General features: G+C 38.9%; 29 protein-coding genes (2 of these 29 only partly in view). All 29 read right to left on the reverse strand.

What is annotated here, in order from left to right; genetic code table 11:
* A protein-coding gene (locus ACNQGN_RS02595) for an alpha-d-galacturonidase (protein ID WP_417986293.1) crosses the window boundary here: on the reverse strand, positions 1–1,127 show its start. The gene continues 1,600 nt to the left of window position 1, outside the view; 1,127 of the gene's 2,727 nt are visible here — the first part of the coding sequence; it begins with the start codon at positions 1,125–1,127; its stop codon lies off the left edge, out of view.
* Between the two features lie 17 nt (positions 1,128–1,144).
* Complete coding sequence (locus ACNQGN_RS02600; protein WP_417986294.1) at positions 1,145–2,077, reverse strand: sugar phosphate isomerase/epimerase family protein; 933 nt, start codon at positions 2,075–2,077, stop codon at positions 1,145–1,147.
* A gap of 10 nt (positions 2,078–2,087) precedes the next feature.
* Positions 2,088–3,233 (reverse strand): sialidase family protein, encoded by a 1,146-nt coding sequence (locus ACNQGN_RS02605; RefSeq protein WP_417986295.1) that lies wholly within the window; start codon positions 3,231–3,233, stop codon positions 2,088–2,090.
* A gap of 144 nt (positions 3,234–3,377) precedes the next feature.
* Positions 3,378–6,131 (reverse strand): alpha-L-rhamnosidase, encoded by a 2,754-nt coding sequence (locus ACNQGN_RS02610; RefSeq protein ID WP_417986296.1) that lies wholly within the window; start codon positions 6,129–6,131, stop codon positions 3,378–3,380.
* Between the two features lie 10 nt (positions 6,132–6,141).
* Entirely contained in the window at positions 6,142–7,722 is a 1,581-nt protein-coding gene (locus ACNQGN_RS02615) for an MGH1-like glycoside hydrolase domain-containing protein (protein ID WP_417986297.1), read from the reverse strand.
* Between the two features lie 8 nt (positions 7,723–7,730).
* Positions 7,731–10,205, reverse strand: coding sequence for a glycoside hydrolase family 95 protein (locus ACNQGN_RS02620; RefSeq protein WP_417986298.1), 2,475 nt, complete (start codon positions 10,203–10,205; stop codon positions 7,731–7,733).
* Entirely contained in the window at positions 10,189–11,616 is a 1,428-nt protein-coding gene (locus ACNQGN_RS02625) for an alpha/beta hydrolase family protein (protein WP_417986299.1), read from the reverse strand. The genes ACNQGN_RS02620 and ACNQGN_RS02625 overlap by 17 nt, the downstream gene beginning before the upstream one ends.
* Positions 11,617–11,635: 19 nt before the next feature.
* Positions 11,636–14,428 carry a glycoside hydrolase family 78 protein gene (locus tag ACNQGN_RS02630; RefSeq protein ID WP_417986300.1) on the reverse strand — a complete coding sequence of 931 codons (2,793 nt, stop codon included), beginning with the start codon at positions 14,426–14,428 and terminating at the stop codon, positions 11,636–11,638.
* Positions 14,429–14,430: 2 nt separating this feature from the next.
* The gene (locus ACNQGN_RS02635; RefSeq protein ID WP_417986301.1) at positions 14,431–16,305 is read right to left on the reverse strand and encodes a sialidase family protein; all 1,875 of its coding nucleotides are present in this window, start codon (positions 16,303–16,305) and stop codon (positions 14,431–14,433) included.
* A gap of 5 nt (positions 16,306–16,310) precedes the next feature.
* Positions 16,311–17,231, reverse strand: a complete 921-nt coding sequence (locus ACNQGN_RS02640) for a glycoside hydrolase family 43 protein (protein WP_417986302.1) — start codon at positions 17,229–17,231, stop codon at positions 16,311–16,313.
* 21 nt (positions 17,232–17,252) lie between these two features.
* Complete coding sequence (locus ACNQGN_RS02645; RefSeq protein WP_417986303.1) at positions 17,253–18,836, reverse strand: glycoside hydrolase family 28 protein; 1,584 nt, start codon at positions 18,834–18,836, stop codon at positions 17,253–17,255.
* 3 nt (positions 18,837–18,839) lie between these two features.
* Positions 18,840–20,264 carry a glycoside hydrolase family 140 protein gene (locus ACNQGN_RS02650; RefSeq protein WP_417986304.1) on the reverse strand — a complete coding sequence of 475 codons (1,425 nt, stop codon included), beginning with the start codon at positions 20,262–20,264 and terminating at the stop codon, positions 18,840–18,842.
* Positions 20,265–20,271: 7 nt separating this feature from the next.
* Positions 20,272–23,361 carry a DUF6298 domain-containing protein gene (locus tag ACNQGN_RS02655; protein WP_417986305.1) on the reverse strand — a complete coding sequence of 1,030 codons (3,090 nt, stop codon included), beginning with the start codon at positions 23,359–23,361 and terminating at the stop codon, positions 20,272–20,274.
* A 112-nt stretch (positions 23,362–23,473) separates the two neighbouring features.
* Positions 23,474–25,183, reverse strand: a complete 1,710-nt coding sequence (locus tag ACNQGN_RS02660) for a pectate lyase family protein (RefSeq protein WP_417986306.1) — start codon at positions 25,181–25,183, stop codon at positions 23,474–23,476.
* Between the two features lie 48 nt (positions 25,184–25,231).
* Complete coding sequence (locus ACNQGN_RS02665) at positions 25,232–25,900, reverse strand: DUF3826 domain-containing protein (protein WP_417986307.1); 669 nt, start codon at positions 25,898–25,900, stop codon at positions 25,232–25,234.
* 110 nt (positions 25,901–26,010) lie between these two features.
* The gene (locus tag ACNQGN_RS02670) at positions 26,011–27,711 is read right to left on the reverse strand and encodes a pectate lyase family protein (protein WP_417986308.1); all 1,701 of its coding nucleotides are present in this window, start codon (positions 27,709–27,711) and stop codon (positions 26,011–26,013) included.
* Positions 27,712–27,789: 78 nt separating this feature from the next.
* On the reverse strand, positions 27,790–29,805 hold the full coding sequence (locus ACNQGN_RS02675) for a RagB/SusD family nutrient uptake outer membrane protein (RefSeq protein WP_417986309.1): 2,016 nt from the start codon (positions 29,803–29,805) through the stop codon (positions 27,790–27,792).
* Positions 29,806–29,836: 31 nt separating this feature from the next.
* Positions 29,837–33,049 (reverse strand): SusC/RagA family TonB-linked outer membrane protein, encoded by a 3,213-nt coding sequence (locus ACNQGN_RS02680; RefSeq protein ID WP_417986310.1) that lies wholly within the window; start codon positions 33,047–33,049, stop codon positions 29,837–29,839.
* A gap of 925 nt (positions 33,050–33,974) precedes the next feature.
* The gene (locus ACNQGN_RS02685) at positions 33,975–35,999 is read right to left on the reverse strand and encodes an aceric acid hydrolase (RefSeq protein ID WP_417986311.1); all 2,025 of its coding nucleotides are present in this window, start codon (positions 35,997–35,999) and stop codon (positions 33,975–33,977) included.
* Between the two features lie 7 nt (positions 36,000–36,006).
* Positions 36,007–38,463, reverse strand: coding sequence for a pectate lyase family protein (locus ACNQGN_RS02690; RefSeq protein ID WP_417986312.1), 2,457 nt, complete (start codon positions 38,461–38,463; stop codon positions 36,007–36,009).
* A gap of 12 nt (positions 38,464–38,475) precedes the next feature.
* Positions 38,476–40,806 carry a DUF5703 domain-containing protein gene (locus ACNQGN_RS02695; RefSeq protein ID WP_417986313.1) on the reverse strand — a complete coding sequence of 777 codons (2,331 nt, stop codon included), beginning with the start codon at positions 40,804–40,806 and terminating at the stop codon, positions 38,476–38,478.
* A 30-nt stretch (positions 40,807–40,836) separates the two neighbouring features.
* Complete coding sequence (locus ACNQGN_RS02700) at positions 40,837–42,270, reverse strand: sialate O-acetylesterase (protein ID WP_417986314.1); 1,434 nt, start codon at positions 42,268–42,270, stop codon at positions 40,837–40,839.
* Positions 42,271–42,274: 4 nt separating this feature from the next.
* The gene (locus ACNQGN_RS02705; RefSeq protein ID WP_417986315.1) at positions 42,275–45,706 is read right to left on the reverse strand and encodes a glycosyl hydrolase; all 3,432 of its coding nucleotides are present in this window, start codon (positions 45,704–45,706) and stop codon (positions 42,275–42,277) included.
* Positions 45,707–45,711: 5 nt separating this feature from the next.
* Positions 45,712–49,002: a glycoside hydrolase family 2 TIM barrel-domain containing protein gene (locus ACNQGN_RS02710; RefSeq protein WP_417986316.1), complete on the reverse strand. Its 3,291-nt coding sequence runs from the start codon at positions 49,000–49,002 to the stop codon at positions 45,712–45,714.
* Positions 49,002–50,117, reverse strand: coding sequence for a glycoside hydrolase family protein (locus tag ACNQGN_RS02715; protein ID WP_417986317.1), 1,116 nt, complete (start codon positions 50,115–50,117; stop codon positions 49,002–49,004). Before ACNQGN_RS02715 ends, ACNQGN_RS02710 begins: the two co-directional genes overlap by 1 nt.
* Before the next feature lie 20 nt (positions 50,118–50,137).
* Positions 50,138–53,002, reverse strand: coding sequence for a glycoside hydrolase family 2 protein (locus ACNQGN_RS02720; RefSeq protein WP_417986318.1), 2,865 nt, complete (start codon positions 53,000–53,002; stop codon positions 50,138–50,140).
* Between the two features lie 2 nt (positions 53,003–53,004).
* Positions 53,005–55,200 (reverse strand): alpha-L-rhamnosidase-related protein, encoded by a 2,196-nt coding sequence (locus ACNQGN_RS02725; protein ID WP_417986319.1) that lies wholly within the window; start codon positions 55,198–55,200, stop codon positions 53,005–53,007.
* Position 55,201: 1 nt separating this feature from the next.
* On the reverse strand, positions 55,202–56,782 hold the full coding sequence (locus tag ACNQGN_RS02730) for a sodium:solute symporter (protein WP_417986320.1): 1,581 nt from the start codon (positions 56,780–56,782) through the stop codon (positions 55,202–55,204).
* Positions 56,779–57,671: the 3' portion of a Gfo/Idh/MocA family protein gene (locus tag ACNQGN_RS02735; protein ID WP_417986321.1), read on the reverse strand. The gene runs 172 nt beyond the window's last position; 893 of the gene's 1,065 nt are visible here — the last part of the coding sequence; its start codon lies beyond the right edge, outside the window; it ends in the stop codon at positions 56,779–56,781. Before ACNQGN_RS02735 ends, ACNQGN_RS02730 begins: the two co-directional genes overlap by 4 nt.

The raw sequence follows: 57,671 nt of genomic DNA on the forward strand, positions 1-57,671 counted from the left end.
TAAGTAGTCAGGGACTCCCCATTGTATTTGTGCATGGTGTACAAATTTTTATACAATGGAAGTGACTTGCTCATTACCATCGGCGCATCAGTATCGTGTGCGCGAAGAATAATGGGTGGCTCGTCTGTTCTTCCCAAGGTTTTCATACCGTCCTTAACGCCGGGAATAATAGTTTTTGTAAACCATTCCACATCCTCTTCAACGGTGTTAATGGCTTCTCCCAAACACACCAACAATCCAACATTGGGATACTTTTCTATAAAAGCTGCAATTGACTTTTGAGTGTAATCTGCAATTTCCGGGGTAATAGGTCGGGAACGATCCTGAGTTTTGATTTTGTAATGCTCCGCAAAAGGTTTGGACACAATAATATTATAGAACATCTGGATGACCCAAATTCCTCTTTTATTGGCTTCTTCAGTAAGGAATTTATAAATCTCTTCGTTCTTTTTGAAAGTTTCCTCACTTACTTCCAGGGCGAAAGGATAGTCTTTTAATTTTACCAAAGAGGCAAACGGATGTCCGTTCCACAGATATAAGGAATTCAACCTGTTATCAACCATCATATCCAAATATTCTTTCCAAAGTTTTTTATCGTAAAACCACGGAAAGGTTTCCGGCGTATACGGATATTCATATACATCCCTGCCTTCAAGATAGGTCGTTTTTTGCATTCCAATGCAAGAGCCTCTCAGTACCATTTCCGGACTGTCCTGAATATTGATTTCCGCAGGTATTTTTCCGGAGCTCTTTATACGGCCTACTAATTCCATCGCACCATACAAAGCGCCAGAGGCATCCATCCCCTCAATTAATACAGTCTGTTTTTGGGTATTTATCTGAAAGCCTTCTTTTTTAGTCAGTTTGCTATCGTCTATCCTAAACTTGGCCGTATTTTGTTTCCAGTTTGCGGATCCTTTTTCTCCAATAACAATGATTTTATCATTGCCTCTTTTAGGAATTCGATTCGAGAAAGTAACACTATATCCTTTTTCAGATAAGATTGCTGCAAGTTTTTCAGTTCCAAACTGAATTCTAGGGGCTTTTGCATCACTAACAATCGTGACTTTTTGCGCTGTTGAATTGGAAACATAAAAACATAAAAATAATAAACTTAGATATTTCATTATGGGGTATTTAGATTTTATTTATTCTGAAAAACACGTTTTAGATAGGCTACGTTTGCGCCGTAATTGGCTTTAACATCGCGCACCATGGTAACATCTCTGGAGCGCTCTACTATTAGCCAGCCTTTCCAGTTCATAGCATCCAGTGTTCTCTTAATTTTTGGCATGTCTATAGCTTTATCCTTTTCCAGCCAAACCTTATCGGTATTGGAAGCATGAATTTGCCCGAGGTATTTTTTACCCAATATTTTTAATTCGGTACTGATATCTCTTCCATTATCTGCCGCATTGGCAAAATTGAACGAACTTTTTACATATCTGGAACCTATTTCTTCTAAGAGTTTTTTCTCTTCAGTGGCATTAAGCGAGGTTTCAACAGCAAGGATACCGCCTATTTTACCCACTTCTTTACCTGCCCATTGCAATCTTTTTACAACAACCGAACGCAATTCCGGATTTTTAATTAAATCACTTTCAGTACCCAATGGCAAATAGGCCACTTTTACATTCATGTTTTTCATGGTCTTAATACAATCCTCAATCATAAGAGTTACCGTTTCTCTTTTTGCAAAAGATTGCGCATAGAATCCGGACATGGCAATGGAACTGATTCCTACGCCGAGTTCTTTAGACTTGTCCAGGAATTTTTGCCTTTCCACCGGATCACCTAATTTACTGTCAAAAGTAGGTCTATTTCCCAAGCCACCCATATCAAGTTCTATTCCGTCAGCCTTTATTTCACTAGCCAAACCAAAGGCACCTAACTTTTGTCTTTTTAAGATCATCCAGTCGCATACCGCAATTTTATAGCGCTGTTCCTTTTTTGATGGTTGAGCAGTAGCACAACTATTGAACATCCCGGCAAAAATAGCTGTACAAATTATAGCTGCAATTTTGATAGCATTTATGCTGAAATTAGTCCTGTCCATAGTGTTTTTTACGTTATTCATGTTATTCATGTTATTCTTCTTCATTAACCGTTGGCGTTACCACTTGTTCTTTGGCTCCCGGCCAGATTCCATTTTTTATTGGAAGAGACACTAATTTTCTAGGATCGATTTTCACATATTTAATACGTTGTCTGCGCCAAGTGTATACAATATGCACCATTCCGTCTGAGCTTTGTATCATGGAAGGATAGGAATACTGACTGATTTTTGAATCCTCCAATATCAAGGAAGCGTCCCAATGAATTCCATCCTTAGAAATGGAAACATTCAATGGTGTTCTTGGTCCTTTTGCCAAATCACCCGGAGGCAGCACATGGTTATAAACCAACAAATGTTTTCCATTTTTTAACGTAACCGCATCGGTTCCGGAATTATTATTTGGCAAGTCTAACAACTCCAAATCAGACCATGATTTTCCGTTATCACTTGAAAAGGTAGAAGCCATAGCTCTATTTCTGGTTCTGGCAATTGCCTGTATTTTACCCCCTTTATGAAAAAGTATACTTGGCTGAATCGCATTTATTTTATTTTTTCCTCTGGCTATTGTATCACCCATCTTCCATGTTTTTCCGAAATCCGGACTGGTTTCCATTCGAAGACGCCATCCGTCACCTTCAATACTGGAGGGACACATGAGCGTGCCGTCACTTAGTAAAACAGGTTTGTTTTTTATCGGACCTAAAAAGTCTTTGGGCATATTTCTTGGCTTAGACCAAGTCTTGCCATTGTCCGAAGAAGTCATTATCATTCCCCACCATTCAGAAGGTTTTGGTCCTATTTTATAAAAAAGCATTAAATCTCCACCCGGAATTTGATACAAAACAGGATTCCACGTTGGAAGTCTCGGACCTTCTTTCATCACTCCATCAGCAACCTGTACCCCTTCACTCCAGGCATCACTGTTTTTCTTTTTTATACTTACCAAAATAGTCACATCAGGATGTCTTTCATGAGTACCTCCAAACCAGGACGCCACTAAATCTCCATTGCTGGCTTCCACTATCGTAGCGGCATGACAGGACGGATAAGGTGCTTTATCATATATAAATTCATCAACTAAAATTCCTTCTTTCCATGTTTTTTTATCCAATGCAGGCTTACAACCTCCTAAAAGTAGCAGGCCAAAAAAGATAAAAGTTATTTGTATTATTTTCATTATTTATTTTTTTTATATTATAATATATTGGTTTTCAAATATTTAAAAACAATTCTTACGCAAAATTATTTATTAAGTGTAAAAATAACAATTAAAAAATAGCATTGTATCCTGTACTGTCCCGACTTACTGAAAATGTATTTTTTATTTTATATTTACGCTATACGACCCTGATTTTAAGGTAAGGACGAGCTTGTTATTTTCTGTTTTATAGGATGTAGATAATGCATTCAATTTTTGATTGTTTACGCTTACCTCCAACGCATTGGCTGTTGGCAAATAAACAAGAGCCGATGTATTGGCAGGAATGGTAATACTCCATTGTAACTTGTTTTTATTTTTCTTCCAGTTACTTTTGATAAGCCCGTATATCGATTCGTGGGAAGCATTTACATAACTAAGTCCAGCCTCAAAATCAGGTTTCATTATAATCTGCCTGAAGCCCGGAGTCTCCGGATTACTTTTAATTCCAGCCATATTTTCATAATACCAAATCAACAAATCACCCAAAAGCATGACATGGTTTTGAGAATTCATTTTAGGATCTGCGGTGTTTCCATTCCATAATTCCCAAATAGTGGTCGCTCCATTTTTAGCCATATAACCCCAACTTGGATACGTGGTATTGGAAGCTAATTTATAGGCCAAATCTGTTCTTCCATGAGCAGACAAGGTGCGCATTAAATGTTGGGTACCTATCACTCCGGTACTGATATGTCCGTTGTAGGTTACGGCAACTTCATGCACGATATTTTGAAAAACTTTTTCTTCAAGGTTTTTCGGAACCATATCAAATGCTAATGGAAGTACATTAGCCGTCACTGTATTATTTCCGTAACTGTTATTTTTGGTATTGAAGAATTTAGAATTGAATGCTGCTTTTATTTTCTGTGCAAGACTTTCGTAATACACAACATCAGAACTGTCAGCAGTGGTGATTGCCGCAAATTTTTTCATTATTTGCAACAGCTGGTAATAATAGGCACTGGACAGTAATTCACCATCTGTGTTTCTGGATGGATCTTTGGCGTGAATCAGTTCCAATGATTCCGGCGGAACACACCAATCTCCATATTTATCTTTTGTCATTAAATCTTTAACCAGATAATTCTCTTCCATATACACGATCCATTTTTTCATTGATGAATAGTGCTTCTCGATCACTTTCGTATCGGCAAATTGCTGGTACAGCATATCGGCCACTGTAATGTAGGTCCCTGGCCAGGTTACATTATCACCGTAATAACGCCAAAATGCAGGTGCAACATCCGGGATACCCCCATCAGCCGTTTGTGCATTTTTAATATCGTCCAGCCATTTTGCATACAAAGTTTGGTTATCGAATAAAAAACTCTCACCGTATGCTCCTGTTGTTCTGTCGCCAAGCCATGGCTGACGCTCGTTACGCTGCGGACAATCAATAGGCATTCCTTTGTAATTCCCTCTGATCCCCCAATAGGCATTTTTGAAAATCTGGTTCATCGTAGCATCTGAACACTCAAAATCACCAGTGGTTTTAATGGCATCATAGACTACTTTTCCTGTGAAATTAGCAATAGTAGGTTTTTCTTTATAGCCTATAACTTCGACAAATCGGAAACCATGAAATACAAAAGTAGGCTCCCAGATTTCTTCTCCCTCGCCCTTTAAAGTATAGACGTCGGTTACTCTGGCATCTCTTAAATTTTCGGTATATAAAGTGCCGTCTTCCTTTAAAGATTCTGCAAAATGCATGGTGATTTTATCCCCTGGATTTCCTTTCACTTTTAATTGCAGCCAACCCACCATATTTTGCCCCATATCCAAAATATAAGTCCCTTTTGGAGTTGATTTTATGGAAATTGGTTTCACCTCGCCCATTATTTTCATATTTGGGGTCATCTGTGCCTCATAAAAACCGCCCGGCTCCTGAACGTATTCCGCATTTAGCCACTTTTTGTCATCAAAATTAATGGTACTCCACCCTTTCATTTCTTTGCGGGCATCATATTCTTCTCCGTCGTATTCGTTATTGGTTAAAATAGGACCGTCGGTGGTCAGTTTCCATGTGTCATCTGTTCTGATAATTTCGCTGCTCCCATCGGTATACGTTATCGCTAATTGCAAGGCCATTTTTGGGAAACCGAATGTTTTTATTTTGTACGGTTTAAAATCCTGTCGCATGGTAAAAAACCGTCCGTTTCCTAAAATAGTCCCTACCATATTTTTACCCTCTTTTAACTGTGCCGTCACATCAAAAACATTGTATTTTATGTTTTTGGTGTAATCGGTCGGAACAGGTGCCAATACCTGATCTCCAATTTTTCCACCATTAATATACAATTCATACAAGCCCATGCCCATAATGTATACTTTGGCATTTTTAATGCTCTTTTTTATAACAAGCTCTTTTCTTAAATACCGTGCTGACAATCTTGAAAACTGGCTAACACTATCCCCTAATGAAGCTTTGTCATATCCAATCCATCGGGTCGATTTCCAGTCAGCATACGTTAAAATACCCATGCTAAAATGAGCATTTGTCGCTTTAACTGCTCCTTTATTGGTCCAGACCTTTACTTTCCAAAAGGCGTCCTGCCTGTTTTCTAATCGTTTTCCCTGATAAATGATATTGACCGATTCATCGTTTTCTACTTTCCCGCTATCCCATAAATCACCCTTGTCAGCATTTAAATTCTCTAAAGTCGAGGCTACTGTAATTTGATAGGCTGTTTGCTCTATCTGATTTACATTTGCTTTTAATTTCCAGCTCAGGCGTGGCTGCATCACATCTATCCCTTCCGGATCGGTCAGCATTTCACATTGCAGGTCACTGACACTTATTCCGTTCTGAGCTATGGCAGCAACCGAAAAAAACAGCGTGACAAAAAATATACTATTTATAAAAAGCTTTCTCATAAATTCTGTTTTATTCTGCTATTAGTTTCTCCAGTTTTTCGGACGCAGCGATTTCTTTTCCATTTTTGAAAATTTTGAACCCTTTTCCTTTACGGTATTTTTCACCTGTTTTATCCCAAAGAATAGTGATGGTATTTCCATGATACAACACATTGTCTAAGCAAAACCAATCCCATTTTTCTTGTGGAATTAAAGGATTTACTTCTATTTTATCATCTGCTCTCGGTCGCAATCCTACTACTCCGGTAATCACTAAATCATTAAAAGTCGAATGATTGTAATAGCGGCTGCGTTCTCTGTCACCCATAAGCCAATAGCCTGTCGTCTCGTCTAAATATTCTCCCAGATACGGTCTTCCTCGATAGTATTGCGATTCTACATACAGATTCATCTGTTTGAAATAATCGGTTTTTCCTACCACACTCTGGTTGTAGTTATTCAGGACATTGGCCATTGCCGTTAAGGTTTGCGAACTGGCAAAAGGCCAAATAGCACCATCCCATTCACAAGTTCCCGTACCATGTGTTCTAAAACGCGGACTTCTTCTTTCAGCGGTTGTCAATCCAAAAGGAGCTGAAAACCCTTTTTCATCTTTTACTTGTTCCCAGGCTTTTTCAAAACCTTTGTCTTGCTCCGGAAGATTAAAATACCAGGGTATAAAACCGATAGCCTCTCTAACTTTTGCCAAAGTGTCTTTTTCTGTAAATGTTTCAAAAAAAGCATCTTCAGGATTCCACAATTTAGTTTCTACCAATGTTTTAAGCGTATCTGCTTTGGCAGCAAAATACTTTTCCTGTTTAGTATCTCCTTTAATCTTAGCTATAGCAGCCAATGCTTTTGCATTTCCATACATATAGCTATTGATAGTAGGGCGCGCATTTCTAAACTTCCTTGCCCCACTTAATGATTCTTCCATTCCGTCTTTCACATCAAACTGCCAAAACAGTCCGTCTTTGCGTTTTCTGTCGCCTTCCCATGCAGCATATTCCGACACCAGATCAGGAAACATATCCAATAAGAACGCATCATCTTTATTGACCAAATACCGATTGTACAACGCATCTGCTGTCCAGCTGCTAAAGGTTCTTAATTTTTTCATGGGCTTACCATCAAGTCCTCTATACCATAAATGCACATCACTCTCCAGGTATTCCGGATTATGCAACCATCTGAATTCATTGATATGATGTCCCAAAGCACAACTGATCATATTGTATTTATCAGCATAAGAACGTTCTACCAAAAACTCTGTAATAGCGTATCCTTGTGGTGTTTTCTTGATATGTTTTCGCGCAGACCACCAACGGAAATAATAAATTTCTTCAAAATTTTGTTGCGGACATTCAAACAAAGGAATATTGGCTTTCATCCATACCCAGGCACTGTCATTAGGAATAGCCCCTTTTATGTTTTCGTCTTCCATCGTGTTGAAATAATCAACATAATGCTTGAAATTATCCTGCTTCAAAACCGCAGCCGCTCCCTTTTTCGAAATTGGCGCTGTTGATGTACAACTAATACTCAAAGCCGAAATCACAATGGCTAATGCTATACTCCTATAATTGATATGTGGTACCATATTTATCTTCATTTTTTATTTTAGTTTGCATAAAAAGTATAGGTTTTCCCTGCTTTCATGGCAACATCATATTCCATATACTTTGGCAACACTGCTTTTTTAATATTTGCTTTTTCCGAGATAATCGGTTCTTTGATTTCAACCTCAAAAAATAACGGATTGGAATTTTTTCCTTTTGCTTTTTTAAGTTGAATTCCCTTACTGGCGCCTAACGTATTTTCCAATCGCAACCTGCAATTTCCATCTATTTTAGCATAAATTTTCACAGTCGAGACTGCATTGTTTTTCCAGGCCATATCGATCACAAAACCACCTCTTGTAACCAGGCCTTTCACAGTTCCATCCTTCCACACGCCAGGTAAAGCCGGTAAAAGCTGCAACGCTCCGTCTTGACTTTGCACGAGCATTTCTGCGATTCCTGCAGTACAGCCAAAGTTACCGTCTATTTGAAACGGCTGATGCGCGTCGAGCATATTGGGATACGTTCCACCGCCTTTTCGTTGTTCGGGAGTAACTAAATGCAATTGATCCTGCAGTAATTTATACGCATGATCTCCATCTAATAATCTGGCCCATAAATTCACTTTCCATCCCATAGACCATCCTGTAGATTCGTCGCCTCTGTAATTTAACGAATTTTTGGCCGCCTGCAGCAATTCAGGAGTTTTAAAAGAAGATATCTGATTGCTTGGAAACAACCCATATAAATGAGAAACATGTCGGTGTTTATCTTCAGGATTGTCCCAATCCTGCATCCATTCCTGTAATTGCCCGTGTTTGCCAATTTGCATCGGTGGCATCTTAGCTAATGCCTGACGTAACTTTTTAGAAAGGGCCTCATCTCCTGAAACTATTTTTGTTGCCGCAATGACATTGGTAAACAAATCAAATACCAATTGGTTATCCATAGTCGTTCCTGCGGCTATTGTTGCCTTACCAGAACCGCCCGCATGCGTATTCTCCGGAGAGCAGGAAGGCACTACTACCAACCATCCCGTTTTCGGGTCCGGTATCATGAAATCAAGAAAGAAAGCGGCTGCACCTTTCAGTATCGGATAAATTTCTTTCAGGTAATTTTTATCTCCTGTATATAAATACCTTTCCCATAAATCCTGACATACCCAAGCACCTCCCGTAGGCCACATGCCTGATGCAGCAAAATCTACCGGGCCGGTAATACGCCAAATATCTGTATTGTGATGCAATACCCAGCCATCAGCACCATACATCATCTTGGCAGTTTCCTGTCCTGTAACGCTCAATTCTTTTGCCATCTGGATAAAAGGCTCATGCATTTCAGAAAGGTTGGTTACCTCTGCCGGCCAATAATTCATCTCGGCATTGATGTTCATTGTATATTTACTTTCCCAGGGTGGTGAAATCATATCATTCCAAATTCCTTGTAAATTGGCAGGCTGTCCTCCGGGTTGGGAACTGGAAATTAAAAGATAACGGCCAAATTGAAAATACAAGGCAGCCAATTGCGGGTCGAACTGCTTAGAAAAATCACGGATCCTTTCATTTGTCGGCTTTCGTATCGCATCGTTTGTTCCTAAATCTAATGAAACCCTGTTAAAGAATTTTTGATAGTAGGCAACATGTGCTTTTTTTATTGCAGCAAAATCTTTTACAATGGCTTTTTCCAGATAGGCCTGACTTTTAGCCACTTCATCTTCGGTAAGCTCTTTGTAGTTTTTAAAATTGGTGGCAATGGAAATATAAAGTGTCACCTCATCTGCTTTGTCAATACTGATAATACCATTGCTTACCGAAACTGCTCCACCAGTATTTTTAGCGGCGACCCTTCCTTGAAATTTCACTTTCCCTTTTTGCTCTTCATAGGTACTTGAAACTCCTGACAATACAATTTGATTCCCTTGTGTAGCGGGAACTGTTTTATCAAACGGACTATTCATAAATACGTTACAGGTAATACTCCCGGGCTGACTTGCCGAAAGTTTCACTACAATAACCTGATCTGAAAAGGAAGAAAGAATCTCTCTTGTATACACTACTCCATTTACAGTGTACTTTACTGTTGCTGTAGCATTTTCAATATTCAGATCTCTGTAATAATTACTGTAATTCTGATGCCCCGGGAATGAAATGTACACACTTCCAAAAGTTTGGTACGGCATCCCATTATTGGTTTGTGACATTATATCTTTGGTCGCCAATTCCTGAGCTTCATCATATTTACCATCAAAAACCAACTGTCTTACCAAGGGCAATGCATTCAATGATTTTGTATGCGCATTCGTATTTGGCGACCCAGCCCATATGGTTTCCTCATTTAATTGCAAACGCTCTACTGCAGGATCTCCAAATACCATCGCACCCAAACGGCCATTGCCTAAAGGCAGGGACTCGTTCCAAATCGTTGCCGGTTTATCATACCATAGTTTTAGTCCACCGGTAGTTTGTGCCGTTAAATTTTGCACTATAAGAAACAGTATTCCGTAGAAAACAGCGGTACTTTTATTTTTTAACTTCATGTTCTTTATGATTTTTTTCTCCAAACATCTCATACAATTTATCAATATCCTTTAAAGCGTTTGCCGGCAATCGTTCGCCATTATCTCCAAATACCAATAATTTTTCTTTAGCTTCCATCACACAGTCTGACTCGTCAATGACACCTTTTGCATTCTTCACTTTGTTTAAATTCAAGCCTAAATGTTCTGCCATAAATGGATATAAGGCCATCCGTTTTGAAACCCCAAAGTCGTGTCCTTCTTTGGCAAAATGAGCATTCTTCACCATCTCTTTTTTGTTGTAAAAACCATAGGTGCGCTGAATAAAAGGAAATTCCACTTCAGGAACGTCTTTGGTCCAATCTCCACCGTCGGAAACAATCAACAGGGGCTTTGGAGCCATCATCGAAGCGATTTCTGCATTATTGGTTCCATTGCCACACAAATGAATTGGTCGACCGCTTTCGCACGGACATCCACCCGAGAAATACGAAGAAACCATCACCACGGGAGCTGAAACTTTTACACGATCATCTATAGCTGCCAAAAACATCGTATGCGAACCACCGCCGGAACCACCGGTAACACCTACACGGGTTGGGTCGGCTTCTTTCAATTTTGACAAATAATCCAAAATACGAATTCCGCTCAGGACCTCAACTGTTTCGGCAATACTGTTTTGATGTGTTTCTACCGGAAATTGCAATTTTGATTCTCCCCATGCAAAAAGATCATACCCTACTACAATAGCCCCCATTTTGGCTAGCATAGCACAACGGTACTGTTCATCTTTTCTATACCTTTCATCAAAAAAGTGTCCGTCCGGCGTCAAGATAATCGGATGTTTTCCTTTTAAAGGATACGGCTTGTACATCGATCCCGCAACATAAACACCGGGAAGAATTTCTAAAGCAATATTTTCTACCGTATAATTTCCATAATTTCTTTTCGGCGTTAAAATCGGCTTTGATTTCGGCGTTGGAGGTGCTTTATCCAGTCCTATAGCCGTATAAATACATTTTTTAAGTTCTGCTTTTCTGGTTTCCCACTCCTCTGCAGTGTCATACAAGCCCGAAAGATAATCCAGTCGATCCTGTCCTTTAGAAACGGATACCTTATGGTATTCAAATTTTCTGATGGTGTAGGTCGAATCTGCTTCTTTGTAAAAAGTAAGATCAAAAGGAGCCAATACATTGGTCAGAGAAACTTCTAAGTTTCCCTGCTGAATACGCCAGTCGGCATAATTCAATTCTTTACCATCTAACAACTTTCGCTTATCCTCGACGGTCACCTTAAAGATTGCTTCGATTTTTTTTATCGTTTCCACAATTGGTTTTCGGTACTTTTCATCCGATGTCTGCCCCTGCACTTTTGAAAGTGTCATCATAAGCATTAACACCAGTACTGCGTACTGTAATTTTTGAATTTTCATTAGCTGTTTTCTTAGTGTTTTATAAAGTACACATTATTTTATACGTTCCTGATCCTAGCGTAAAAGAGGATTTCTCTCCCTTCTTATCAGTGTTCAAATCCAGTTTCAATCGTTTTAACGATTTGCCATTTACCGTTATTACAGCATTCTTGGGAACCGGTAATTTTACCGTAGCGGTTGTATTGGCAGGAATTACAACTTCCAGGATTACTTTACCCTCTTTTTTCTCCCATGCCGAAGCAATAGTACCGTAAACGGATTTATAGTTTGCTTTTACAAATGTCATGTCTCCAACAATTTCCGGCTGGATAAAGAAATGCTTAAATCCTGGATTTTCAGCATCAGGAACAATTCCTGCTAAACTTTGGTAAAACCATTCTTCAATTTGTCCCATCATAAAATGATTCCAGGAATTCCCTTTACGAGGATCCCATTGTTCGGTTAAGGTGGTCAATCCAAATTTTATCTGAAAACCATATCCGGGCGCGTCATAATGATTGTGCATTTTATACATCACCTCATTCTCGCCATTTTGAGCCAAAGCCTGGAATAAATAGCGGTTTCCAACATCACCTGTAGTTAATCGATAACCTCTGTTTTTTATATCTTCCAATAAATTACGCATCACCTCGGTTTTGTACTGCGGCGCTACAATATCCATAAAAACAGGTACTGCATTACTGAACTGGCTACCGGTACCGTATTGCTTGGTTGCTGCATTGAAAAATGCTGCATTGAAAGCATTTTTAATGGCAGTCGCCAATGTTTCGTATGTAGAAAAATCATCTTTTTTGTTTAACAATTTTGCCGCTTTTGCAAGCAAATTTGCTCCGTAATAATAATGACTTGTTGCCGAAAGAGCAATTGGACTATTTTTAGAATATCCCGCCGGATGGTCGCCATAATCATACCAATCTCCTAAACCATGGGATACAATGTGATTTTTTGAAGTTGATGTAAGGTAATCCACATACTTTTTCATTACAGGATAATATTTTTCCAATAAAGAGGCATCACCATAATATTCATAATACATCCAAGGCAGGATAACTCCGGCAACTCCCCATTCAGGAGAGTCGGTAAAATCACCGCCAAAGACTACATACTCCGGTACCACAGCCGGTATAAGACCATTTTCACGTTGCGCATCTGCAATATTTTGCATCAGGCTCGGAATATAGGTTTCTAAATTGTAATTGAAAATCAATCCCGGACCATTTAAATGGGCTTCCTCTAACCATCCTAACTTTTCACGGTGAGGACAATCCGTAAACACGCTCTGAAAATTACTTTTGATCGCATTATTGATCAGCTCATGCGCTTTGTTGAAAATTTCGTTGGAACATTCAAACATCCCTGCTTCACCCGCAGAATTATATATGAAATTGGATTTTACATCTAAAATTGTCGGGAAATCAGCATTCTTAACGTCCTTATAATTTACATTCTCAATTTGAACATACTGAAATCCATAATAACTGAATTTAGGTTGCCACTCTTCTGTCCCCTCTCCTTTTAGTGTGTACTGGTAGTAATAGGGTTTTCCTGATCTTCCCTGTCCAACTGTTCCGTCTTCGTTCAAGCCTTCTCCAACCCAAACACGAACCGTTTGCCCTTTTTTTCCTGTGACTTTAATGGTTGGAAATCCCGAAAGATTTTGCCCCATATTAAAAACAAACGTCCCAGGCTTAATGGTTTTAACTTCTTTAATCCCATAGTGCTTTTCAATAGTAATTGGCGGTGCTATTTGTGAAGTCAATTTTCCTTTCGGCGCTTCCTGGAGCACCACTTTTTTCCAGGACTCCGCTTTAAAACCGGCCGTATTCCACCCTTTTTGTTCTAAGTTTGCATTGTAATCCTCTCCTCCAAAAATACTATTGTAGGTGATGGGACTTTCGGAATACTTCCAGCTTCCATCAGACTTTATAATTTCCTGAGAACCGTCTTCATAAAGCACTTTCATTTTGAAAAATAAAGTAGGCGGCCCAAAACTCACGAAGAACTTGGCATACCTTTCGGCAACCATATTATACATTCCGTTGCCCAAAAGAACCCCGATTGCATTTTCTCCGTTTTGCAATTCTTGCGCGCCTAATTCATAGGTGTTGTAATGAACCGTTTTATCATAATCCGTCCATAAAGGAGCAAACTCACTATTGCCAATCTTTTTATTGTTAATCGTTAACGCGTAATGTCCCAGGCCTGAAATGTAAACGACTGCTTCTTTGATTTTTTTAGAAGCAGTAAACGCTTTGCGAAGCATAATACTTTTACGTGCCAAAGAATCAACGGCTTTGATTATGGCTTCTTTTTTCTCCTTTTTAAATGTTACTGCATGAAAATTTCTGCCTTCCGGTAAATGACTGTTGGCTTTTGTAATAGCACCAATCCAAGTTGGATTTAAATCCGCTGCAGTAGGTGCCATTCTGAAAAAAGCGGGTCCACTCCAATTGGAAGCTTTATTTTTCTGGTTCCAAACCTTTACTTTCCAAAAGTATTTTGTTTCACTTTTTAAAGGAATGCCGCTATAGTTTATCTGGAGGTTTTTAGTTGAAATCACTTTCCCACTGTCCCAAATATCTGCTTCATTTTTTTGAAGTTTCTCTTCAGAAGACGCCACCAATACCTGGTAGGCGGTTTGCGACACATTTAATCCTTTTGACACCAATTGCCAGCTGAGTCTCGGCTTCTGTTGGCTTAAAGCCAACGGATTTACAGCCATTTCAGAAGTCAGATGTTCTGCCAGCGTTTGTGCATTGGTGCTAACGGTGAGCCAAAGACATAAAAACAGTATTTTGTTGAAAAACTTCATATTTAGTGTAGCCTTTTGGTGGTCAGTGATTTAATATTAAATACCGCTTCCGGAATTAATTTACCGGCATCCGGCAAATCATCATAATCGTCTTTATCAGCTGGAGTATCTGCATTTGGAGAAAAGCGTTGCTCCCCGGTGCGGAACATAATGCGTTCAAAACCATCTACCGGTGCATAAAATATTTTAGTCGACTCTTTATCTTCATTTACTTTTACGGTATACGAACGTGTTTTTGCATTTATTTTAACCGTGATAGTATAGGCTGTCCCGGCTACATATTTGCTTATACTATTGTATCGGGCACCCGCTTTTGTTTTTAAAACGCCATCGGAATCAAAAATCAATCGAATGGCAGGAAGTCCTTGTTTGTTTTGAAATTCAATTTGCAGCAAGCCATGATTATTCTGTTCCGGCATCACGGTAAAAGTAGCTTCCATTTTGGCTGCAAAAGGAATAACACGTTCCGCGCGGGAATAATCGAAAGCATCCTGGTCTCTTAATGTCAACCATTTTTTTCCATCGGTTTTCTTTTCAACTTTGGCAGAAGCCCAGGAAAGATTGTAGGTATTCCACATCTTTAATTCCGTATCACCTGGAAGTTCATTAAAAACATCTTTTACATCTTCTGTAACAGTGCCAACCACCGGAACTGGAATAGAGGCTACCCAAATGTCTTCTTTATTCACACTGTAACTTACCCAAAGCTTACCATCTGGCGGAGTTCCATCCGTTTCAGGAATTCCTCTCACATATTGTGGCCCGTAGGATTTGTAGTTTCCACCGTAGCGCATTGGGCTCACTTCTCCGTGAACCAACAATAAATCTTTATAATTCAAACCATCATCACTTGTTGAAATCGCTAATGGCCAACGGTATTCTGAAGGATTGTAAACTGTTGCATATCGGTTATCAGCCGTTTTTTGCCCCCAAATTTTAGCATTGCTATTGACAAAACCAGGCGCTCTAACCGGAGCATATTCCCAAGTATTCCCCTGATCTTTACTAATGGAAGTAAGGGCAAATTTCCAAAGGCCCACTACATTTCCATTTGGTAAATGGTAGTAATTGAACGCCTTAAATTGTTTTTTTAGTGGCACCAAAGGATCGTCTCTGTCGGCTTCTTCTACCCATTGTTGCATCATCAGGGGCTTAGAAAGTAATTCATCACAGGCTTTTACAAATCCTTTGTCTTTGCTTTTTTTATAAAATGGGAATGCCGATTTAGACTGATCCCAGGTTTTGTTGTAACGGATAAAATAAACAGGGCCAAAACTGCCATCTTTATGAATTTCTCTCACTACACGGCCGACTCCTTTCCCATCATTGGGATCGTCTTTTTCATCCATGGCAATACCATAATACGCCAGGGTAAGCAGTCTTTTATCTGAAGATATAAAGAATCCCATTCGTTGGTGCATTATTGCATCCAGGTTTTTGGCAACCCCTTCCCGACCCTCTTTTTTCCAACCGTCCGGAATGTGGTAAATAGGAAAAAGCACGGTGGGTTTATTCCATTTTTCACCATCCTTTGAAGTCATTAATAAGGTTTGACTCGGCGGGATATGTTCTCCTGTCGGATCACTCAAATACTGCACAAAAAAAGTATTGTTCCAGTACGCCATATTGGTAGCATGATTGTAAGTCCAGCCAAAACCATCTGCTTTCTCCGGATGTTCTCTGCTGGCACGCATAATCTGGGTGGCATGTACACCAACGGCAGGACTCAATTGTCCATGGTGATAATCTACATTAGAAAGTGTTTTACCAACATAACGTACCGTGTCTTGTGCCAGTGCAGCATCAACAGCTCCACACGTTAGCAAAATAGTACCTGTTATGACAATAGTGTGTTTTATTTTTTGGAATGCAATCATTATTCTTAATTTTCTTTTTCAATTAATCCTTTTAAAACTTTCTTTGAAATGGTAACAATTGTACCGTGTTTATGACCTTCCGGAAGTTTTATTTTCGAAGAAACATCTTCAAAATTCATGAAATCTGAAGTGCTTGAGGCCTTGTAATTCTTTTCGCCATAATTGTCATAATAGATCAGCCACTTATTGTCTTTTTTAAGCACTGTCGGTCCTTCTGATAAATAAGCCGTAAAGGGTTCGGAGCTTTTGCCAAATGGCCCTAATGGCGATTTCCCAAAGGCAACTTTTATGTTGCGCATCGGCCTGGTGTTGTCTTTCAACACCAAAACATAATCCTTTTTGGCGCGCTTTACGATAACACAATCTATGACGCTAAAACCGGGTTCATAAAACAATTTGGCATCCGAAAAAGTTTTAAAATCTTTCGTCGTTACATAATACATGCGGTGATTATTTTGCTCCTCTTCCTGCCCTTTTTCAAATCGAAACGGAATGGTAGAGGCCCAAATAATTATGTAATTCTTTTTAACATCATCATAAAAAATTTCGGGAGCCCAGACATTTACAGCCTCAGGCTCGTTTTTCATAACCGGAATATATTCTTGCTTAGACCAATGAATTAAATCTTTGGAACTGGCATATCCAAAACCATTTCCGCCACGCCAATCCGTGGTCCAAACCATGTGATAGGTATGGTTCGCCCCTTTTACGATAGAAGGATCCCGCATGATTTTGCTCGCGCCTGCTTCTGGTTTCAAAAAAGAACCTTCAAGACCTTTCCAATTGTACCCATCTTTACTGTACGCCAGGTACAAACCTTCGGTCGCCGGTTCTCTAAAAGAAGTAAATAGAAATATTTCCTTTTTTTTCTGAGAATAGCTCACAGTGAGTACTGCAATACATATAATGGCGAATATTTTCTTCATGGTCATAATTCAATAAGGCTGCTATTCAACAATTGCTTTTTTATCCAGTTCTTTTCCTTTTTTCACAACAGTGGATACATGATGGAACACATTGTTTTTAAGAAAAATATCTTTTGTTCCTTTTCCATCTGCTTCGATAAAAATATCGGTAGCAAACATTGGAAAATTATTATTTATCATCATGTTATGTGTATTTTTCAATTTTACAACCGGGGTATTTTTAAGGGGTGCAGCAGTTCCCACATTATCCAAAATAATGTTGTGTGAGTCTTCTATTTCAAAGGATGACCCTATGCTTGCAGTTACTTTTACATTATGAAATTCAACATCTTTAGCTGTAGTAACGGAAAAGCCCTCTTTACCTTCCATGTTTATATTTGAAAAAGTAAGGTTTTGAATCGGCATTTCAGAAATTCCTCGAATAACACCTGCTCTGTTTACATTTACACCCGTTACATTACTGATATGAATGTTTCTAAAAATTGGAGTTCGTTCAGAAACCGGTTCTGCTGTACTTGATTTGTCGTAAAACAAATCCATAACAATAGCTTCTTCTTTAATATTTTTCATCACAATGTTATCCACGCGAATATCTTCTACTACGCCGCCTCTTCCACGAGCCGATTTCAGTCTGATTCCACGGTCAGTTCCGTCAAAAACACAGTTGGAAATGGTGATCTTTTTTATTCCTCCCGACATTTCGCTTCCAATTACAACTCCACCATGACCACTTAACATGGTACAATTGGTAATCGTCACATTTTCGGTCGGAACATTCCATTTTCTGCCATCCATATCTCTACCGGATTTTATCGTAATACAATCATCCCCCACATTAATATGGCAATTGGAGATACGTACATTCTTGCAAGAAGTCGGATTGATACCATCTGTATTAGGGGATGGCGGATTAAAAACCGTAACTCCATCTATAACTACATTATCACAAAACGCCGGGTTTATGGTCCAAAAAGGAGAATTCTGAATCGTCACCCCTTCAATCAAAATATTCTTACAGCGAAAAGCTTGAAATAATGGCGGACGGAAAAACATCAGATCCATTGTTCTTTGATAGTAGGGTGCTGTTTCCAATCCCTCATTTTGTGCTTTCCACATTTTTTGATATTGGTTGGGCGGTAATTTTACCTTGGCAGTTTCGATAGCATACATGTCTAACCACCATTTTTTTCCCTGTCCGTCAATTGTGCCTCTTCCGGTAATGGTTATATTTTCAGCATCTTTAGCATATAGTAAAGGGGAAAAGCTTTTCATAACGGTTCCTTCCCAGTGCACTTCAACAAAAGGCAAATAATCATCAAAATTGTCTGAAAATTTTAAAAGCGCTCCTGCTTCTAAATGAATCGTGATATTGCTTTTTAATTTTAGGGCTCCCGTCAAATATTCTCCGGCAGGAAAATAAATAGTTCCGCCTCCATTTTTAGATGCTTTTTCAATTGCTTTCTGAATCGCTTCCGTGCATTTTACTCCTTTATTGTTTCCGCCTTCATTCAGGATATTTATCCAGCCGTCGTTCGCTGCAAAAACAGTATTCAATCCTGCAATACAGCAGAATAAAATAATCAAATAGATCTGTTTGATTTTCATAATTTATTTTTTGGATTTTAAAATAAGTACCCAGTCATTCCCATCTTCTTTACTTCCGGAAGGTTGAAACTCCTGAATGCCTTTATTGGGCAGATTTCCAATTGTAGTGGTTTTGCCATTGCGTGGATTATACCAGCTTGCCGCCACCTGATCACCATCAATTTTACCCATGTTTAAAACAATTTTCCTGCCATTATAGGTATAGACCATAGCATACTCTTTTCCTCTGGTTGCTACTAAATAATCGTATTTTTCGCCTTGATCAGCAATTAATGACTGATCAGGAACACGCTCCAAGTACGGAAAATCGAGCATTAATTTCTTAATGTATAGCATTTGTTTTGCTCCTGGAGCATCAAGGGCCTCCGTCCATAAGGCTTTATTGCCATAAGCTGCCTTATCTGTTTTCCTATGCATTTGCATTACGGCATTATGTCCGTAGGTATAACCCGCAGCTCCAGCAAAAACAGACCAATAGCCATAACGTCTTACATCGTCATGATTCCAGTTGCGTTGCAGGGTGTCGTGCAAACCTTCCGGAATTCCTTCATATGATGGCTCTCCGTCTAGGGTAGGCTTTGTTGGCTTCAAATTAAAATCTGTCGCTATATAGCGATAGTTGTCTTGCCCGTACGCTCTTTTTGAATCGTCCTGATCGTAACGTCTGTGTCCTGATTGTACCATATTAAAATCCAGCCAGGACTCCGTATGAAACCAATCCGAAGAGGTCATTCTGCCCCTTGGATGAAAAGTCTGAATCACATCAGGATTGTTCTGTTTTATGGTTTCTCCGATGGTATTCCAAACGTCCGTAAATTCATTTCCAAAAGTATCTCCACCATTCAGCCAGATAATATTGCTTTTGTCTTTGTATCGTTTGGTTAAAAATTCGGAATAAATTTTAGCTTCTTCTTTGGTTACCTTTCCTTCACTCACATTAGTTCCCCATACTGGTACCATCGCGATGTACAAGCCTTTCTCCTCGGCAAGTTTTACGACATAATCGACATGATCCCAAAAATCATATTGCGTTGCATCCTTAATATCGTTCCCCGGAGTTACAACAGGTTTTGATAATTTTTGATCCTCAAGTGCTTTATCTCCGTAAGCATTCACCGCATCTACTGAATGTATTACCATCACTTGTATCACATTGAATCCTTTTTGCTTTCTGTCTTCCAGATACTGTGCTGCTTCTTCTCTTTTTAATTTTGAAAACAGCAACCAGCCTGTATCACCCAGCCAGAAAAATGGCTTCTCGTCTTGCGTAACAAAATAATGCTGGTTCTTTGAAATTTTAAGTTTTGGCAACTCGAATCCCCCTTTCGAAGTGGTGTTTCCAGCTGTTTTTTTATACCCGTTGCATGCAGCAAAAAGCAGCAAAAAGCTTATAAAAAATGCAAATCCGTACGTTTGTCTTTTAATCATTTTGAAATTATTTTTTTAGAATAAATAGTATATTTTCTGAAGTATCAGAAGTTGAAATTGTAACACTTTTTCCACCACGAATGGTTTGTTTTTTGGTCACGATTCCCGTTTTGGAATTAATGCCATACACCAAAAATTCACTTTTATAATCGCTTAAGTCTATGGCAATATCTTGTGCCTTTTTTGCATAGATCAGATAACTTTTACCTTTGTTTTCCAGCCTCCAGAGCGGGTCTGAGAATGTAGTTCCCTGCGCATACTTCATAGTGGGAATAGCACTATAAAACTCCGGAAGCTCAATTTTAGGAATGGCAGCAAGTGATGCTCCGGCCATTAACGCAGCCCAGCCAAATCTTGGTGAACCATCGGTAGAATACAAAATTATTTTGTCAGGATATTTTTCACGATACTCCCGAACGGCTCTGTAAACCTGATCATCCGTTTCTTTTCCTGTTTTTATTTTTCGGGCATGCTGGCGTGGCGCTAAATTTTGACCTCCCTGAGGAGCATAAGTTGTTCCATCTTCTTTGTAATACCAATACCGAATATCAATTAAATCAACTGTTTTTAGTCTTTGGGAATCATTCAAAATTGCATCCTGAACATCTTTAGTAGCACTTAATCCTATTATTTGATTTTTGCCCGTTTCCATTTTCCATTTTTGAACTTCGTCCAGCCAAAATTGCATGAAATGAAGCGGCCCTGTATATTCAGCACTTGTAAGCTGAATTACGTTGCTGTTATTTTCAAAATTCGCTAATGCTTTTCTAATAAATTGTTGATGCAATTTTTTTCTCACCGGATTGGTAACATCATAGAACTGCTCGGCCATGAAAATACGCTTGTCCCCTGCATACGGAGGTGGTTCTGGAAAACCGGTACCGTTAACATTGTTGGCCGAACGCCAGGGAGAACTGGACCAATGCGCTCCCGCTTCTAAAATATTATGCTGAAAATACTGTTGATTTATCAGCAATTGTCCATTCGGTTCTGCTAAAGTTGCAAAACGAGCCAAACGATCCCAATACCAGGCATTGTATTTTGTTAAATCATATTTGCTCAGGTGATCCCAAGCCAGTCCGTCACCACTTCTGGCGAAAGGCTGCTCGTAAAACGGTGGCCAAACATCAGCATCGATACGACGCACGCGCTCATGATCATCCATTCGGCGGTCATACCACAATCCATAATTATGTTCCAGGGCCACTATATTATTAGCGCTTAAATAATCCACGACCTCGTTAATATTATCGGTAAGTCCCGTTCCTCTTCTTCCCGGAACAAATCGGGTCAGGTGTGGAGATGACTTTTTAACATCATCGTCTATAAGACTGCCGCGCCACCACATAACAGGAGCTTGTTTACCTGCGATCAGTTTTTCTCCAAACGTAAGCCATCCATTATCTATTTTTACTTTAGAAAGGCTTTTGGTGTCTTTTTGATTGGTGCTCTGTTTTAAATCAGTACTCTTTTTTACGCCAGAAGCGTCTGTTGCAATAGGATTTAATTTAGAAACCTCGTTTATCCATTGGGGTAAACTCATCAGGGTATCAACCGCAATTTTAGTCAATTCTTCGGCCTGTTCTACTGTTGGGCTGGAGGAAGGTTCTGAACCTATATCATACAAATAAGCGTTTACGGGAATTTTCCCCAGCCTTTTTTCTAACTGTGCATAAAACAAACTTCTGGGGTTTGCATGGCTGTTTACATCTTTCCAATGACCGTTACCTGCAAATTGTCCCCAAACTCCAAAAGCCCAGTTTTGAGCTGTTGGCGGACTATAGCATTCTATTTTTGAAGCTGATGCCTGCCACATAACACTGTTTGCGGCTGTCCATCCTGCTCCTCTTCCATTTTGCTCTCTGTTATTAAAACTTAACGCTGCACCATCTATGTTAGCAATATCAAATAACACTCCCGAAGCCCAGCTGCCAATCGCTCCACTGTTGCTGTATGGCAAATGGGACTCGCATTGTACAAAAGCATTCGGGCCCGTTGTACCATAACCACCTACGGCAAAATCATGATAACCGTATTCTGAATAACAACGCTGAAATAATGTTTGTTCCCCTTCGGTATAAAAGGTATGTCTTCTAAAGGCTGCGATTTCTGAAATAGGGGCTGTAGCCATACAATCTTCCACTGTAATTTGTTGGGCAGATTTTAGCAACGAAACGGCTCCCCCTGCAAAATGCTTAAAATTCACTTGTTTTACCCAGGCATTCTTTACATTTTCCATGCTGATCGCCAGCCATCGGTGTTCTTCATCTTTTAAATTTGAAGAATTGTATGTTGATTTAAGCAGTATATTTTCGATCCCAACCTGCTGAATTCGACCCAACCAGGTATATACTGTTACTTTTGAAGCTCCATAGGCATCGTCTAAAGCCATTGTCAAGGGGGCATTCAATGTAACTTCATTGCCGCTTATAGTGGTTACAACCCTATTCCAGGTCATATTCCAATCGCCCGCTTTCCAACCTATCCAAGACGTTTCTCCTCCAAACTCTTCCATCTTCAATTCCTTAATCCAAATATCGGTTAAAGGCCTACTGATGCTAATTTCATCCGAAGGCTTTAGTTTAACTGCGTTTTTTAATTGAATTTTCTGGGTTCCAAGTGGAGAAAAAGTAGTTTCAAAATCCAATGTCTCGCCCTCTTTTTTATCGTCTACCCCAAGAATTCTGATTAAAGATTCCCGCTTAACACCTGTTCCTAAAAGTAGTGTTCCGTTTTCGGTGTTTCCGCTTCCGCGCAACACCACACCTGATTTTTTGAGATATAAAGTACCGCTAACTTCGAACGTACCTTTATCTAAAAGCACAGCACCTCGAATACCTGATTTGTTTGGTTTGAGATTGCCTACGTAATCCAGTGCTGCTTGTATTTTTTGAGTCGCATCACCTTCTTGTTTCGGTACAAAAATCTGAATTGCCACCGTTGGAATCTGTTTTTCCGAAGCCATATACCCCGCATAGGAAAAATCGGGAATTCGATTTCCTGCCGTATCAGCGCTATAGCTTATACCTCCATTTTTAGCATTTACAATATCCGGGTAAGTACTTTGGGCACTGCTTTTGCTAAAGGTAAAAAACATAACAAAACAGGATAAAACTAGTATATCCTGTTTTGAAAGTATTGTATTTTTTAATTGATTAAAATTCACGTTAAAGTGGTATTTAACAGGTTAACTTTTATTTTAACTGAAATTATTGTACTAGTCCCGCAGACAATTTTGCAAGTGAGTCGGCATTATTTTCTACTTTCTTCCAATCTGTTTTTTGCGTGGGATCTATACCATTAAAATATTTTTCAATGTTGGTATACCCATCACCGTTCAAATCTTTATTGGCATCTGCCGGATCTTTTGGGTTCAAACTGTATTTTTTTTCCCAGTTGTCCGGGATCCCATCATTATCTGAATCTTTATAAGCCTTCCCTTTGTACTGCGGATAACCGCCAACTTGATCTATACTGGTAATAATTCCTTTTTTATAAGAATCTGCCGGCAATCTTCTTTTGATGAATTCCTTACCAATGGCATTTTCCTGTCCTTCTTTGTATTCTATTTTTCCGGTACGAACCTGCTTAATAATTCTTTCATCAACTGCATCTCTTTTTGGCAATGTTGCCCCTGCATTGTTCAATACAAATTCATATGCTTCTTCTGCCTTCATGATAGTGAGTTGCGGCATTGCAAATGGTTTTGGCTGTTTGATAGCTTCTAAATATCCTTTAGCCTCTTCTAATGAAAGATCTTCTAATTGCACTCCGCCATTCCAATTATCTGCCGTAACTTCCGGAACTCCGTCTATGTAATTCCCTGAAACGTACGCTCTTCCAAAAGTTTTTGGCTTCATATACCCCGATTCCGGTTTTAAGATTCGATACCGAATTGGCTTGTCTTCCGGAGTTATAGGTCCTGGCTTAAAATAATTATTGATAATATTAAACAGCGAACGGTAGTCTCCTCCGTCTAAGGAACGATTCCACCAATTGAATACTACATTATTTACAAAATTAAAATCACCGTACATCCCAATCGAAGCATTTCTGGAAATATTATCTGCCCATAAATTTCTTATAAAAGTACTATTTAAACCACCAATTGTACTTCCAAAAGAATGATTATAGGTGTCCAGACCTTCAGAGGAAATAGTGTTTTGAATGGTAATATTACAAGTTGGTAATTTTAACAATTCTGACTTTTCATTCGCTTTAAACTGATGTCTGTACATTGAAATATTTTCATCCAGCCCCCAGCTTACCGAGCAATGATCTATAATAATATTTCCTATTGGGTTACCCCCGAGTGCATCATCTCTTCGGGTAACATCGGTTGCCCCTCTTCTAAAGCGCATGTGTCTTATAATAACATCATGTGTATCTACTTCCAAACTTTCTCCAGCTACGCAAATACCGTCACCTGGGGCAGTTTGTCCTGCTATAGTAACATAAGGCGCTCGCATACTGATGCGTTTTTTTAATCGAATAATTCCAGAAACATTGAATACGATTGTTCGCGCACCCACTGCTTCACAAGCTTCTCTAAAGGTGCCTTTACCGCTATCTTCTAAGCTGGTTACTACAAATATTTTACCGCCTCGACCGCCTTGGGTGAAGGCACCTCCGCCTTCGGCTCCAGGGAAAGCCGGGATTTCTGCCGGTACGAAATCTTTAGGATATGAAGCCCATGGCAAATAAGGTCTGCCATGCTTTGCATCTTCTTGTATAGCGGCATAATTATCTTTCCAAATTGTATTTAATCGCACTTCTTCCTGCGCTAAAATCGAATCTGTTTTAGCTTGAAGCGGGATAGGAATTTCTGGATATTGGGCTAGCACTGCTGAAAAAGAAAAACAAAAACAGACTACTGTCAGTGTTCTTTTAAAAATCCTGTTGGGCTGAATGTGTTGCATGGAAAAGATTTTAAAAAATTATTTTGAATCTATTAAAAAAAACGAAACCTATTTTTTAGGTTTGTTCTTTTCACGTGCCGCAACACGGTCATGCCAATCAGTGCTTTCCTTGTTTAAATTATACCCCTGAGCGGATAAATAATTATTGATTCTTCCTTTGTATTTACCAAACCAGGCATGTTTTTCCTTAGAAGAACCTCCATCCATTGCATGCTCTCTGGCTTCCACTAAATTTTTATAAATGTAACTTTTCTGTTCTTCTGTTAAATTACGCAGCATATCTTGATAGCCTGCATAAGTGATTGGCAAAACACCATAAGTCATTCCGTCTTTGACTTCTGTGATTTTAGCGTCATTTAACTGAGTCCCTAATTTTTTTAGATATGATTTATGCAATTTACCAATTAATTGATCCGCTTTTACTTTGCATTTTTCAATTTTCTCCTTCTGCTTTTCTTTTGACAAATCACTACTTTTCAGTTTCTCAATTGCAGCATCCCTTTCGTCCTGAATTTTACTCAAATCTCTAAATTGTTGCGCAATGATATTGGAAACAGCAGTCTCTTTAGTGGCATTGGACAACTCTAATTTAGCAACAATTTTAGCTGCTCTCTCATTTGTTACCTTTATGTATTCCGGATTTAAATGCTGTTGTGCACTTATTTTGCAGATAAACAGTAAAAATAAAATGCTTATACTTATTTTTTTTATTGACATGATATTATTTTTTTTTGATTTCTATTCTATTTTTATTTAAAAAAACATCCTTACGCCATACTACAAGTAATGGAATAAGAATGCTTAAAAAAAAACCACACTCTAAAAAACTATTCCAATAATGGACTTTTTAAAGTCTCCTTATTATTGGCTAAATCTTTCCAATCTACTTTCATTGCAGGGTTTACACCATTAATGTAATCTTCGATATTGGCATACCCGTCGTTGTTTAAATCCGTTTTGGCATCCGCTGCATCTTTTGGGTTTAAACCATGTTTTTTCTCCCATTTATCAGGCATTCCATCTTTATCTGTATCTACATAGGGTTTCCCTTTGTATTCCGGATAACCACCTACCTGAGCAATATCTGTTATAATACCATTTTTATAGGAATCTGCAGGTAAACGACGGTGCTCAAATTGATAAAATGATTTTGGATCAAGTCCTTTTGCATATTCAGGTACTCCTGTTTTCACAGTCCTTACAATTCTTTCATCAACCTTGTCTCTTATTGGCAATGTGGCCCCAACATTTTTAAGAACATAATCATACGCTTCCTCAGCATTCAAAATTTTATTGAACCACGGCATTGGAAATGGCCTGTTACTTTTCATTTTATCAAAAAACGGTTTTGACTCCTCAAAACTCATCAACTCCCCTTTTTTATTTTCGATTTGAACTCCTCCGTCCCAGTTGTCTTTAGTAACTCTTGGATTATTATCAATTACATTACCAATTACATGAGCCCTGCCAAATACCATATGATCCAGCTTACTTCTTCCTGCTTCCGGTTTTAATATTCTATACCCGATAGCTTCTGTTTTTGGAGTTACGGGACCCGGTTTAAAATAATTATTGATAATATTATAGTTAGCGGTATAATCACCACCATCTATTGATCTGTTACTCCAGTTAAATACTACATTATTAACAAAATTAAAAATACCATTCCACCCGATTGAAGGGTTTCTACCGGCATTATTTGCCCACATATTTCTAATAAAAGCGCAGTTCTCTCCTCCTAAAGTACTACCAAAAGCATGGTTGTACGTATCTAAAGCTTCTCCAAACAAACTATTTTGAATGGTAATATTTACGGTAGGTTTCTTTTCATCCGGATAAGTCGCTCCCGGACTATACATATGCCTGTACATGGACATATTTTCATCTAACCCCCAGGTTGCAGAAACGTGATCTATCATAATATTCCCTACCGGGTTACCACCAATAGCATCATCTCTTCTCCCTACAAAAGTTTCTCCTCTACGAAAACGCATGTGTCTTATCACTACGTCATGTGTATCGATCCATATCGATTCCCCTGCAACACAAATACCATCACCAGGAGCAGTTTGCCCTGCAATAGTTATATACGGAGCACGGATGATTAATGGGCTTTTTATTTTAATAATTCCTGAAACATTAAAAACGATGATTCTTGCTCCGCCTTTTTCACAAGCTTCGCGTAATGTCCCCGGTCCTCTGTCTTCTAAACTGGTCACTGTGTATATATTTCCACCGCGACCCCCAAAGCTATACATCCCTCCACCTTCGGCTCCCGGGAATGCAGGTATTTCTGCTTGCGGTAAATCCGTTGGTCGAGATGCCCAAGGAATGAATGGTTTACCTGCTTTGGCTTCTTGTTCAATAATTACGCTGGCTTTTTCCCAGGCTTCATCAGATAGTTTATTGGCCTCGTCTTTTATCGCTTTTTCCTTAGCTTGTACTTCAGCAGAAAGCTTCGGATATTGAGCATAGCTTTTAGTAAACCCCACTAATAAAATAAATAAAATTATATTGAATTTTTTCATCTTGAAATTTAAGTAATTTTATAACGCATTAACCTGAATTATTGTAAAACACAGGTTAATACGTTCTTATTCTGTTTATTATTTAAGTGGGTCAAATGAACCACCCCAACCTTGAGTTTGTTGCAAATATGGCGCCGAATCTAATAAAGTTTGATAAATACCAAAATAATAATATTCCTTATACCATATAAATTTCCAATTGTTTGTAGTGGGATCTAAATTATCTCTTACGACCACCTCAAAATGATTCGTATATAAATAATCCAAATACGCATCAAAGTTATTAATCGTTGTTGTTCCTATTGTAACAGGAAACGAAGCAGGCTCTCTATTGGCTACAGAAGCATTTCCAGTAGCAACAAAGAAAGGATCTGCAGAACCTACATATCTGCTTCCATCTGCCTTTTTAGCAACTATATAATATCCCGTTCTTCTGGTACCGTTAAGAGGTGTAACACCTAATCTCGCAGTTGTTCCGGCAGTAGCATCAAAAAGCTTCCAACGTCTCAAATCATAGAAACGTTTGTTCTCATAGGCAAACTCTATTTTTCTTTCATTAAGAACGGCACCAAAATGCTGGTCTCTGGAAGAAACAGCAGCTAAACCATAATTGCCATCTCCGTTGATAATACCTGCACGATTTCTGATCGACTCAATTAAAGTTTTACCCTCTGCTAATTTATTAATACCGATTGCAGATTCCGCTAGATTTAATACTAACTCAGCAAAACGCATTTCCATATAATCAGTACCACTGTTCAGGTAACCACTAGCACTGGTAGCGATCTCGTTAGTGGCTTTTCTCAAATAGATACCACTTGAATTCGGTCCGGCTGTTTCCGTAAATTTATTTGGAATTGTAGTCGCATTTGCGGATCCGGAAGCTGTCCAACTGTAAGTCCATTGTTTAAAGGCAGTATTTTCAGCATATTTCCAGGTTGCACCATTATAAGCAAATGTTTTGTAAAACCTTGGGTCTCTGTTCTTGTAGAACAACCCTTGAGAATAAGGATACGTTCCGGATGCACTTGAGATCGGTTGTCCATCCTTCATTGGGAACGCGTCCACCATTTGTTTAGTAGGAGAGATTGCTCCATTTCCACCTGATGCTTTAGAACGAGCAGCTCTTTCCCAACCATTATTTCTTTGAAGATTTACAGTAGATGAATTATTAAATCCAAAAACAATTACTGCTTCTTTATTTCCAACTTCAGCAAACCACATATCGCCCCAAGCTTTTCCATCAGCAACACCACCTGTAGTAAAAAGACCATATCCATTCGTTTCCAAAAGTGCTTTTGCTTCCGTATTGGCATCATAAGCACGTTGCCAACGTTGTGTATCATCAGTCGGATTGAAAATTGGGCTTGCCCAAGTCAACAACACGCGTCCTTTGAAAGCTGCCGCAGCACCACTGGTAATTCTTCCCGAATCAGCGTTACTTGACCATTTTCCTGGCAATAACTGTTTTGCCAGTTCTAAATCAGAAACAATTTGCTCAATACACTCCGAAGTAGAACTTCTTGGAATCTGAGCTAACGACGCATCGTCCAGGATAGGGTTCTGCTCGGTTAAAACAATCGGCACACCGCCATATAATTTCACCAATTCATAGTATTGGTAGGCTCTCCAAAAATACATTTGTCCTTTCAATGGATTCTTATCCGCATCAGCCATCCCGTTCTTATCAATTTGACTTAAGAAAATATTAATTTGTCTTAAACGAGTCCAGCTATTATTAGCGATACTGGAAGATAATCTACTCCCTATGTAAGGCAAACAATGTGCATTAGTAGGAGACACTGTTGCCCATACTTTATTCCAATTGACTTCCCCTGCAAGTTCTTCAGTTGTTTGACTAAAATCATCATTACCTCCCGAGGCAAGATCCCAAGTGAATACAGCAGCATTATTACCTGGTAAAAACAAACCATAAACATAATCCACATATTGCCCTGCTAATGTAGGTACTTGAAAAACCTGTTCATTAACACCATTAAAATCTTTTTTCTCTTCAAGGAAATCATCATTGCAACTTTCTAAAGAAAAGGTTGCCAGTATGGCAAACAAACCTATCGCTTTTATATTTTTCATTTTTTTAATTTTAATTTTTATTAATCTCAAATTAGAATCCTACGTTAAGCCCCAAGGATATTGTACGAAGGGTTGGATAGTCCATATAACTTCCATTAGCCTCTTGAAAACTATAAGGATTATAAAGTGTAAAAGGATTAATCCCTGTCAAATTCAGTTTACAGCTGTTCATATTCAATGCTTTTAAAGCTCTTTCCGGTAATGCATAACTTAATGTTATGTTTCTACACGCAATTCTAAAGGCATCTACTTGCCAAAATTGAGACACCTGAGAGTTTATCTCTTCAAAAGCCGGATTTGGCATTTTTCCATCAGGATTAGCAACCGGGTCATAAATATCATTCCATATTGATACTGTATTGTCTATAATTTGTGGAATTTTAGTTTTTAATGATTTTCTGGCATTACTGTCTATATTAGACCAGCCACCTCCAAAAGAAGCATTAACAACCGCATTCAGACTAAATGATTTATAAGCAACTCTTAAAGTAGTACCTGCTCCGTATCTGGTAGCAGCTCTCTTAGACAATTGAACCTGGTCATTTACATCAATGATTCCGTTCGGAGCGGCAAATTCACCGTTCCCTAGATATGCACCTCTTACATCAGAATAATACAACATTCCTGGTTTAAGATTGGCTGCCGGAACACCAAAAACAGAGGTAATTGCGTATTGACTTACGTAGGAATCAATATCTGTTTGCGTTCTAAACATCCCCAAATTATCATAACCCCAAACTCCATTATCAGAGGACTGACCTGGTTTATTATTCCAAGGAAGCAAAACATCCTGATCATTGAAGTCTGCCTTGATTACTTTGTCTCCTGACCAGCCAAAACGCATATCAACGCCGTAGCTAACTTCTTCACCTATTTTATCACTCCATCCAAGTGAAAATTCATATCCGAATGTATCTACTGATCCGTAATTTTCAGCAGCTACTGTTCCACCAACTGTAAAGGGTACATTACCTGTTCTGTTTAAAAGTAAATTAGTCCCGATATTATAATACGATTCTGCACTAAAAGACAATCTGTTGTCAAGGAATCTTGCATCAACCCCAAAATTGGTTTTTAATTCGTCACTCCAGGTAGCATCCGGATTTGGAGAAGCCTCCATTTTCCATCCATTCGTATTGTCTAAATTGCCTCCAAACACAACTCCTTTATTACCTTGGAACGTATATCGTTGTCTCCACAACCAGGCTCTGGTATCATCTTTACCTAACAAACCTACTGAGTATCTAACTTTAAGATAATCGATCACTGAAGATTTAAAAAAGTCTTCTTTGGAGATTACCCATCCCGCAGATACAGAGTAAAATTTACCCCAGTAATTCTCAGGAGAGAACTTAGTCGAAGCATCAGATCGGAATAAAAACTCCGCTAAATATTTATCATCATAAGCATAATTTAACCTACCAACATAGGACAATGAACCCGATTCACTCTTTGCAGTAGAACCATCAATAGTACCCGTAGCGGTATTAAATTGCCCGTTAGTACCATCTAAAACACCTGCTTTAAAAACCACTTCATTGTTAGAAGTCGCTTCTGACCTTTCAATTGCAAACAAACCACTTACATTATGTTTACCAAAATCACGGTTGTAAGAAGCACTAAGGTTTAATTGTTCTGAGAAATTGGTGGTGTTTGAAAAATACAAACGATTCCCGTTTTCGTAGAATTTAGATCTAAGAGGTGCTGAAGTAATAGCATCACTAAAAATATGTCCATTAGTTCCCAGACCTTCAAACTGATACAAAGTATATCCTGTACCTACTTGTGTTCCTCTGGAAGTACCCATATTACGTGCATACGATCCTCTGGCCATCAAACCCTTAATAAAAGGGATTTTATATTCCGTGTACATGTTTATAGTCATCGTGCTGGCTGTAGTTTCCGCAAGATTATTTAAACGTTTGATTTCGTTATAGTGATACCTCTGGTTACCATCATTATTATTGGTCAACTCCATCGGCATTCCATTAACGTAATTCGGAATATAAGGTACGTGAAGCAATAATTCATTATAATCGTTCTCTTCTTTTTCTCCTCCAATTTTATTAAAAGTATTTGTTTTATCAGAGTAGAATGCAGACAACTGCAAACCTGCTTTCCAATTACTGGATAAATTTACATCTGCACCGGCTCTGAAGTTCCATTTATTATAATCCAGCGTACTTAAGTTACCATTTTGTTTGTAATACGAAGCCCCTGCAAAATAAGTAGCTTTTTCAGTACCTCCGCCCACATTCAAATTATGACGCATACTATAGGAAGGGGACCACTCATCATCTAAGAAAGTATTCTTTAACGTTTTAAAATGCTCCAGTTCATCTTCTGAAAAGAAATACTGAGGATCTCCTGCAGTTTGATTGTATCCGTTCGGACCATTCATGATGTTAACATATTGACCAAACTCATAAGCATTTAATACTTTTGTCTGGTATGTTTTATCATTAGTACCATAAGCACCACTGTAGCTAAATTTCGCTTCTCCTTTTTTCCCTCTTTTAGTAGTTACCAAAACTACCCCTTGAGCAGAACGTGCCCCATAAATAGCAGCGGAAGCATCCTTAAGAAAGGAAATGCTTTCTACTTCGGAAGAGTCTAAATTATCAAATATAGTACTGTCATTTAAACCCTGAGCATCAATTTGCAAAATGCCGTCAATTACATATAAAGGATTCAAATTTCCTCCATCTTTAGCTAACGTATACGGCCTACGAATTGTCAATGTCGATTTAATACCAGGTCTTGCAGCACCACCTGAAACTCCAACACCTAAAACGCGTCCTGCCAAAGCAGTTCCTAAATCTCCAACAGGAAGATCTTCGATTTCACTCATTTTAATGGTTTCAATAGCTCCCGTTAGATGCGCCTTTTTCTGCTTACCATAACCAACAACAATTACATTTTCCAATTCCGATGAATCTTCTTTCATCGCTACATCAATAACAGTTTCATTGCCAACTGTTTTTTCCACTCTATCCATTCCAATATAAGCAAACGTAAGAATATCTCCCTTGTTTACTGTTATAATATAACGTCCGTCAGCGTCTGTAACAACACCTTTTTTCGTCCCTTTTACATTTACATTTACCCCTAGGATAGCTGTTCCTGCGTAATCGATTACGCTTCCAGTTATAATTTTTTCTTGACCGGTTGTTTGAGCATAGCCCGACAAACTCATTAGTGCAAACAAAAATAAACCACATCTCATTGCGATTGTTTGTTTCATAAGTGCTTTTAGTTAAATTAATTAATAGTTAGTTAGTTAATAAAAAAACCGTCTTTCCTAAACCGAATAAAAATACAAAAAACCATTTCTATTTAAAGTTAATTTTTGATTTAACTTTTAAGTGTTAAAAAGACAATTATTATATATGCCCCAAATATATAATCATAAAACATTGTAACTGTCCTGTACTGTCCTGCTTTAATGCTATTATCAAATAAAAAAAGCTGTAAATAAATCATATTGATAAAAAAAAGACGAATAAAATAGTAGTAAATTAAAAAAAAAAGGATTCGTTTGCATATAATTCGGTAGCGCCACCAGTATTTCACAGCAAAATAACAAAACAGGTCCAGACCAAATCTGCACTCTTTTTAATACCCCAAAAATATTGTTCTCGGCACTGTACTACAACGGGTAGCGCATCAATTTATAACTTGTATTGACTGTAAAAAATAGTTTAACAACAGGCGATTATCTAAATTAAAAAATATTAATACACTGATAATCTGACTTATTAGAGGACTATTCTCCAAAGAACAACATCCCTGAAAACACAAGAGGCACCCACTAAAAAAAAATCGCACGCTGTAAAGTCAACGGCAAACAATTCGAGCTTTAAGTACGAAATAGTATTTAAAGGAACTGCTAATTTCTTTTTTAAGGCCGCATTTCCTTTAAATTCATTTCCTACCGAATTACTAAAGGGGCCGTATTGCTTTTTCAGCAGTACAAAAAAACAATTCCGTTAAGCAAGGCAATCATTCTGAAGAAGTACCCGCTACTTTTATCAAAAAAAAAAAACACAGCTGCAAATAAGTTTATTTTCTTTAAAAAGTAAATTCTTACAACTCCCCTTTATAGTACACTACTTTAGCACTATAAAACGGAATTGTAAGAATAATTGATTGGCCAATTTACTGTTCTATTAATGAGACATCCAAACAGTCATTTCTCCTTTGCTTTGGTTGCCCCAAGCAAAATAGGGAATTAATCTGACCTTGTAATCCTTAATTGATTTCTGAGAAAGCGGTCTGTATAATTTTTTTTCCCAAGAAGTATCCTGATTAATTACGGAATTAATCGTTAGTAATTTCCTATTGTCGATTTCAATAAAAGCAGTGGTAAACGGAGAATTTTTATTTAAAACAATATCATTTACACTTGTGTTCTCCGGAAGCTCATTCGATTCCAGGCAATACACAATAGGACCTCGCTTTACAGCTACCTGGTTCTTAATCTCCTCCACAAGGGGATTCGCCTGCATCAATTCTACTGGCATAGGCAGGTTAAGTTCAATAACATCCCCTTTTTTCCACTTTCGAATTATTTTCATATAAGTCCCAGAAACAGCTTCATTTTCTAAGGTTTTATTGTTCACTAAAACAGCAGCGCCCTGGCTCCATCCCGGAATTCTCAGAAAAAAAGCATAGCCTTCTTTTGGTGCTTTTGCGATTTTTAATACAATTTTCCCATCCCACGGATAGTTGGTCTGCTGCTCTATTTCTATTTTTTCACCATTTACCGTTACGGTCTTCAAGGTATTGCTTCCATATAAATTAACATATAATCCGTCTTTGGACAGATTATAAGCATAATTACTTACCTCAGCAATCGTACGGGTAACATTTGGCGCACAACAATTGGACAACGCGATATAACCTTCGCGTTGCTTACTCCACCGTTGTTTAAAAGGCAATTTATCGGAAACATTTAAGGGATTATTGTAGCAGAATTCTTTACCCTCAAGGCTGATTCCTGATAAAACACTGTTGTAAAGTGCCAATTCTACAATATCGGCATATTTTGCATCACCGGTAATTTGAAGCATTCGCCAATTCCATAAAACATTACCTATGTTGGCACATGTTTCGGTATGCGCGGTGGCATTCGGTAACTGATAAGGTCGCCCGTATGCCTGATGTATTTTCTGTACTTCTGTAGGATTGTAGGATGTACCATCCGGAGAAACTCCGTCATATAAAGCCCCACAAGCACCTGTGATATACATTTTTCGATATACCACATCATCCCATATCGATTGTAGATTATCCAAAAGTTTCTTTTCTCCAGTTTCAGCGTATAAATCCGCCACGCCTGCATACAAATAATTCGCTCGTACCGCGTGACCCATTGCAGTGGTTTGTTCCCTAAAAGGAATTCTGTCCTGATTATCATCAGTACCATCATTCGTCGTTCCTCTAATAGTAATTAAATTATTCGCAAGTTCCAGGTATCTTGGATCTTTTACAGTACGATACATTTCCACAATCCCCATATAATGGGAGGGACAAATCGCATTACGAGCCAGATCGGGAGATGCCTTTTTATAAAAATCATACAAGTAATTAGCCACTCCTTTAGCAATCTCTAAAAAATTAGTTTTTCCGGTAGCACGATAATGCACACAGGCTGCAGTCATCAAATGGCCCATATTATATTTTTCAAAACCCAACTGCTTCTTTAATTCTTCAGGACCTAAGGTTCCCCATCTTTCTTCTATTAAAACCGGAGTATGTATATAGCCATCTTCCCGTTGCACTTTGGCAAGCAACGCAATAGCCTTATCCATTTTCGCCATCAGCTCCGCCTCTTTTGTTACGGCATAGGTTGCCGCCATAGCCTCAAAAATTTTATAAAAATCGCCATCGTGAAAGGAAGGTCCTTTGAACTGTCCCTTCACCAAACCTGCTGCAATTTCAAAATTATGATAGGCATGGGTAATGCTGTCGTTATGATACAAATCCCACATATAGGGTAATGTACTTTCTGTTTCAACGTCAAATTGCTCCTTCCAGAAACCATTGGTCCATTTCACATCCTGTAAATTGACACTTTGCAATTTTGAATAAGGACTATCGGCATTGGCCACCAAACCCTTACTTTGTGCAGAAATAAATGTCGTAAAAAAAAATACCGCTAACAGTACTGTTATATTTGTTTTCATCGCCATGCTTGCTTTATTTTACCAACAGATTTATGACACGATCCATAGTATCGCCCTCTTTATCTGTTACTGTTATTTTAAAAGAGGCCAACCCTTTTTGATTGGCTTTAAATTTAATTGTGTTGTCCTTCATGGAAACTGTTCCCTTTTGAATGTCACTAATCTTATATACCGGCTTGTTTGTGTATCCCTTAAAAAATGATACCGCTGAAAGCGCTATTTCTGCTCCGTCATTTATAAAATAATGCGGTTGTGCCATCCACTCTAAGTAGTTGTCCAATTGCGTAAAGCCATCTTTATCACTATCTAAATTCGTTTCTGAAAAATCATTTTTAGCAGATTTAATGTTCAACCCATGTGCTTCTTCCCACCAATCAGGCAATCCATCGTGATCCGTATCCCAATTTGCAGCGCGCACTTCTTGAGAATATTCCGGCCAGCCTCCTGTATCCTGCTCGGTATCTATCATACCAGGCAAACCACTTTTACTTCCTTTAAAATGGTAAGAGCCATCCAGAGTTTCCTGAATAATACGGGCATCCTGTTTATCAAATAGTGGCTGGGTTGCTCCTACATCTGAAAGCACATTTTTATAGGCAGCTTTAGCGCTTTGGGTAGTTACATACGATTCAAAAAAGGGTTTGTCCAGGAAAGTTTCATAATTAACTTTCTCATTATGGGATATGGTAGCGGTTCTTCCTTTTTCCTGATTTTTTTCATCAAAATGGCCCTCCATACGATTCCCTGCAAAATAATACTGCTGTTTTCCCAAACCTACACCCTCATGCTGCGCATTCAATGCAAAGAAAAATTTAGTGGAAGCTCCCGGCTTGTAATAATTATTAACGAAATTAACTTCATTGGCACCGCCGTCTGTAGTCCTGCGCCCCCAATTATAAACGACATTATTTCGTATATCTAATCTTCCGGTGTAATAGCCATCACCACTCAATCCACCACCTATACTCCAGTTACGTCCATAATTATGCGCTAATAAATTATGATGAAAACTACCAATATCACCCCCGATAGTGGCCGCATAGCCATGCATTTTTCCTTTTTCATACTTACCGTGATTTGCAACATTTAAGGCTTCAGAAATTAAAGTACGCTGCAGGGTAATATTATGGGCACTACGAGAACTAAAGGATTCATCAATTGTCCAGCTTATCGAGCAATGATCTATAATACTGTGATTGGCACCGGTAAGTCCCATGCCATCATAGGTTCTTCCTTCACCAATTCTAACTCTTAGAAAGCGAATAATGCCTTCATTTCCGGTAAGACCAATAGGTGCTTTGCTGATAGTGATCCCATCTCCTGGCGCTGTTTGGCCTGCAATAGTGATATAAGGACTGCTAACAACCAATCTTGATTCTAGCTTAATGTTTCCTGATACATTAAAGACAATAGTTCTGGGTCCGATATCCTGGCTTACGGCATCGCGTAAACTCCCAGGACCACTATCGTTTAAATTGGTAACTTCGACTACTTTTCCGCCTCTTCCTCCTATTGCAAATCGCCCATACCCTTCGGCACCAACAAAAGCCAATTGAGCAGGCTGGAAGGACCAGACAGTACCCAGTGTACTATTTCCTTTTGCATCAACTTCATCTACTCTCCAATAATACGTATTCCTGCTGTACAAATCTTCCACAGGAAATTCATTTTTATTTAATTGTCCTTTATATTCAGGTGCTTTTTCATTTGCTGCTGCAACTGCTTTCTTATCTCTTCCATAATACAGCTTGTGGGCAATGGCCTCTTTTGATGCTTCCCATTTCAATAGCAGCTTTTCATTCAGAATCACGTGCTCATCGCCATTTTCCGGCTTAGGGGAATGGGCCTGTTTTTTCAAATTTGGCGTATCTATTTCAAAGCCGTTAAGTACCATTTGTTGGATAAAATCGCTTGCTGCATCTAACTCAAATCGCAGCACTACATCCTTGGCAGCTTTAGCATTAAATGTAAGATAGGCAGTAGCTGCAGCTATTGTGGAATTTGCTCTGTTGCTGGGCACTACAGTTTCCGCCAATTTTCCATCTACATAAATTTTTATTGGAGAGTAGGTCTTGCCCTCTATTTTATCAAAGGTATTGTGAAAAGTGAGCAGCGAGTGCTCCCCTTCTTTTAGGCCACTGATACGCACTTCTAAATTTTGTTTTGTAACCAGACCATCACTGGCCAATCTGCTGTAATGCGGTGCATTCATTCCTACTTTATACCAGCTGGAAGAAAAATCTCCTTTTAATTTAATGGTAACATCCCCAAAAGATTTTTCAGATTCCTTTTGTTCACTTATGGGCCAGGAGCTATAATGCGGATCATTGACCTCTTCAACTCTTCGTTGAAAAAAGTCAAAATCAACTTTTATAATTTGTTTTTCTGTTCCCTCCTTTGCTGTCTGGCAATATCCATTTGCAGCTAAAACAGCTGACAACACAAGACAGCGTACTACTTTATTTATCATTTTTACAATCTTTTAATTCAAATTTATTTTTTTCTCAACAGTCATTTCCAACAGATTCACAATATCTTTCTCCCTTTCTTTGGGAACTATTTTTATAATTTTCAATACGCCATTTTGAAGTACTGCTTCTACTGTCGTTTTTTGTGAAGCATGCAATTTGAAATGTACATCCCAATCCTTTGGCCAGGCTGCAAAGAGATAAATTTTACCCTCCGCTTCCTGCAATAGCATTTCCTGCATGCCAATCATTCCGGAGCCTCCCCAATTATGATCCGGAACCCAATCAAAACCCGGACCCCAAAATGCTGGAAATCTTCGGCCTGAATCCGCCATTTTCAACAAATTAAATTTTGCAGCGGCGGCTGTTAATCCTAATCGTGCTGCAAAAATGTTGTCTTGTTTCCATCCTATATGACTCCTGAATTTAAGAGCATCACTATCATATTTCCATGTATTTAATGCGATCTCTAAATCAGGTTTCCCAATGCCATAAATCCCCCAGGGAAAAACAGGATACAATTGTGGGACTTCCGTATTATTAACACGTTCCCATGATTTTGCAGGCGCAAGTGTTTTATGCTTTTCGATTTCCGCAAAATTCAAAGGCGGAATACGATTATAAAACGCTTTTAAATACGCATAATCTTCCTTGTTTGATGTAACCTGTGAAAGTTTTAAAAGTTGCTCGGTAACCACTTTTAATCCCGCAATAGTACTGTTGGCGTTGTACGCCATTTTATAGGTTTCCGCAGCAGAACCCGGATAAAGAATCAAATCACCATTGGCGTCTAACGCTTTACTGCCTCTGCTTTTTGCTAAATATTGGTAATGCTCATCAAAAAAACGGATACAGCTTATAATAAACGGAGTATATTTTTGAATAGGTTCCCCGTTATATTCCTGTTGCTTCAGCATCATTTGGCAAAACTCTAAAACGGTATCCCATTCATATTCCAGCCAGGGATTGTATTCCATTCCCGGATCATATCCATCAGGGCGTTTCCATCCGTATTCGGAAGGATTGGGTAATCCAAAATTTTCTAATTGTTCCGTAAATGCAGCGCCACCGTGATTCCAATACACTTTGCTTCGTAATTCTGCATTTTTTTGCAGACCCAAATAATAATCCAACTGGGATTTCATCATATCAAAATCCCCACTTCTCAACATCGGAAAATAAACCAAACGCTGATTTTGAGCCGTCATCGTTCCGCCTCCCCAATTTCTAAAATCAGGTGTGAAGTTTAAAGTTGAATCCGTGAAAACGGGGTCCACTGTAAAGAGCCCTCCATTAAACTTCGTCGGGTATTTACCATACCCATTGCAGCCCAGCATATACCGAAACAACTGATAATTTTGTCCCATTTGATAAACAGAATCTTTCTTGGACGAGTTGTTTTTTTGAACATAAATAAAACTGCGTTCCCAGAAATTATTCCACCAGGAGACCGTACGTTTTTCGGCTTTATTTCCTTTTGCTTTAGCATCCGAAATTTGATTTTTTAAACCATCATCCCATAAAGACTGATCTCCTGACTGATTCGTGTATAAATAAATCTTAAGCTGATGCTTTTTGGAAGATTGTACACTTGAAAGTTCATATCCTTTAAAATCGGTATTCTGATATTTTCCCAAATATGTTGCTGCTGGCTTCATATTTTTTCCTTCCATAAAGCCCCCAAAAGTGAGATTCGCTAACGGGTTGCTCATCTGATCTTTCACTGACTCCATTTTTTGCTGTTGCACTGCAACATCAAAAACAGTCTGTTTACGATTTCTATGGTAAAATTTTATGCCATTACCTTCAAAAGAAACAGAGTCTTTGTAGGTTATAATTTCTCCTTGAGGCGCCCATTTATACGAATTCGCATTGTTCGCTTTTCCTTTTACCGCCCGGTTGGCATAGCGCCAGCTTTCATAAGAGGCTTTCATTTTTAAAGGAATTCCGCTTGTCAAATCCAAGTGAATTACCGGCTTAAAAACATCTACCCAAAGTTTAATACGGGTAGTGTTCTGAGCAATTGTTACAAAGCCGTCTCTCAACACCAGCTCCTGATGAAATCCTTCCTTGTCTTTAAACGGATTGGGTGTTAACGTTACTTTTACACGTCCCAATTTCAGCAGTGTATTGTGTTCGTCAAAAGTTCCGCTACGCGAAATATAAAAATACAAATCCCCCTTTTCTACCCATACGTTTAAACCAATATCGCCTGCTCCCAACGGCATTGATTCTGATGAATTGCTGCTTTGGGTATTCCAGATGGGATTGTAATTGTCGAGCACAGGAAGCTGCGCTTTAGCAAAAAGCGTAAAAAACAGAAATAAATAAACCGTGTATTTCATCTTAAAATTTCAATCAATATTTATTTTATCCTACCAGTCATCTGTCCTGAAAGACGAAACAGGCAAACCTCCAACGCTAAAAAGCTCCGCTTTTGCAAAATCCTTGAATAAATAACGAACTGCCACTGGCTTTACTACCTGGGCACAAGAAAGCACCACCGATTTTCTGCGAACTACCGCCTGAGCCGGATAAAAAACTTTATTTTCTCCTGCAATCTCAAAACCAGTTACTTCTTTTCCATAGGATGTAATTCCGTTTGGCGCTTCATTAAAAGCGACAGTTACAGTGCTTCCTACAATTTCCATGTCTTTAAATTCAGGGCTCGCAAATTCAAACCCCTGTATTCCGTAGGTTTTGGCCAGGGCCAGATACGCCAGTCGACTGCCTCCCTTTTCTTTATCCGCCGGGTGAATATTATTTTCTTCACCAACATCCATCAAAACGGCCATTCCTGAATTCGGAATTACTTTCGCTGCTTTCAGTTGTGCTTCTCTCAAATAAGCGGAATTATACTTTTCTAAATTATCTTTTGGATGAAACTGTGCATAATTAAAAGGTGCAATTTGGGCGTAATAAAAAGGGAACTCTCCCTGATTCCATAAACCCGTCCAACTGCTCACCATTTTTTTGAATAAGTCTTTGTATTGGGCAGCCCGTTCATAATTAGATTCTCCCTGATACCAGATACAGCCTTTAATTCCATAACCAATTACCGGTGAAAGCATCCCATTAAATAAAGTCGTGGCAACACGGTTTGGGTCTTTTGCAAGATCCTCCTTCTTAGTGGGAATTGCTACGCCCTCAAAATCTTTCAACATCTCCTCATTCATCCAAGCTTCCATACTGGAACCGCCGTAAGAGACATGAATTAACCCAACAGGAACTTGTAAAACGGCTTGCAAAAGCGATCCGAAATACCATGCCGTAGCACTAAAATCAGCCGTGCTTTGCGGCGCTGCCATTTGCCATTTTCCTTCAAAATCTTCTTGTGGCACCAGCAAAGTGGCTCTTGGTACGGTAATCAATCGAATAGTAGCATTGGTAGATCTGACAATCATTTCATTTCCATTCAGGACGGGCTGACCCGGAAAACCTTTCAGAGGCATCTCCATGTTAGACTGACCGGAACACAACCAAACTTCGCCAATTAGCACATTTTTTACAACTATTTTTTCTTCTCTCTGCCCCACTTCAATAGTAAATGGTCCCCCTGCTATCGGAGTCTGTACCGCTACTTTCCACTTTCCATATTTATCGGCCTTAACTTCATACGCTTTCGAATCCCAGGAAGTTCTAATACCAACTTTACTATTCTTGTCAGCCCAGCCCCAAATTGGCACATTGCGCTGCTGCTGTAGTATCATGTTGTCAGAAAACAAAGCGGCTAACTTAATTTTTGCATTCCCCTGAAAGCTTCCTAAAAAGCATAAAATCGCAATAATAATAGGTCTTAAACTTTTCATTTTTCTATTTTTTTTCTTTTACAATTGTAACCGGACCCAGCAGACCTGCTTTAAGCAAATCCCTTCCCTCTAATCTAAAAGGAGCCGTTGTCCAGGTTAATCTATCTTCTTTTGACAGCTTCTGATCTCCTATTAGTCGATTTGCCCAAGTGTTGGTAATTTTTATCGTGAGTGTATTTTTCCCTTTTTTAAGTGCTTCTGAAATATCAACTTTGTAGGGATACGTCCATAGCGTCCCACAGTCTTTTCCATTGACACTTACCTCGGCAATATTTGCAATTTTCCCTAAATCAAGCCAAATTTTCCCATTGCTTTTTCCCTTCCAGCTGAAATCCTTTTTATAGATCGCTGTTCCGGAATAATATTTAATACTGTCATTGGTTGCTGTACTCCAATCAAAAAGCGCAGCTGTTTCGACGGTCTCGGACGGCCCATGAAATTTAGGATCAAATTGAACTGCCCAATTTTCACTTAACGTTTCAACAGTTTCAAAATCGGACCAATTTTGGCCTGTAACTGATTTTTTTTGCGGCTCTTTAACATCTTTAAAAATCACAAAATAAGACTCATTCTTATCAAATTGCAATGGAATTATGGTCCTGCCATTTTCCGTTTTCCAATTTTTTAGGGCTGTTGTCTTATCCGATACCGGATGGTACAATTCCGGTGTTTTTCCGCTAACTCTAAACGACACCAGTACTTCTGTTTTTACTTCTTTTTGATTGGAAAGGAAATAAATATCCTCTTGCGGTGTACTGCGGTGTGTCCAGTCTATTGTTGTTGTTTCTTCCCTATTCAATTTTGGAAAAAACACATCCTGCTGAATCCCTATTTCACTGAAATCATTCCCTAAATAGGGAAGTTGAATCACATTTCCTTTTCCAAGCTTCCACGAAGTTCCTGAATTTTTAATTTCTTTAGAATCGGGTATTCCACCCCAAATTTCATTTACTATATTTTGCCATTTCCCTTTATCAACATCGGAATGGAGTCCGGGAATTCGAACTGGTTTTTCGGCTATAAAAACCGTGGCTCCCTGTTTTACCAATGCTACTATTTTTTCTGCTACCTGTAAAGATATCATTTTCTCCGGAGCCATTTTATGACTTCCGGGAAAGAGCAAAGCACTATATGCTATAGCATCACTGAATACCACCTTTCCGTTCTTTACTTTTGCATTGTTCAGTAATACATCCGAATTAAAAGAATCGTATTTATAGCCATTTAAAGCATTTACCCATTGTGATAAATCGGTAATGTTTTTTGAATACGTAACCTCTTTAGGCATTTTTGCCGTAGGCTGATTCACATTCTCCAAGCGTTCTTTTTCGCTGGCAAGACGTTGACTTCCAAAAACATTTGGAATAAAAGGCAACAGCCTGTCGGGAAGCACAGACCGAGAAGGAATATCTTCACCAATAAAAACAGCCAGATCAATTACAGGACTTCCTTTTTGCAATTGGAATTGCACGCGCTGACAATACGCTACCCACGCTTTCCCAGGCTCCCACCAGGTCTGGTCTCTCTGAAAATAAGAGCCAACGCCATCTAATGTCATACCCGGTTTTCTGTCAGTCCAGGGATTATGCACAAATACATGGTAGAAAAACCTATTTATTCCCAAAGCATAATTTCGGTCTGCCAGTGTTTTTAAATTCCCCGGGTGCTCGTCCCAATCCATTCGCAGTTCGGTAAAAGCCTCTGCCTGTATAATGGATTTACCATAAATATGGCCACCAGAAATGGCATCGAGCATGTCATTTGGCTTATCGTGAGTTGGGCTTCGCAACCAAAACTCACCCCCAGGATAATCCACATGTTTAAAATGCAATAACGCATCACTCACCATGGTAGGCGCTACATTTTCGGAGCTGAACTTTACCCCGGCTTTTTTAGCTTCTTCGGCTACTGTGCCAAAGAAATTATCTCCAATTAATTCTGCAATAGTTTTCCGTAGATCATAAAGCACTTTTTCCGTTGTTTCGGCACTTTCGATTGGAATCCCAGCCATAACCGGTAAATAAGCTACGATATCATACCCTCTTCTTTTTATAAATTCTGCTTGAAATACGGAAGACCAGTTTTGGCTGCCACATTCCCAACTGTCAATATGAAGTATTTTAATCACTTTTGCTGCCAGTTCCGGACCAGCCGTACGTATCGCTTCGCCAAACCAATGGTCCAATTGAAAACGAATCGTTTCCGGATTAAACTTATCGACTTCCAATCCTTTTCCTGCTCCACCAGTGGCATTCATGTGTCCGGTAGAAGTATGTCCCATTCGTACTATCTTCCATTTTCCTTTGGGAGCGTTCCAGGAAAGAGTGCCTTCTGCATCCATAAATTTTGAAATATTGATCATTTCAGCCTTTGACACACAATTTTCATCCGGAATTTGAGCCCTTGTAGTTTGGGGACTGAGGCGCCAAATCGCTCCTGATTTTCCTTCAAAATTATCAATCAGTGACTGATTGGAAAGTGTAATTCTGCTCACTTTTAAATTCTGTTTCCATTTAGCAGCATCCAGATCTTCTGCCCCCGGTTCTGTTCCGCTTGGATCATATACCAATCTGAAAAAGGTAGCTGTCACCGGTTTTATGGCATGCGTATAAGGAGCATCCGTATCTTGCCAGCCGTGGCGTGGCGCAATCATCCTTTCATGGAATCTAAAATGAACACCATCATCACTGACTTCGACGATTAGACGCTGCGCCTGATGATTGTTGCCTTTGGTTTCTATTAGAATAGATTTACAATTAAACGGTTTTTTAAATTCATACTGAATCCATCCCTTTTCATCTAATTTAAAGTTTCCTTCCTTCTTGGGATTGGCCAAAAAAGACACTTCTGTATTTGCTGCAGAAGAAGTCACTGTAGGCAGCTGCTCCTGTGAAGTCAATTGTGTTTCTTTAAGCGGAATTGCAAATGTGGCTATGTCTTTATAGTACCCTTGGTACCCCGTCGGAACACTTAATTTGGCAGTAATTCTAGCCCCTCCATTTACGGCAGTTTCAGACCAAACTACTTTTTGCATTGCCATTTCCGGAGTAATCCAGGGACCTCCGGCAACTGCAAAACCATCGGCGGCATGAAAAGCGATTTTCAACCCCAAACGATCCGCTTCCGTTAATGCCCAGTGCACCATATCCCACCATTCCGCACTCAATTGCAAGACAGGCGGATTGATTAATGGCGGCTCCGTCGGGCCTTTAATAGACATTAAATAAGCTCCGGCAATTCCGGCTTGTTTCATCGCTTCCAAATCAGCTGTGATTCCCGTTTTGGAATAGGCACTTTGCATCCAATACCAGTACACCCAAGGTTTTGAAGATTCTTTCGTAGGCTGAAATAAAGCAGCTCCCTCTTGGTGAGGTACCTGACCTGAAACCAATCCTGTTACGAGTATAATGAGCCAAATGCAGTTTTTACGAAACATTGTCCTTAATATTTAAATTTTTTCAAGTTTTGATTCAGTCCATTGCCTGATGAAGCAAAAGGGATTAGGTAAAAACTATACTTATAATTCCCGGAAGGAATCTGATATTTCTCCATAGGCTGCGCCACCGAAGACCAGCTGTCATTTCCACCAACACCCATTTGAATCAAATCAATATTCACGGTCAGAAAACCAGGGTCTTTTAGATCAAAAGTATGGGTGGCTTCGCTTAAATTTTCCTGAGTGTAGGGCCATGCTCCCATACTCATTACTTTAGAATCGTTAACCACCAGCAATCCTTTGTTTTTTTGAGGGGTTGTAAAAGCCATCCATCGCACCTCAGTTCTGTTACCATTTTCTTGTGGTTTTACATAAGGCTCTATAAATTGATTAATAGGCAACGAATATCTTCCAACTGTAAATCCAAAACTTCGGTCGTTATAATTTTCTAACTCCCCTTTACCGTACCATGAAATTTGATCAAACTTCCTTTGTACTCCCATTTGCATTCCTATTTTCGGAATAGCAGGCAATTTCGTGGAAGCCTGTAAATTGTAATCTACCTTGATAGTCCCGTCTTCTTCAATAGTATAAACCACACTTACATTGGCACTGTCTTTTATAACTTCATAGTCGCTACTAATTTTTATCTGAGCCCCTGTTTTATCCATCGCAATGCCAGTCAATTTCGGATTGGCTTTATACCAGGGTTTCAAAACTTTATGCGATTTCCATCCTCTGCGGTCATTGTCCGTAAGAGGTCTTACGAAATTAGGCAGTAATGGCGCAAAAATTTGCTCTTCACCATTGAAAATATAAGAAGAAAGTGCCCCGTTAACTTTGCTGATAGCGATGCCAAAAGATTTTCCTTCTATTTTAAATTCAGTATTCGATTCAGAAACTTTAGCTTTAGCTGTACTTTCCTTTTTCGAATCATAAGCGACAGTCTCTTTATTTTTTAGCAAAAACTGATCCGTTGCAACCGGATATCCTTTAGCGGCCCACTCTTTATCTGTTGAAAGCTGAAATTCGATGTTCAAATAGTATTCAGCATCCTTTTTCATTTTTGGCAAATACGAACTCACATTTAAAATCGTGGACTCGCCTGCTTCTAATTTAAAAGGCTGCAATTTTTGGACTTTTATAATTGTTCCGTTCTCCAATATTTGTAAAACAGGAATATAGTCCCCCAACGATTGTACAGCCTGGCGGTTTTTTATTTCAAGTTGAAAACCCTCTTTTAAAGTTGAAACTACCGGTTGATATACCCATTTATTCTCATATATCGAAGCTTTTGGTCTTCCATTGGAATCAACTATTCCTTTGGTATTGAAATTACCGTCATGGTATTTTTCACCAAAATCCCCACCATGAGCAAAATATTCCTGGCCTGATCTCAAATCTTTTTTTAACAGTCCCTGGTCTTTGAATTCCCAGATACATCCGCCAATAACGCGCGGAAGTGAACGAAATTCATCCCATAATTCTTTTAAGTTCCCTACGGAATTACCCATAGCATGTGAATACTCCACAAAAATAATAGGACGGGTATCTTGCTTTTGGTCGACTAAGAATTTAGGCGTAAAAACCCCGGGATAAAATCGGCTGACCATATCTACGTAAGGCTCATCCTGAGGATTTTCAAATCGATAGGCATGATCTATAGTTTTAGGATACTTAGGATCAAGTGGATCTATATAGCCGTCTAATCTTGGATTTCCTTGTGCCGGTTCATAATGTACCGGACGAGTAATATCAAAATCATGCACCCATCCTGCCATAGCAGCATGATTAGGTCCTTTACCACCTTCGTTGCCTAAACTCCAAAAAACAACAGAGGGATGATTTTTATCCCTTTCTACCATTCGGGTCATACGCTCTAAGTACGCATTTGTCCATTTTGGGTCGTTACTTAATTTTCCGCCAATACCATGGGTTTCCTGATTCGCCTCATCCATTACCATTATCCCGTAGGCATCACATAAGTCATAGAAATAAGGATCATTAGGATAATGACTGGTTCGAATCAAATTAAAATTAAATTTTTTAATCGTTTTTATGTCTTCCAGAATATCAGCTCTTGTCACGGCCTTACCTCTAACAGGATGATGGTCGTGTCGGTTGACGCCATAGACATAGGTTTCTTTTCCGTTAATCAGCATTTTTCCATTCTCTTTGGAAAACTCGACAGAGCGAAAACCTACTTTACAGCTTTTAACATCTGTAATATTCCCATTCGGATCTTTTAATGTAACTACCAAAGTATAGAGATTAGGTACTTCTGAACTCCATTTTAATGGGTTTATAATCGTTTGTTCAAACATTCCAAATCGCACATTATCCAAACGGGGATAACTTTCGTTTATCATATCAATGACAGGTTTTTGAAGTGGCTCTTTTAATAAAGCGACATTGTTTGCATCATATAATTGCGCTTGAAAAGTATAATCTTTGACCTTTTTACCTGTCGAATTTTCAATTTTTGGTCTTAGCTGAAAAACAGCATCTTTGTATTCTTTATCCAATTTGGTTTGATAAAAGAAATCCTGAATGCGCAATTTTGGCTCGGCCATAATAAAAACTTCACGTTGAATTCCGCTCATGCGCCAATGATCCTGATCTTCAAGATACGAACCATCTGCCCATCGAATTACCTGTACAGACACTACATTCTCGCCCTCTTTTAGGTAAGGTGAAATATCAAATTCTGACGGAAGAAAACTATCTTCGCCATACCCTAAAAATTCTCCATTTAACCAAACTTGAAAACCAGAACTTACTGCCCCAAAATGCAAGGTTACGGTCATGTCTTTCCAATTTTCCGGAACGGTAAAACTGCGCTGATAAGAACCGATTCCGTTATAATCTTTAGGAATAAAAGGAGGATTAATCGGTCTAAACGGATATACGGCACTCTTGTAAATTGGACTGTCATACCCTTTTAATTCCCAGTTGGACGGTACTTCAATCTTATCCCAATCGGAGACTTTCCCTTTATAGAAATCTTTAGAGGCTTCTTTGAGATTTACCGAATATTTAAAATCCCACTCTCCGTTCAGCATTTTAAGCCGGCTCTTGGTTCTGTCTCCTGCTAAAGCATCTTCAACATTGGTGTACGAATACGCCGTTGCTCTGGACGGTTGTCTATTAATGCTCGTGACTGTTGGGTCTTCCCAAGGGGCAAACTCATATTTCTTGTGTAATTCCGGAATTCCTGCCGGCTCACCAGTAACGGATTGCCCTTGCATAGCGCAAATGCCCAAGAGGAAAAAAAATACTACTCTAACTTTATTCATTATTTCTTATCTATTGCGACAAAATTCATTTCACTTTTACCTAAATCCTTAGAAGTTGCTACTGCAATTCCTCTTTGTTCTTTTTTATTCACTGCACAATAAAAATGATATACAATGCCTTTGTCCTTAACCACGAAGGATTTATGGGCAAATAAATCATCATAAGGCTCCGAAGATTTGACAAGGTCTTCTCCTTGCCAATCTTTCCAATGAATCAAGTCGTTGGAAACTGCAAAACGGTTGAAAGCTCCCGGTTTCCAGAAAGCGCCAAAATAAAACATCACCCAGGTATTATTAATACGCTGAATGTACGGATCACCCGTGATTCCTTTATGATTATTAAGTAATGGATTTTTCCCATAACGCTTCCAGTTTTTCATATCATTTGAAACCGCCATTCCGATTCTTTCTGCTCCACGTGCAGGCTTAAGGCTATCACCTCGAGCATTGTAGTACATAATAAAATCATGTCCTGTAACTTTTTCGGTATCTCTGATAACCGTGTTCTTATACATCGTACTATTGTCCCACCAACTAACGTCTTTGTCAGTAGACATTAACACGGGTTTTTCCAGGCGATCAAATTCGTGCGCTTTGGTAGGCGATTCTTTGGTATATGCCATCCCGATAGACAACAATCCAGCCTCATACCCCTTGGTATTTCCTCCAAAATAACTCATCCAATACTTGTCATCATACTTTTCCCATTCATAGCTTCCCCCCCAGGCAGGATCTTGCAAAGCAATATATCCCGCTTTTTGATTCACGTCCCAATGCGTCGTATCTTTAGAGAAAGACATTACTTTTCCCAAGTGTTTCCAATGCAGTAAATCGTCACTTTCTGCTAACCAGGTTTCGTAACCTCTTCCGCCATAAATCAAATAGGTCATAAACCATTTTCCGTCTTTCTTAAATACACTCGGACAATCCATTTTATAGGAGTTGTCCGTTGGCACCATCACCAAACCATATTTATAAGGCGTTTTTATTTCGTTATAAATCTCCTGCATTACCCCATCCGTGATTTCTCTTTTCTTCATTTTTGAAGAACAGGACGTAAATAGTACTGCAAAAATCAGTACTGCCGTCGCCGAGAATATTTTACTTTTATCCATCTTATTTAACTAAAAACGTATTATTTAAATTTCAAATAAACGGTGTGTTTTTGAACCCCATTCAACCATTTTGGTTGTGATGAAGGTCCAACTAAATCCGTTGCATTTACCTTATTTCGTACTGGTGGTATAACATCAAAAATGGCAATACCGGTGTTCGGCAAAGTATACAGCAAGGCATCTCTGCCGTCCCTTGGCGCATATACTCCTAAATAACTGTTCCCTGATGCATTGCTTATTGAAATTTCTCCTTCTGTAGTGTTAAAAGTCGCCCATTTCCAATTATTAAAATACCCTTTAAACTCCGGGTAATTAAATGATTCTCCTGGAATTGGGTCATTGTACTCATTTTCCCAAATTCCCAAAGTGGTTCCTTTAAGACGATTTTGCCAAACACGGTACGGACCGTCACCCAGCCATTTTTTAGATTTCATTTTTTCCTCCGGATAGTCAAAATAAACACCCGCCAAATCCACTACACCATTGTACTGGTATTCATAATCCAGCTGAACAGTTCCCTGAGGCTGAATGGTCCAGGTTACTTTTTGAAGTGAACCGGAATAAACCACTTCAATTTTTACCGAGTTATCTGTTTTCTGAGCAACAATACTTACCAGATTTTCTGCACAATTAACCTCTTTATCGATACATTCAAATTCTTTATAAATACGATCTTCTCCTTTTAAAAATGCAGGATCTATAGTACCATCCAAAGTACGATCACCACGACGCGCTTCAATAAATCTTGGTCCGTTTTTAAAACTGATTGTTTTACCCGATTGTATTACTTCAACTAATTTGCCTGACTTTTTATCAATCTTTACCGATAATGCACCACTTTCCACAACATAAGCACCAGCTGTTTCCTGCAATACTACATTTCCTGATTTTTCTGCTTTTACCGTTGCCTCTTTATCCCACGTATAGTCCCATGTCCATAATTCTTTTCCTTCAGCATTGATTGCTTTCAAATACAATACATCTGCAGATTTCCAATTTTTAGGCAGATTCACTGTTACTTTTCCTGTAGCTTGCGGCGCAATGGAAGTTCCGGAAACTGTTCCTTTTTGAACCGTAGTCCGAACTGCTTTTCCGGAACTGGCATCCGGAAAACTAGCCAATTCCCATTCAAATGAACATTGGTCCACATTGGTGAAATCATACCTGTTTTCCATTGTAAAAACACCATCAAAATTAGGAGCTAGTTTCTTTGGAGTAGTTACCATTATCGGCGACCAAACTTCTTTAATGGTGAAAAAGCTTCCTTCCTTTTCATGATGTGGCCCTACAATACCATCGGCACCGTAGTTTCCCTGATTGTCTATTTTTCCATCCTGATCGGTTCGTGCAATTCCTTCATCAGACAATACCCAAAGAAATCCTCCACCACTTCTGGGATGCTTGCGCATCATTTCCCAGTAATCATCTAATCCTGCCCCATGACCACCATCGTAAAGACCGTGTAAAAACTCCGTTGGCATAAAAATTTTATCCCCTCTAAAATACTCCAGCATTTCTCCATACGACCGGTAGTGCATCGTTTCAACACCGTTTAATTCTTGTTGTGGGTGCAATACGGGTCTGTTTTGTAAATCCCAAATTGCAAATTGATTGTCTAAATTGGTATTCCAGCCGCCTTCATTTCCATTGGACCAAAAGATAATGCTCGGGTGATTCAAATCTCTTTGCACCATTTCCTTAACCAATTTTTTTCCGACATTGTCATCATAATGACCGTGCCATCCCCCTAGTTCATCCATCACATACAAACCAAGCTCGTCACAGGCTTTGAGGAAATCCGGATCCGGTGGGTAGTGTGACAACCGCACCGCATTCATATTCATTTCTTTAATCAATCGAACATCAGCATAATTTAATTCTGTATTTAAAGTACGTCCTGATTCTGGCCAAAAACTATGACGATTTACTCCTTTCATCAAAACACGTTTCCCATTTACATAGATCCCATCTCCTTTTTTAATCTCGATAGTACGGAATCCGATCACATCATCCACCTGATGCACTACTTCTTTTCCCTTAAAAAGCCTAATAGCCACATTATAAAGGTTTGGTGTTTCAGCAGTCCATTGTTTGATATTTTTAAACGTACCCGACAGGTATACTTTATCGCCCCCGGGAACCACCTTATTCGATATGGTTTCCCCAATTTTATTTCCATTTTTATCTGTAATGGTAGCCTCAACTCTAAGATCCGACGCGCCACTTCCCAAGAAGATATTCGCATTGAATGTTCCGTCTGCTTTGGCATCCAGCGCCGTATAATCTATAAATTGCGCTGGAAGTGCCTCTAAGAAAACCGGTCTGAAAATACCCCCAAAGTTCCAATAATCAGCTCTTCGCTCGGCTAGGTTCACGCTGCCATTTTCGGACTCTTTACTTACCGTAACTTCTAAAAGGTTGTCTTTACCGTATTTCAAAAGTCCTGTAACATCATACTTAAAACGATAAAAAGCACCCTGATGCATGTCTCCTGCCGAGCGACCATTGATTCTCACTTGGGCATCAGTCATCGCGCCATCAAAAACGATGCGAATGTTTCTTTTTTCCCACTCTTTAGGGACTTTGAAAGTATATTTATACTGCCCCACCTCATCTGCTATCCCTTCAGGATGCGGTTTTCCATAAAACCGTATTCCGTATTGGTATTTACCATACCCTTCCTGTTCCCAAACCGAAGGCACGTTGATTGTACCCCAAGCATCGCTTTTTCTATCTTTTGAAATTTTAAATTCCCAAGCTTTAGTATCCTTATACCCTTTACCGGACAAATATTGAATTTGTGTTTCCGTATTTTTAACCTGAGCAGCAACCTGAAAGGTTAAAAAGACAAAAAAGAGACGGTATCTATTTATAGTATTTTGCATTATTAAAGAGCTTTATAATTTATTTGATAAGCAACATTTGGTTTAATGGTCAGTTGGTATTTATTTTTTTCCAGTTGCGTAATTTTTCCGTTGTTCGTTTTAGGTTTGTTTTGACTTTCAAAAACCAATTTTCCTTCTCCTTCACCCGCTTTAACTTTAATTTCTTTTGTACTGCAATAAATCGCTACTTCGCCATTGGGTGTTGGCACTTTTCCTTCCATCCATTGTAATCCGCCTAAATTGGGTTTAATCTCATATTCAGCATATCCTGGCTGCAATGGTTTTACACCCAAATAATATTTCCCCAGTAAATAAATTGGACTGGCACCCCAGGCGTGGCATAAGCTTTTTCCAAATTCCCTGCCGTACATGGCCAAATGTTCTGTTCCTTTTTTATTCGGATTGTATTCTTCCCAAAAAGAGGTAGCCCCTAATTTTAACATTCCGCCCCAGTAATCCTTCATTTCTTTCAAAACATAATCTTGTTCTCCCATGGCACACAAAGATTCCAATTCATAAAAACGCATATACGGAGTGGTAATTTTTTGCACTTTATCATTGAGCAATACCGTATTCTTAACCTGCAGTTTTTGTGCATCACTAAAATAATCAAAAAAGATGGCAAACATATTAGCATAGCGCGTTACATTCTCAGTCTGTTTTCCATCAACAAAACTATGAACCAATGCCCCCTTTTCCGGATTCCAGTATTTATCAAAAATTTTGCTTTTTAGCTGCGTACCTAAGCCTTTATATTTAGAAGATCCTGCATCGTCTCCAGCAATTTTAGCACATACGGTCATTGCTTCTAAACTTCGAGCCAATAATAATTGTTCAAAACTCACTTCTCCTTTTTTACTCAAACCTTCAGCCCAATCGATAAAAATCCAATCGCCGGCAAGTCCTTCCATCATTCCGTTAGTGTTTCTTCTGGACAGGCAATACTCCATTAAAGACTGCATCCTTGGATAAAACTGCTTGATAAAAGTTTTGTCTCCGGTATATTGGTAATAGTCATAAATCCCTAAAAACCAATAAAAAGTATAATCCATAATGGTATTGACGTGCGCCGTAACCGGATCTTTTCCCCTTAAAGCCAATAGTGTTCTTTCCACTGTTGGCGAATCATTGGTCAGGTAATAATTCATCAGGTAACTTTGATAAGCATCACCGGACCAGATCCAACGGTCTCTTTTGATTCCGTCAATAAAAAACTCTCTTGAGGAAAGGTGAAAAGTATATTTAGCGACATCGTAAATCTGATTGATCTGATCGTCAGAACAGTTAAAACTCCCTTTGTCTTTTAAATCCGCATATTCAAATAACATATTTACAGCACCAATATTAACTCCTGAAGAAGGTACTACCTGCACATATCGATACGCCTTTGAAAGCTCCATAACGGTATCTTTCCTGGCACTAAAATCGATTTCAATATGATCTAATGTTTCGCAATGCGCTTTAGAAAGAGCTTCTTCCTTAGACTCTCCATAATAAATATCGACAGTACCTTTCCCTTGCACTGCGTTTAATTTAATAAAACCAAAGGTCTCTTTACCAAAATCATAAAGGTTTCCTTCAGCCAATTTGCTGACACTTACCGGCTCCATTTTCGTAACAGGCAAAGCAAATTTTGAAGGCGGCTGATTTGCGTCATTCAAATTCCAAGCTCCAGCTTGCAGCCAGGTAGTTCCGGACTGGTCTGAGGCTTTTCCCGTCTCATCAATCCATTCTTTATCTTCAAAAGTAACCAGCCAGGTGGCGTCAGATTTAACGGTTTTCCCATTTATAAATATGGACGGAACGGCCCCTTGATTGTATACCTTAAGACTCAATTTATGGGTACCGGCCGGCATTGTGATTTTCTTTGGCAAACCCTGAAATGCTTTGCCGTCAATTTTGATATTGTACGTTCCTTCAACAGCTATAGCAACTTCCTCCGGTGCTGTCAGCGTAAACTCTTTATGAAAATCAATGAGGTTGTAGTGGCTGTCCATTTTCCAAAAAACAGGTAAAAAAGAAGCTCTTTCGGTTCTGCGGTTTTGCATTTTATTGGCCAGGTTAATCTCAAAATCTCCCGGGTACCATATCCAGGTTTGAGCAGTAGAGCTCTCCGATAAAAACAATAAAGCACAAAGACAAACAAAGGTTTTTCCGCCATGGCGCAGAGAATTGACAAAAGATAAAAATGTGTTCATATTAATTAAAATTAAAAATGAGGTATAAACTCAAAATGACTAAGCCCAATAAAGTAAATAATACTTTAACCCGCCTGCTGGTTTTAGGAACATTGGTTTCGCTTACAAAATTTGTTTCCGGATTTTTATCGGTTAATGAAATGATGACCGCCGCTACCAACAGCACAGCGAAAATGTAAAACGAAATCAATAAAAAGTGAGGCCAGGCTGCATATACATCCGCAGGAAAAATCCATAAATACAAAATTCCAACAGACAAACTAAATGCAGAACCCCATGACAGAGTTGCATTTACTGCTTTTTTGGTAGTATGTCTCCAAAAAATACTCAACAAGAATACCACCGATAAAGAAGGAGCAAGAAACCCCAGCACTGCCTGAAAAATGTTAAATAGATTTTGGCCTTTAATATTGTCAATGGCGATCGCTATCAGAATAGCAAACAGGCATCCAGCTGCAATGGTAATACGACCAATTTTTATTTGCTCCTTAATGGTTGCTGCAGGATTAATTTTCTTTACATAAATATCATTGGTAAAAACAGTGCTAAGCGCATTAAGTGAGGAACCTATGGTACCCACTAATACTGCTATTAAAACACAAATAACCAAACCGTTCATTCCACTAGGAAATAAATTGGTAACCATTGTCATATAAGCCAAATCTGAATTTTCACCCAATTCCGGGTATAAAACATAACAAAGAATACCCGGCAAAATAAATAGTGGCAATGCCAATACTTTTAACCAGGCTATAAAATTAACGCCAAGCTGTCCCTGCTCTAAATTTTTTGCCCCCAATACACTTTGAACCATGGACTGGTCCGTACAGAAGAAGGCTACTGCAGCAACAGGATAGCCTAATAATATGGCAGGCCAGGGATAATTTGCATCACTTGCAGGCTGCACTAAATTCCAAAAATTAGCAGGCGTTTTAGCGATCAGTGCTTCTATACCTCCTACTTTTTGCAATCCTAAGAACGAAAGCGTGAGCGATACGATTATTAATAAAATCATTTGAAATACGTTCACTTTTGCGATTGCTTTTAAGCCACCGGCAAAAGTAAAAATACCAGAAAAAATTACTAAAACGGTCACACTTTGCCACATCGGAATTCCTAAAATCTGACGTACTAAAACACCTCCGCTAAACAAGCCCAGCGAGAGCCAGCTCACCAAAATTTTCACCATAGCATACCAGGCCAAAATATTTTGAGTGCTGTCTCCATAGCGTTTACCCATATATTCGGGCATGGTACTTACCTTGCTTGCAATATAACGCGGGGCAAAAACCATTGCTAACAGCAATAAAAATACAAAAGCATACCATTCGAAATTTCCGGCTACAACACCAGTAGCATAACCAATACTGGCAAAAGCCAATAAGGAAGACGGGCCAACATTGGTCCCCCACATATTGAATCCTATATTATACCAGTTCAGAGAATTACCCGCCAGAAAAAGCGTTTCGTTTTTCTTACTTTGTTTACTGCTTACCACATAACCTATCACCAATAATGTCACTAAATAAATAGCTACGATTATAAAATCTAATGTGGTTAACTTGTCATAAATACTATTCATAGTTCATATTCTTTTAAAACATCAGCCATTTTAACTGGCATTCCTGTTTGTAAACTTTTGTCCATAGCTTGTAATAATGCTACTGTTCCAATACCTTCCTTCATATTTGGATAAGCCTCAAAGCCCTGTTCGATACTGTCGGCAAAATATTCTAAGTAGTTTTGGTATTCACCGGCATGATGACTTTGTCCCTCAAAACGGAAATAGTGTTTTAGTGTATCATCCCCCCATGTAACTATTTTTTGCTCCCCGTCTTTAGTTGTAACAGCATACCGCAGTTCGTGATAGTCAGCCTGACTTGCCCCTTGTGCTGCTCTTAAAATACAGCTCATACCGCTGTCTCTCTGCGCAGGTTGTGTGGGAGATGTATACACTCCGCTCACTCTTGCGATCCTGCCATCCGTTGCTTTAAAAATAAAGTGCATCGTATCTTCATTTTTCAAACCTGCTTCTTTTCCGTTGCTGCTAATCATTCCGTAACCCATTACTTCCTCAATGTTGGGTAAATACCACCGGATAAAATCAACAGGATGGCTTAGTCCGCCGTAAAGCCATTTGAAGGATTGCAGCAAGGACCAGTCTTTTGCTAAAAACCATCTATGATCGGCATGATAATGCGCCTCAATGGTAATTAAATCTCCAATTAAACCGGCCTCATAATCGGCTCTTTGTTTTTTCATCGGTTCAAAAAACCGGGAACTCTGACCTATAAAAACTTTTTTACCTGTTTTCTCGCTCAGCTCCAGCAATTCTTTTGCTTTAGACAAATCATCAATGAAAGGCTTGGTGCAAACCACATGTTTTCCATGCAACAAGGCTTGTTTAACATGTTCGGCATGCAGATGATCCGGTGTATAAATGGCAATGATATCAATGGTATCATCTGTCA

The sequence above is a fragment of the Flavobacterium rhamnosi genome (genome assembly GCF_048286515.1).
Lineage (GTDB): Bacteria > Bacteroidota > Bacteroidia > Flavobacteriales > Flavobacteriaceae > Flavobacterium.

What these genes read in the sequence shown, in the direction of transcription:
- ACNQGN_RS02640 (WP_417986302.1), bottom strand. Translation starts at nt 17,231, where the DNA reads ATGAAGAAAATATTCGCCATTATATGTATTGCAGTACTCACTGTGAGC.
- ACNQGN_RS02685 (WP_417986311.1), bottom strand. Translation starts at nt 35,999, where the DNA reads ATGGCGATGAAAACAAATATAACAGTACTGTTAGCGGTATTTTTTTTT.
- ACNQGN_RS02665 (WP_417986307.1), bottom strand. Translation starts at nt 25,900, where the DNA reads ATGTCAATAAAAAAAATAAGTATAAGCATTTTATTTTTACTGTTTATC.
- ACNQGN_RS02725 (WP_417986319.1), bottom strand. Translation starts at nt 55,200, where the DNA reads ATGAACACATTTTTATCTTTTGTCAATTCTCTGCGCCATGGCGGAAAA.
- ACNQGN_RS02710 (WP_417986316.1), bottom strand. Translation starts at nt 49,002, where the DNA reads ATGAATAAAGTTAGAGTAGTATTTTTTTTCCTCTTGGGCATTTGCGCT.
- ACNQGN_RS02680 (WP_417986310.1), bottom strand. Translation starts at nt 33,049, where the DNA reads ATGAAACAAACAATCGCAATGAGATGTGGTTTATTTTTGTTTGCACTA.
- ACNQGN_RS02690 (WP_417986312.1), bottom strand. Translation starts at nt 38,463, where the DNA reads ATGATAAATAAAGTAGTACGCTGTCTTGTGTTGTCAGCTGTTTTAGCT.
- ACNQGN_RS02700 (WP_417986314.1), bottom strand. Translation starts at nt 42,270, where the DNA reads ATGAAAAGTTTAAGACCTATTATTATTGCGATTTTATGCTTTTTAGGA.
- ACNQGN_RS02695 (WP_417986313.1), bottom strand. Translation starts at nt 40,806, where the DNA reads ATGAAATACACGGTTTATTTATTTCTGTTTTTTACGCTTTTTGCTAAA.
- ACNQGN_RS02630 (WP_417986300.1), bottom strand. Translation starts at nt 14,428, where the DNA reads ATGAAGTTTTTCAACAAAATACTGTTTTTATGTCTTTGGCTCACCGTT.
- ACNQGN_RS02610 (WP_417986296.1), bottom strand. Translation starts at nt 6,131, where the DNA reads ATGAGAAAGCTTTTTATAAATAGTATATTTTTTGTCACGCTGTTTTTT.
- ACNQGN_RS02635 (WP_417986301.1), bottom strand. Translation starts at nt 16,305, where the DNA reads ATGATTGCATTCCAAAAAATAAAACACACTATTGTCATAACAGGTACT.
- ACNQGN_RS02605 (WP_417986295.1), bottom strand. Translation starts at nt 3,233, where the DNA reads ATGAAAATAATACAAATAACTTTTATCTTTTTTGGCCTGCTACTTTTA.
- ACNQGN_RS02620 (WP_417986298.1), bottom strand. Translation starts at nt 10,205, where the DNA reads ATGAAGTTAAAAAATAAAAGTACCGCTGTTTTCTACGGAATACTGTTT.
- ACNQGN_RS02670 (WP_417986308.1), bottom strand. Translation starts at nt 27,711, where the DNA reads ATGAAAAAATTCAATATAATTTTATTTATTTTATTAGTGGGGTTTACT.
- ACNQGN_RS02615 (WP_417986297.1), bottom strand. Translation starts at nt 7,722, where the DNA reads ATGAAGATAAATATGGTACCACATATCAATTATAGGAGTATAGCATTA.
- ACNQGN_RS02660 (WP_417986306.1), bottom strand. Translation starts at nt 25,183, where the DNA reads ATGCAACACATTCAGCCCAACAGGATTTTTAAAAGAACACTGACAGTA.
- ACNQGN_RS02720 (WP_417986318.1), bottom strand. Translation starts at nt 53,002, where the DNA reads ATGCAAAATACTATAAATAGATACCGTCTCTTTTTTGTCTTTTTAACC.
- ACNQGN_RS02600 (WP_417986294.1), bottom strand. Translation starts at nt 2,077, where the DNA reads ATGAATAACGTAAAAAACACTATGGACAGGACTAATTTCAGCATAAAT.
- ACNQGN_RS02650 (WP_417986304.1), bottom strand. Translation starts at nt 20,264, where the DNA reads ATGATTAAAAGACAAACGTACGGATTTGCATTTTTTATAAGCTTTTTG.
- ACNQGN_RS02655 (WP_417986305.1), bottom strand. Translation starts at nt 23,361, where the DNA reads ATGTTTTTTACCTTTAGCAAAAGCAGTGCCCAAAGTACTTACCCGGAT.
- ACNQGN_RS02645 (WP_417986303.1), bottom strand. Translation starts at nt 18,836, where the DNA reads ATGAAAATCAAACAGATCTATTTGATTATTTTATTCTGCTGTATTGCA.
- ACNQGN_RS02730 (WP_417986320.1), bottom strand. Translation starts at nt 56,782, where the DNA reads ATGAATAGTATTTATGACAAGTTAACCACATTAGATTTTATAATCGTA.
- ACNQGN_RS02705 (WP_417986315.1), bottom strand. Translation starts at nt 45,706, where the DNA reads ATGTTTCGTAAAAACTGCATTTGGCTCATTATACTCGTAACAGGATTG.
- ACNQGN_RS02715 (WP_417986317.1), bottom strand. Translation starts at nt 50,117, where the DNA reads ATGGATAAAAGTAAAATATTCTCGGCGACGGCAGTACTGATTTTTGCA.
- ACNQGN_RS02675 (WP_417986309.1), bottom strand. Translation starts at nt 29,805, where the DNA reads ATGAAAAATATAAAAGCGATAGGTTTGTTTGCCATACTGGCAACCTTT.
- ACNQGN_RS02625 (WP_417986299.1), bottom strand. Translation starts at nt 11,616, where the DNA reads ATGAAAATTCAAAAATTACAGTACGCAGTACTGGTGTTAATGCTTATG.